The following is a 57,158-nucleotide window of genomic DNA, read 5'->3' as shown; positions in this document are numbered from 1 at the left end:
GATGACCCTGTTGTGGCGCGGCGACCTCGACTGGCCGACGGCCCTGCGCACCGGGCAGCTCCAGCTGGACGGCCCGGCACACGCGGTGCGGGCGGTGCCCCGGTGGTTGAAGCTCTCCACGTTCGCTCCGGTCCCGCGACCGGGGCCGGAGCGCGACACCACCCTGCTGACCGTCCGAGCCTGACGGACCTTCCCCGCGCGGTCGGACGCAGGTGGCATCGAGCCGGCCGCGCACTCCAGAACCTGTACCGGGGCAGTACACGACGGTGACTGGGAGCGTGGGTGCAGCCGGGTCACCTTCGGGGTCACGACGTCCCGGGCGACCACGTCCGGGCGCGATCACGGAGAACCACCATGCGACGACCCAGCCTGTCCCTCGTGACGGGAGCGACCCTGCTCGCCCTCGTCCTTTCCATCCTGCCCGCCGGCCTCGTGTCCGCCAGCGCGGACACGCCGGTCGATCCGGTCGTGACCTGGAACCGCCACGCCACCGACGCGCTGATGGTGCGTGGCGGCCAACCACCCCAGCAGTCCGTCGTGCACCTCGCGATGGTGCACGGCGCCGTCGAGGACGCCGTCGGCAGCGCGGGCCGACTCGGCCCCGGTGTCACGGCAGACGCGCGTCGGGCCGCACTCGACGCGGCCGTCGCCACCGCCGCGCACGACACCCTCGTGGCCATCGTGCCCGGCCAGCAGGTCATCCTCGACCAGGTCCTCACCGACGCCCTGGCCGCCATCCCGGACGGCCCTGCCGAGGACCGCGGCAGCGCGGCCGGCCACGCGTCGGCCGCCGCAATGGTCGCTGCTCGCGCCGACGATGGCCGCTTCGGGCCGTACCGGTTCCCCACCGCCACCGACATCGGTGCGTGGCGGCCGGTGCCACCGTCCATGGGCAACGACCCGAACGCCTGGCTCAAGGACGTCCGCCCGTTCACGATCCGTGACGCTGCCCAGTTCGGTGGCCACGCGCCCCTGCCGCTGTCCAGTCCCCGGTATGCGCGCGAGTTCCGCGAGGTCCTGCGGGTCGGGTCGGCCGACAGCGCGATCCGCACGGCGGACCAGACCGAAGCCGCGCGCTACTGGGCCGAGAACCCCCCGGCGACCTGGGCAAGGATCATGCGCACCATCGCGACCGACCAGGAGCTGTCGACCCGAGAGAGCGCCGAGCTGTTCGCGACCTCGTGGTCCTCGGCCGCCGACGCCTTGATCACGGTCTGGGCCGAGAAGGCGCGCTGGTCGTTCTGGCGCCCGATCACGGCGATCGCCGAGGCAGCCGACGACGGCAACCCCGCCACGGACCCGGCAGTCGGGTGGACCGCCCTGATCCCGACCCCCCCGTATCCGGAACACCCGTCCGGCCACGGTGGACTCAGCGGCGCACTCGTGACCTCGATGCAGGTGTTCTTCGGCTCCGACCGGGTGGCCTGGACCGACACCAACGGTGCCGGCCTGACGCGCAGCTTCACCCGACTGTCGGACGCCCTCGACGAGGTCGTGGACGCGCGCGTGTGGTCGGGCATCCACTTCCGCACCGCTGACGAGGACGGTGCCCGCATCGGACGGGACGTCGCGGCCTTCACGGCCCGACACGACCGGCACCACCACGACCCGGGCCGTGGCGCGACCCACGGATCGGAGTGACCATGGACCCCCACGTCCACCTCCGGCTCACCCAGGCACGCGTCGACGCCTCGTTGCGACGGGCGCGAGCCCGGGACCTGGTGACGGACCCTCGGCCCGGGCTGGACCACCCCCTCGCGTCGGTCGCGCGGCGGTACCTGCCACGACGGACCGCACGGGCACCGGTCGCGCCACCCGATCCGGCCTGCGGGCCGGCCACCTGAGTCACGACACGACGACGCCGACCGGCAGCTGCCGGTCGGCGTCGTCGAGCGTGTCCGGGCCCCGATCACGCGTCGTCGAGCTGTCGCAGCGCGTTGGCCGTGATCGCCTCCGACATGTAGGCGGCGAGACCGGGGTGGCCGACGCTGCCGTCGATGTTGTCGGTGAAGCGCTGGTCGGTGACGTACATCTGGCCGAGACCCTCGTGGATCTCGATCGTGCAGTCGTAGTACCAGCGCGAGATGTGGGCACGATGGCGTTCGGCGAGGTCCATGGCCTCGGTCGACGCGGGGTCGACGCCGGCGTCGTCCAGCGCGGCGAACGCGTGGGAAAGCTCGCTCGCCTCGGCCTGGATGCGTTCCCAGTCCTCCTTGGCGTACGAGCTGGTGCGGCGCCGGGACTGCGCCCAGGCGTCGGTGTCGCCCCAGCGCTCCTGCGCCTCGTCGGCGTGGTCGTCGGGGTCGAAGTCGCCGAACACCTCGAGCTTCTCCTCGGGTGTCAGTTGCAGGTTCATGGTTCGTGCCTCCAGTTCTCGGTCGATCGCCGTCACGATGCGGTGGAGGCGATCGATGTGGGTGGTCAGGTGGTCGCGCTGGTCGAGCAGTGCCGCTCGGGCGCCGGTCGACCGGTCGACCAGGTCGCGGATGTCGTCGAGCGGGAAGTCCAGCTCGCGCCAGACCAGCACGGCGCGCAGCCGATCGAGGTCCTCGGGCAGGTAGTGGCGGTACCCGGCCGGGGATCGCTCGGACGGCTGCACCAATTCGATCTCGTCGTAGTGGTGCAGCGTCCGGACCGAGACCCCGGCCAGTGCCGCCACCTCGCCGACCGTCCACCGACCGACCGCCGTGTCCGCTGCCGAGTCCAGTGCCCGGGTCTCCATGACGCTCCTCCTGCCTGCGTGCCGAGGCCTGCTCCGACCTCATCTCCAGTGGCCGAACCCTACGCCCTCACGCAACGTGAGGGTCCAACGCGCCGCGCATTCTCCGCACGCTTCACCATGGCAATCACGGTCGTGGGAGGCACACGACCCTGACTCCACGGGGGTCTTCCTTGCGGCGCATGGAACTGCTACCTTGCGGCGCATGGGAGCGGGTGGACAGGCCATGACGGAACTGCGCCGCGGCGTGGTCGAGCACTGTGTCCTCGCGCTGCTCGAGCATCGCCCGCAGTACGCCTACGACCTGGTGACCGCGCTGGGCAGGCACGCCCCCCTGGTGACCAGCGAGGGCACCATCTATCCGTTGCTGTCCCGACTGCGCCGGGCCGGGACCGTCACGACCTTCCTGCGCGAGTCCGACGTGGGACCACCCCGGCGGTACTACGAACTGACCGCGGACGGCCGCAAGGCGCTGGCCGAGTTCCGCACCGACTGGGTGACGTTCCGGGACGCCACCGACACCATCCTCGAAACGGGCGGGCTCGGCCCCGCAACGGAGGCTGCCCCATGATCACCGTCCACCCGGTCGCGACCGCCTGGCTGGCACGTGTCGAGCAACTCGCCGTGGTCCTCCCGGACCCCGAGCGTGCCGAGCTGCTGGCCGACCTGTCCGACCACCTCGACCGCGCCCTGCACCCGAACCCGTCGACCGACGCCGTCGCGGCGGTCCTCGACCGCCTCGGGGACCCCGCCGACATCGTCGCCGCGGCGACGGTCGGCTCCCGGGAACGTCCGGCGCCTGCGACGCCCCCACCCCCGGCGACGTTGGAACCACCGCCGGGTCGTGTCGACGACACCTTGACCGGTTGGGAGATCACGGTCCTTGTCGGCTTGGTCGTCAGTGGCCTGTTCGCGCCGCTGTTCGTGCTCTCGGTACCTCTGTGGGTGCTGTCCGTCGTGCTGCTGTTCACCCGCACCCGCTGGGTCGGCGTGGAACGGCTGGTGGGGCTGGCCGTCCCGGTGGGGTTCGCGGTCATCCTCAGCCTGGGACTCTTCGCCACGTTCCCGTCCGGCGCGATGATCTGCGAGGGCAGTGCCGAAGTTGGCGAGGTACCCGTCGAGACGTGCTACGACGACGCCGGCAACGTGGTCGACCCGGACGCTGCGAGTGGCGTCGAACCGTGGGGGATCGCTGCGATCGCGGTGCCGCCCATCGCCTCGACCGCCGGCCTCGCCTGGATGGTTCGACGCCTGAGTCGCCGCATCCGCCGACCCGCCTGACCCCGACCCGCCTGACGTCCGAGGCGTGGCGCCACGCCACCCGCTCCTGAACCGCACCGTCGGGACGCGGCGTCAGCGGAGGGGGACGACCAGGCGGTCGTCGAGGCCGGCGAGGTCGACCCGGGCGAGGCGGTCACCGGCGACCAGCCAGAGGTCGTCGCCGATCACGATCGAGCGCTGGACCGAGCCCCACCAGCCCTGCTCGTCCTCCTCGGACAGGCTGACCCGGCCCTGCTCGGAGATGTCGGCGCCGTCCAGGCCAAGCACCACCGCCCCGATGAACGGCTTGGGCTCGATGCACTCGCCCCCGTCGCTGCACTCCTCCTCGAAGTCCTCCCAGGCGTCCGGCTCCCAGAGCTCGGCCGGCAGCACGACCTGCCCGGTCGCCGGCCAGTGCAGGAACGCCCGGTGGTCGGACTCGACCGGCGAGTAGCCCTCGCCGACGACCACCTGGCTCACCCGCTGCGGGTCGGACACGTCGGACACGTCGAACACCGACGCCTGCAGGCCCTGCGTGCGGCCCTGCTCGTCGGCGTCCTGCCCGATGCCGACCAGGCGGTCCTCCCCGACCGGGTGGAGGTAGGACGAGAACCCCGGGATCTTGAGTTCACCGGTCACCTCGGGGGCGGTCGGGTCCGAGGTGTCGACCAGGTACAGCGGGTCGGTCTCGCGGAAGGTGACGATCGCCGCGAGGTCGGGTCCGAGGTAGCGCACGGCGTAGATCCGCTCGGTCTTGCCCAGCCCGTCCACGCGGCCGGTCTCCACCAGCTCGCCGTCGCCCTCGGTGAACACCACCAGCGAGGACTCCGACGGCGTGTCCTCCGGACCGCCCCACCAGGTCGGCTGCGTCGTCGTCGCGACCCGGATCACGCCGTCGGTCTCCGACAGCGAGAACTGGTTGAGGATCGTGCCCTCCACCTCGGCCGAGCCGACCCAGCGGGTGGTCGACGGATCGCTGATGTCGAACGCGTGGAGGTCGGTGGTCAGCTCGTCCTGCTCGGGCTGCAGCCCACCCATCTCGACGAACGGCATGATCCAGCCACCCCACGGCGACGTCGCGACGACCAGGCGGTCGGTCGAGGCGTACACGGTGTCACCGGCGGCGACCAGGCCTGCCGACGACGTCGGATCCATCTGCTCGGCCGCGATGTCCATGGTCAGCACCGACAGCGTCGAGAAGCCCGAGAACTCGTCCGGGCGCGCCACGGCCGTGCAGTCCAGCACGCGTCGCACGTCGCCGGCGTTGCCGTCGGAGTCCAGCACCTGCAGGTGGGGCACCCAGTCGTCGAGGTCGGACTCGGCCAGGATCCTGCGGTTCTCGTCCTCGGCGTCCTGCTCGGCGGACAGGCCGTTGTCGGTCGGCTGGACGAACGACAGGCCGGACGGCTGCGACACCATCACCAGCCGCACGGTGCCGTCGACCATCCGGGCCGAGCGGTAGGAGCCCTCGAGCCGCAACCCGCCGACCACCGTGGGGTTCGCCGGGTCCGCGAGGTCGACCCGGGTCACCGTCACGCGCTCCGGCGCGAAGGCGGGGATCCGACCGGTGTCGGTGGGCACGGGCCGGCCGCCACCACCCGACGACAGGACCAGCAGGTCGTCACCGCTCAGGAGCAACTCGCTGTTCCACGCGTCCTCGGGCAGTTCGAGGCGCCCCACGACCTCCGCGCTGGCCACGTCGACGACCCGCAGGCCGCCCTCCGTGACGGTCACGATCATCTCGCCGTCGGTCTTGACGACGTCGGGCTCGTCGACTCCGGCCTCCTGCACGTTGGTGGTCGAGAAGTCCTCCCCCTCCACGGGGGCAGCGGCCACGGCCGAGTCGGCGCCACCCTCCGCGGCGGCGCTTTCCTCGGTCGACGCCATCATGTCGCCCTCCATCATGACGCCGCCGAACTGACCCCCCAGTCCGTAGGGACCGACCAGGTCCGAGGCGCCGGCGACGTAGTGCTCGCGCAGGGCGTCGCAGGAGTCGAAGGCGACGAGGCCCGCGACCCCGGTCCCGGCCGATCCCACCGGCACCCCGAAGTCGGCCGCAGCCGTCACGGCATCCGCGGCGGCCTGGGCGTCGGACGTCGAACTGCCCGTCGGATCGTCGGTGGGGGCCGGCGAGCCGGCCGGGGCGGGCGAGATGGACGGACCCGGCGACGTCGGGTCGTCGGAGCCCTCCCCGCCGGTGCAGGCCCCCGCCAGCAGCGCCGCGGTGGCGAGGATCAGGGCGGTGGTCGTCGGCCGTCGCATGGTGGCTCCCCAATCGGTCTGCCGGTCGGACGTCGCGCGACGCCCCGCGGTTGCATGTCGGCCGACATCATCCCACCCGGGCCAGTGCGGCGGGGCACGACGGGCCCTGGACGTTGCGTGTCCGGGCAGGCCGCGGGACGGTCCCGGCGTGTCCGGGACCGTCGACCCGGGCGGGCAGTACGGTCACCCGGGCGGCCATGCCCGGACACTCGGGCGTGGGACCGACGGCGGAGGCAGGCATGGCCGAGCAGGCGCGGCGCACGGGCTGGCTGCCGTGGCTCGTGATCGGGGTCCTGGTGACGCTGCTGGTGACCGGCAGTGTCGCCACGTTCGACCCGCTCGGGTCGCTGTTCGACCGCGGCGGCGAGATCGACCGCTCGGGACCGGTCATCGTCCAGTCGGTGCGTCGCCTGTCGGAGCTGTCCACGGTCGAGGTCGTCGAGTCCACCACGGTCGAGAAGGGCCAGGACCGGGGCTGGCTCGACTGGGCCACGGGCGACCGGATCTTCCTGTTCGCCGTGGCGCGGATCTCGGCCGGCGTGGACCTGTCGATGGTCGACGACGACGACGTCACGATCGACGAGGAGGCGAACACGATCAGCCTGCGCCTGCCGTCGCCCGGCATCACCGCCATCGAGGTCGACAACGACCAGACCCGGGTCTACGACCGTGACACGGGGCTGCTCACGGGGGGCGACGACGACCTCGAGCGGTCCGCTCGCCTGGCCGCCGAGGAGTTGATGGTCGACGCCGCGCTGGCGGACGGGCTGCTCCAGCGGGCCCGGGACAACACCGAGCTGGCCCTGACCGAGCTGTTCACCAGCGCCGGCTTCGACGAGGTCGAGATCACCTTCGACGACGCCGACCAGGGACGCGGCTGATCCCGGCCCGGGCGGCCTCGGCCGTGGACCCGGGTGTCCGGCACGAAGCGGCAGCCGTCGTGAACCCGGGGGTCAGGCGCGGGCGGCGTCGGCCACCAGGGTCTCGACCAACGCATCGAACGGCACGTCGCGACGGTCCCCGGTGGCGCGGTCCTTGACCTCCACCTCGCCGTTCTTCAGGCCCCGGCCGACCACCACGATGGTGGGCATCCCGAGCAGGTCCGCGTCGTTGAACTTCACGCCGGCGCTGGCGTCCCGGTCGTCGTAGAGCACCGACATCCCGGCCGCCTCGATCTCGGCGGCCAGTGACTCGGCCGCTGCGGCATGGTCGTCGGACTTGCCCGCGGTCAGGAGGTGGACGTCGAACGGCGTGACCGACCGGGGCCAGACCATGCCGGCGTCGTCGTGGGACTGCTCGACGATCGCGGCGACGGCGCGGGACACCCCGATGCCGTAGCTGCCCATCGTGACGACGACGTTGGTGCCCGACTCGTCCTGGACGGTGAGGTCGAGCGCCTCGGCGTAGCGCCGGCCGAGCTTGAAGATGTGGCCCACCTCGATGCCACGGGCCAGGGTCAGGTCCCCGCCGCAGTTGGGGCACGGGTCCCCCTCGCGGATGTCGGCGACGTCGATGCGTCCCTCGACCGGGAAGTCGCGTCCGGCGACCAGGTCGTAGACGTGGTTGCCGGGGGCGTTCGCCCCGGTGATCCAGCGCGACCCCTCGGCGATGCGCGGGTCGAGCAGGTAGCGGATCCCGCCCTGGCCGAGCACGTCCTCGCCGGGGCCGATGTAGCCCTTGGCGAGCTGGGGGTGTGCGGCGAAGTCCTCGGGGGTGAACGCCTCGACGACGGCCGGCTCGAACTCGGCCTCCAGGCGCTTCATGTCGACGTCGCGGTCGCCGGGCACGCCGATCGCCAGCGGCTCGCGGGTGCCGTCGGGCTGGCTGATCATGACCACGACGTTCTTGAGCGTGTCGGCCGCGGTCCACTCGCGGTCGTCGCGGGCGAGGTCGTCACGCCCGTTGGACAGGTCGACCAGGGTCTGGATGGTCGGCGTCTCGGGGGTGTCCTCGACGTGGGCGGCGGGGGCGTCGGTCGCGTCGACCGGGTCGGCGACCGGGAACCGGACCGCCTCGGCGTTGGCGGCGTAGTCGCAGGACGTGCATGCGACGTAGGTGTCCTCACCCGAGTCGCACGGGGCCAGGAACTCCTCGGAGGCCGACCCGCCCATCGCGCCCGACATCGCCGACACCGTCACGTACTCCAGCCCGAGTCGGTCGAAGGTCGACTCGTAGGCGGCGCGGTGGCGCTCGTAGGAGGCGTCCAGCCCGGCGTCGTCGAGGTCGAACGAGTACGAGTCCTTCATCACGAACTCGCGGCCACGCAGGATCCCGGCGCGGGGGCGGGACTCGTCGCGGTACTTCGTCTGGATCTGGTAGATCGCCAACGGCAGGTCCCGGTACGAGTCGTACAGGTCCTTGACCGTGAGGGTGAAGAACTCCTCGTGGGTCGGCCCGAGCATGAAGTCGTTGTCGCGTCGGTCCTTGACCCGGAAGACGTTGTCGCCGTACTCGGTCCACCGGTTGGAGGCCTCGTAGGGACCACGGGGCAGCAGGGCCGGGAAGTGCAGCTCCTGGAACCCGGCGGCGTCCATCTGCTCGCGGACCACGCGCTCGACGTTGCGGTAGACCTTCCAGCCCAGCGGCAGCCACGTGAAGATCCCGGGCGCGACGCGACGGACGTAGCCACCCCGGACCAGCAGGCGGTGCGACGGCACCTCTGCGTCCGCCGGGTCCTCTCGCAGCGTGCGCAGGAAGAACGACGACATCCGGGTGGGCATGGGGGCTCGGTCCTGTGAGGTGGGAAGGCGGATCACGCCGGACACTGCCGGCCGCGGCCCCCGAGCCTACAACCGCGTGGGCTCCGCCCACGTTGGAGTGTGCTCGCGTGGGCTGCGCCCACGTGGGAGTGTGCTCGCTTCGCTCGCAACTCCAGCGCCGCTCCGGACAACTCCAGCGCCGCTCCGGACAACTCCAGCGCCGCTTCGTTCGCAACTCCCCCGCCGCTCCGGACAACTCCAGCGCCGCTCCGGAGACGTCGAGTGTGCGGATCGCGGCCGTGGGTGACCTCGATCCGCACACTCGATGGACTCGGCCCGACCTTCAGAAGATGGTGGCGGCGTGTTCGGCGAGGGGGGAGCGCACGCCCTTGGAGAGGGTGACGTGGCCGAACAGCGAGGTGCCCTTGAGCTTCTCGATCAGCGCGGCCATCCCGCCGTAGGGCGAGATGTAGGGGTTGTCGACCTGGCCGAGGTCGCCACAGAACACGACCTTGGAGCCGTTGCCCATCCGGGTCAGCACCACCTTCAGGGCCGACAACTCGATGTTCTGGGCCTCGTCGACCACGACGAACTCGTCGGTGATCGAGCGACCACGCAGGTAGGTGATCGCGGCGAGCTCGAGCTGGCCACGGTCGACCAGCGCCTCGATGTTGGACTGGACTTGGCGGTGGTCACGGCTGCTGGGGCGCCCGCTGTCACGACGCATCAGCGCGTACAGGTTGTCGTGCACGGCGGCCATCCACGGGGCCAGCTTCTCGTCCAGGTCGCCCGGGAGGTAGCCGATGTCCTGGCGTCCGACCGCCACCAGTGGGCGGTAGACCGACAACCGGCGATACGCCGTCGCCTGCAGCACCTGCTCGAGACCGGCCGCGAGTGCCAGGAAGGTCTTGCCGGTGCCGGCCATGCCCATCAGCGACACGCACGGCACCCGCGGGTCCAGGAGCAGGTCGATCGCGAAGGTCTGGCGGACGTCGCGGGGCGACATCCCGAACACCTCGCGCTGGCCCAGCACCCGGTGGACCGTCACCGCACCGTCCTCACCGACGTCGATCACCCGGCCCAGGGCCGACGTCGACGGTCCGCCGTGGAGCACCAGGCACTCGTTGAGCACCAGGTCGCGCTCGGTCCCGTCGACCAACATCACCTTGCCGTCCTGGTGCAGCAGGTCGATGGTCGTCAGGTCGACCTGCAGGTCGCGCACCCCGTCCCAGTGCTCGGCGTCACGGGCGGTGTCGCCGCGGTAGTCCTGCGCCTCGACCTCCAGCTGCGAGGCCTTGATCCGCAGCGCGGCGTCCTTGGTGACCAGGATCCCGCCCAGGCCCATCGCCACGCCGAGGATGCGGTGGTCGGGCTTGTTCGGGTCGAGGTAGGCCGGCAGCGCGACGTCGACGTGGTTGGACTCGATCCGGAAGGTGCCCCCGTGGTCGAGCTCGACCCCGTCGGCGAGGCGTCCCGATCCGGACGTGCGCAGCTCCTCGATGGTGCGCAGGGCGATGCGGGCGTTGCGACCCACGTCGTCGAGCAGGGCCTTCTTGCGGTCGAGCTCCTCGATCACGACCAGTGGCAGGACCACCTCGTGTTCGTCGAAGCGCATCAGGGCGGCGGGGTCGGCGAGCAGGACGCAGGTGTCGAGGACGTAGGTGCTGCTGGCGGGGTCGGTCACGTGGTGGGCCTTGTCGGGTCGGATGCGCGCGGGGCCGGGTGGGCGGCCGGCCGTCCGTTCAACGACGGGGTCGTCGCACGATCGGCAGGCACGGGGTGAACTCGGTCGACCACGGCCCCCGGGCGGCGACCCGGAACCGACGGTCGGTGAACGCAACGACGCCGCCCACACGGGGCGGCGTCAACAGGAAGGTCGCGGCGACGACCGGCAGGTCGGGCTGGCCAGCCACGCTCCTGGGGAGCGCGGTCGACCTGCTGGGTGGGGGCATGTGCACCTCGGGTCGCATCGACGCTGGCGAACGTAGCGACGCACCTCGCGCGTTCCGAGCATCTGCGACGGCGCCGGTCGGGCGACTGGCGACCGACGACCGACGACCGACGACCCGGGGCTAGCGACCGAAGCGGCGGGCACGGCCGGCGTAGTCACGCAGGGCGCGCAGGAAGTCGACCTTGCGGAAGTCGGGCCAGTACGGATCGCAGAAGTAGAACTCGCTGTGGGCCGACTGCCACAGGAGGAAGCCGGACAACCGCAGCTCGCCGGAGGTCCGGATGATCAGGTCGGGGTCGGGGAACCCGGTCGTGTAGAGGTGGTCACCGATGTCGGCCGGCACGAGCGCCTCGGCGGCGTCGGCCAGGGTGTGGCCGTCCCGGTCCTGGGCCCGCATCCAGCTGCGCAGGGCGTCGGTGATCTCCTTGCGACCCCCGTAGCCGACCGCGATCTGGACGTGGAAGCCGTCGTTGTCGGCCGTCGCGGCGCAGGCCTCCTCCAGTGCCTCACGGACGTCGACCGGCAGCGCGTCCAGCACCCCGACGGCGGTGACCCGCAGCTTCCGGGTCGCCGTGCTGGGGGCCGACGCGATCGACTGGACCGTCCCGACGATGATGTCGAGGAGGTGGGTGAGCTCGTCGTCGGCGCGGCTGAGGTTGTCGGTCGACAACAACCACAACGTCACGTAGGGGATGCGCAGCTCGAAGCACCAGTCGAGCAGGTCGGGGATCCGGTCGGCACCGGCGAGGTAGCCCTCGGCGACGGACGCCAGTCCCCGCTCCCGTGCGTAGCGCCGGTTGCCGTCGAGGATCACGCCCACGTGGCGTGGCAGGGTGCCCCCGGCGAGCTCACGCTCGAGCCGGCGTTCGTAGACGTGGTAGAGCAGGTCCCGGACGGCCATGGCGAGGAGTCTAGGTGCCGGCCGGGCGAGCCCCCGGTCCGTCGTCCCCGTCACTGCCCGGGTCGGTGGCCGGCAGGACGAGCTCCCACTCGGTGCCGCGGTCTGCGTCGCCCGCCTGGTCCAGCAGGGTCGCGCTGCCACCGGCGCGGGCCATCCGCCCCCGGATCGAGTCGCGCACGCCCAGTCGGTCGGCAGGCGTCGTGGTCGGGTCGAAGCCTGCGCCGTGGTCGGCGACCCACACCCGGGCGGCGTCGCGTGGACCCAGCTCGGCCAGCACCCGCACCGGTGGGGAACCGTGCCGCACGGCGTTGCGCACGGCCTCGACGGTGGCGGCCACCAGCAACCGGTCGCGTTCGTCCGGCGCCCGGTCCCCCGAGACCGACACCGACACCTCCACCCCGTCGGCCGCTGCCGTGACCTCCTGCTGGACCAGGGTCCGCAGCGAGGTCGTCTCCTCGGCATCACGACGGAGGAACTGGCGCAGGTCGTTGGAGGCTCTCCCGGCGTGGCGACGGGCGGTCGCGAGGTCGGGTGCGTGCACGACCGCGGCGAGGTGCTGCAGCACGGTGTCGTGGAGGCGGGCCCCGGCCTCGGCCCGTTCGGTGGCCCGTGCCGCGGCGGTCTCGGCCTGCAGCAGCTGTGCCTGGAGGCGGTCGCGCTCGGTCACCACGGCGACGATCCGTTCCACGAGCCAGGCCAGGCCCAACCCGCCGAACGCGAACAGCAGGCACGTCGCCACGCCGTTGGCCAGGGGCCAGTCGGTCGCGAGGACGGAACGCCCCAGGGCGACCGCCGAGAGCGAGGCGACCGTGGCCAGGATCCACGACCGGCGACCGGACAGGGCCACGCCGACCAGGACCACGATGATCGCCCCGCCCGTGATCGACCAGCCACGGGTGCCGGCAAGTGGCGCCACGACCTCGAGGGTGACGGCGACCACGAACCACCCGGCCCACCAGGCCCGGTCGTCCCGGACGACCATGGCCACGAGCGCCCACGCGACGTGCAGGGCGACCGCCGACCACACCAGTGCGGGCCGGTCGATCACCGGGGCGGCGAGCACCAGGAGTGCCGACCACAGCGCGGACACCAGGCCGAACCGCCGCAGGAACCGCATGGCCTCCGCCCGCAGTCGCACGGCCGACCGGGCCTGCAGTCCGACCGGGGGTCGGGCAGGCCCGGGATCCGGTCCGTGCTCGGGCTGGGGGGTGTCCATGGTCACGAGTGTCGCATCCCGTCCAGCACCCGTCAGCCGGGTCAGGCCGAGGTCGACGGGGCGTCACCGGACGCGACCCCGGGACCGCGGCCGGCCGGGCTCGCGGGGGCGGCGTCGGACGGGGCGTCGTCGGGCTCGCGCGCGTCGTCGTGCTCGTCGCGGGCCCGGCCCAGGCGAAGCGCCGCGAGCAGTGCCACCACGCCGGCGGTCGCCACCGTCACCGTCACCGCGGTCTCGCCACTGAACAACGACCACGTCGTCCGCAGCCCGGTGACCAGTGCAGCCATCGACCCGAACCCGATCAGCAACCCGTCTCGCAGGGCCAGGCCGACCAGCAGGAAACCGACGACCACCAGCAGGGCGAGGCTCGAGCCGATCGGTGACGACATCGCGTTGAGCTCGCACGCCGCCACGGCCAGCACCAGCGAGCCGCCGATCCGCCCCGTCCGCGCGGCGGCCGGCGCCGGGAGCTGCAGCCCCACCGCCAGCCACGCCACGCCCACGACCAGGTGGCCGATCGCGACGACCGCGAACACGTCACTCCCGGAACCGGTGATCCCGAACAGGGCCTCGGCCGGGACGGCCAGCCACGCGACGGCGTCGACGCCACCCCACGTGTCGGACAGGGCGGCACCGAGCGGGCCCACCGCGTAGAGCGCGCAGGCCACCGTCACGACCTGCAGGAGGATCGAGCCCGGTCGCTGGCGCCATGCCCACGCCGCGTGGGCCATGGCGACGACCCCGGCCAGGGCGATGCCCAGCCGTGGTGTCGCGGGCAGCCCCAACTCGGCCAGCAACTGCACGGCCACCAGGGTCAGTCCCACGGCGGCCGCCCACGACAGCGGCACGAGCCGACGGACCAGCCGTCCCTCGCGCGACGACGCCCACTGGCCCTGGAGCGTCAGCACCACCGATCCCGCGACCAGGAGGCCGGCCTGGCCGACGTTGTCCAGCGCCCGCCACTGGGACACCACGAACCCGGTGACGGCGGCGACCAGCAGGGCGGTCCCGGTCGTGGCGAGCAGTTCCGGCAGCCGGTCACGCAGCAGCGCCCACAGCTGGGCCGGGCTCCGGGGCCCGGACGTGGTCGCCAGGCGTGGCGCGGGTGGGACGCTGCCCGTGGAGGCGTCGGGTGGGACGGTGGAGGTGTTCACGGCGATGCCCTTCGTTGGCTCCGCCAGCGTGACCTGTCCCTCCGCCCCCCACCTCAGGGATCACCCGGACACGCCGGATCGGACCCCGCCAGGCGCCGGAGGAGGGCTGGACGTTCCGAGCGGAGCGAGGAACTCCAACGTGACCGCGGGTCACGCGTCGAACCCGCGGTCGATCGCCCACACCGTCGCCTCGTGCCGGTTGCTGACCTGCAGCTTGCGCAGGATGTTGCGGACATGGGTCTCGACGGTCTTTGCCACCACGCCCAGGTCCTCCGCGATGCGGCGGTACGGGTGGCCCCGGGCCAGCAGTCGCAGCACCTCCCGCTCGCGGTCGGTCAGCGACTCCCAGGCAGGGTCCGCGACCCCGTCGGCGGCCCCGCTGTCGAGGTCGAGCAGGTGACCGGCGAGCTCGGGCGAGAAGACCGGGCGGCCCTCGTGCACGGCGTGCACCGCGGCCGCGATGTCGGCCACCGAACTGGTCTTGAGCAGGTAGCCGGTCGCGCCGGCCCGGACGGTGGCCACGACGTCGTCGCGCTGGTCGGAGGCGGACACGGCCAGGGTCGGGGGCGCATCCTCGCCCAGCTCCCGCAGCACCGCCGGACCTCCCCCGCCGGGCAGCCGGACGTCCAGCAGCATCACCTCCGGCGAGGTCGACCGCACGACGTCGACCGCCGAGGCCACGTCGTCCGCCTCCGCGACGACCTCGACCCGGTGGTCACCCAACCCGGCGCGCAGGCCGGCCCGGACGACGTCGTGGTCGTCCACCACCACGACCCGCAGGGGCGGCCGGAGGGAACGCGCCCGGGACGGCGTCGGGGCGTCGGTCACCGGGGGTCCTTCCATCGGTGGACCGGTCGGCCGTCGACCCTACACCGCGGCCGACGACGGGACGGGGTGCCATCCGACCACCGCCCGGACGTTGCACGATCACGTCGGAGGCGGCACCGTGGGGACTCGACCAAGGACTGACATGTCATCCACGACCTGGAAGGTGCTCGGCACCGGCGCGCCCGTCGTCGCCGCGATCCTGGCACGCAAGGCCCTGACCTCGGGCTGGCAGCGGGCGACCGGCAACGAGCCGCCGAGCAACCCTGCCGACCCCGAGACCGACTGGCGCGAAGCCGTCCTGTGGGGCGCGCTGACCGGCGCCGTCATCGGGCTCGCCCGCATGGCCGCGAGCCGCCAGGCGGCTCGACTGGCCCAGAAGGCCTCCGGCGAACTGCCGGACGACGTCCGGCGCGACACGACCGCCTGAGCCCCCGCCCGGCTCGCGTCGGGCTCACCTCGACCGCTCGGTCCGCGCTTGCGCCGGCCGAGCGGTTCGGTACAGTACGACGTCATGACGCCCGGCCCGTCGGTCGGGCGTGCTGCATTCCGGGACTCGCAGGCCGTTCGGCGAGCACCGTCCCCCATGTCCCGCGCGATCGCGGTGACGGAGGCGGTCGCGCGTCACCGGCCGCCCCACCCTCGCCGGTCCGTCCGACCACGCTCCGCAGGTCACCGCCGGCGTGAGACGACCGCGACCGTCCCGGATCCATCATCCGCACCACCCGCAGAACCACGAGGAGTACCCCCATGGCCGAAACCTGGCTCAGCCAAGAGGCCTACGACCGCCTGCTCGCCGAGCTCGAACAGCTCAAGGGCGAGGGCCGCGACCAGATCTCGTCCGAGATCGAGGAGGCGCGTGCCCATGGCGACCTGCGCGAGAACGCCGAGTACCACGCGGCCAAGGACGAGCAGGGGAAGATGGAGGCGCGGATCCGCCAGCTCGAGCAGTTGCTGCGCGACGCGCGGATCGGCCAGCCCGACAACACCGACACGGTCCGCCCGGGCCTGGTGGTGACGCTCGACGTCGAGGGCGACACCGAGACCTACCTCCTGGGATCGCGCGAGGACGAACACGAGCAGCACCCGGTCCTGTCCAGCGAGTCCCCGATGGGGTCCGCGATCATCGACCACGAGGTCGGCGACACCGTGACCGTCGAGGCCCCGGCCGCCACCTTCGACGTGACGATCACCGACATCACCGCCAGCTAGCGCGCGCCCGCCCCGGACGACGCGCTGCGGCGCAGCCAACATCCGGGCGCATTGGAGTTGCTCGCTGCGCTCACAACATCCGACGCGACGCACGACCGCAACGTCCACGGGCACCCGCCGATCCGGCGGGTGCCCGTTGCACGTCCCGACCTCCATCCACCCGACCCGGACGTCGACGAGGTGCAGGGATGTCGCCGGCGGGGGTCAGGGGGCAGGGTCGGCGCCACCCTCGGGGTAGGTGCCGATGGGATCGTCGAGGCCGTGGCCGAGCCAGGCAAGCTGCTCGGCGATCGCCCGGTAGGCGACCAACCGTGCGGCGTCCGTGTCGGCGCGCTCGGCCTGGTCGACGGCCGCGCGCATGCGCTCCACGGCGGTCGGACCGACCTCCAGCAGGCTGTCGCTGCCCGCGGTCACCCACCGGGCCAGCACGTAGCGCGCGAGCGCTCCGACCGGGACACCCACGCTGTCGGACAACCGTCGCAGGGTCGCCATCGGGTCGGCCAGCGACCAGGTCGCCACGTCGACGAGGAAGTTCGCGTCCGGGTGGTCGTCGGGGATCGGACCCGTCCACGCCACCAGGTCGACGACGTCCGATCCCGGCGGGTCGGGCCGGTGGGCCCCCTCCCGCGACTCGTCCGCGCTCGTCGTCACGACAGTCGTTCGACGACCATGGCCATGCCCTGCCCGCCGCCGACGCACATCGTCTCCAGCCCGAAGGTCGAGTCGGTGTGGCGCAGGCCGTTGAGCAGGGTCCCCGTGATCCGGGCCCCGGTCATCCCGAACGGGTGGCCGACCGCGATCGCCCCGCCGTGCGGGTTGAGTCGCTCGTGGTCGACCCCCAGGTGGCGGGCCGAAGGGATCACCTGGGCGGCGAAGGCCTCGTTGATCTCGACGATGTCCATGTCGTCGATGGTCATCCCGGCCAGGTCCAGCGCACGGCGGGAGGCATCGACCGGGCCGAGCCCCATGATCTCGGGGCTCAGCGCGCCGACGCCGGTCGACACGATCCGTGCCAGCGGGGTGATCCCCAGTTGCTCGGCCCTGGTGTCGCTCATCACGACGAGCGCGGCAGCGCCGTCGTTGAGCGGGCAGGCGTTGCCGGCCGTGACCGTCCCGTCCGGCCGGAACACCGGGTCGAGCCCGGCCAGCCCCTCGGCAGTCGTGCCGAACCGGGGCGAGTCGTCGGTCGACAGGGTCGAGCCGTCGGGCAACTGGATCGGGGTGATCTCCTGTGCCCAGAAGCCGTCCTCGAACGCCTGCTCGTAGCGCTGCTGCGAGGCCAGCGCGAAGGCGTCCTGCTCGGCGCGGGAGACGTCCTCGAGTTGCGCGACGTTCTCGGCGGTCTGGCCCATCGGGATGTAGACGTCGGGCAGTTCGCCGCGCTCGGCCGGGTCCGCCCAGTCGTCGACCCCGCCCTCGGTGGCGGCGTCGGTCCGGGCGCGCGCGTCGTCGAACGCCGGGTTCATGGTGTCGGGCAGCGAGTCCGAGTTTCCCTTGGTGAAGCGCGACACCATCTCGACGCCGGCGGACACGAACACGTCGCCCTCCCCGGCCCTGATGGCGTGCAGCGCCATGCGGGTGGTCTGCAGGGACGACGAGCAGTAGCGGGTCAGGGTGACACCGGGGACCGACTGCCACCCCAGCAGCGTGGACACCACCCGGGCCATGTTGAAGCCCTGCTCACCACCGGGCAGCCCGACGCCCAGGTGCAGGTCGTCGACCTCGGTCGGGTCCAGCGCGGGCACCTGGTCCATCGCCGCCCGGACGATGGTCGCGGCGAGGTCGTCGGCCCGCAGTCCGGTCATGGATCCCTTGAACGCCCGGCCGATGGGGCTGCGGGCGGCGGCGACGATGACGGCTTCGGGCATGGCGTGCTCCGGGTCGGGGCAGGAGGTGGACCGGCCCCCGCAGGGTAGGTGGCCGGCCGAGTCGCGGGGCGGCCACGGCCGACCCGAGGCACGGAGTGCGGGGCGCGACCCGGCCGCGGGTCAGGCCGAGCGGACCCGTGCCGCGAGCCGACCGTCGTGGCGGCTGACGACCACCGGGACCCCGAAGGTCGCCGAGACGGTCTCGTCGGTCACGGCGTCGTCGACCGCACCGGCGGCCACGACTCGGCCGCCCCGCAGCAGGACCGCGTCGGCGACCGCCGTGGGCAGTTCCTCGAGGTGATGGCTGACCATCACCACGGCCGGGGCGTCCGCGGAGGCCAGCAGGCGGTCGAGGTCGGCCACCAGTCGCTCGCGTCCACCGAGGTCCAGCCCGGCGAAGGGCTCGTCGAGCAGCAGCAGCTCCGGTTCGGCCACCAGCGCACGGGCCACCTGCACCCGCTGCCACTCCCCCTGTGACAGGGTCCGGACGGCACGATCCGCCAGGCCGCCGGCGCCCACCGCCCCCAGCGCCGTCCGGGCCCGCTCGCGGTCCTCGTCGTCGATCGCAGGGACCGGCCGCAGGGCACCGTGGCGGGCCGCGGCCACCAGTTCCACAGCCGCATGGCTGGCAGGCAGCAGCGGGGTCATGGCCACCGACACCAGCGCGACCCGGGCGCGCAGGGCACGCAGGTCGGTCCGCCCGAACACCGCGCCCAGGACCTCCACCCTGCCGCGGGTCGGGAACAGGTAGGTCGACAGGATCCGCAGCAGGGTGGTCTTGCCCGCACCGTTGGGCCCCAGCACGGCCAGTGGACGTCGGGCATGGACCTGCAGGTCGATCCCGGCCAGCAGGTCGACCCCGCCGCGGACCACGCCGACGTCGTCGAGCACCGCGACCGGGCGGTCGGCCGAGCCCGCCGTCACCGGTCCAGTGGCGCGCGCGACAGCGGGCAGGACATGCACCGGGGTCCACCACGGCCACGGGGCAGCTCGAAGGACGGGATCGTCAGGACCTCGATCCCGGCGTCGGCCAGGATGGTGTTGGTCGCGACGTTGCGCTCGTAGGCGATCACCCGTCCGGGGGCCAGGGCCAGGGTGTTGTTGGCGTCGTTCCACTGCTCACGGGCGGCCCGGGTCGAGCCGAGGTCGGGCTCGATCGCGCGGATGTGGCCCACGCCACTCGCCCACTCCAGTCCACGCACCATCGAGGACGCGTCGGCGACACGGATCCCGTCCAGGCCACCAGCGCCTCGGCGGGGGGTGAGCTGGTGACACGTGATGTCGCGGGTCATCGACGGGTAGGTGATGAAGGCGTCGACGTCGACCTGGGTCACGATCGTGTCGAGGTGCATCGCCGCACGGACCTTGGGCAGGTCGACGACCAGGATCCGGTCGACGACGTCCTCCTCGAACAGGTTGAGCGCGAGCGCCTCGATGCCCGGCGCGGTCGTGCGCTCCGACATGCCGACGGCCAGCGCCCGCTCGCCGACCACCAGGATGTCGCCACCCTCGAAGGTGGCCTGGAGGTGCTCGTCGTGCTCGGCGCCGAACCAGATCCGCCCGGCGGCGAATCGTGGGTGGGTGGTCACGACCGTGCGCACCAGCGCGGTCTCGCGTCGGCGCACGGCCCGGTTCATCGGCGACAGCGCGACCCCGTCGGCGATCCACGCGGACGAGTCCCGCATGAACACGGCGTTCGGCAGGGGGTTGAGCAGCATCGCGCCGGGTGGGGCCATCGCCGTGACCAACCCGGGTGTCACGTCGACCTCGTCGACCGCGACGCCGCCGTAGAGGCTGGCTGCCAGCATCGCGGGGTCCATCCCTGCCAGGTGGGCTCGCAGGTCGTCGACGGCGACCGGCCCGGTCGTGTCGGTGGTGACGTGCTCGGCGATGACCCGGGTCGCGACCTCGTCGTCGGCCAGGACCTCGGCCAGGAGGTCCTCGACCAGCAACACCTCCACCCCGGCGTCGGTGAGCACCCGGGCGAAGGCGTCGTGCTCGCCCTGGGCGTGCTCGAGCCACAACAGCTCGTCGAAGAGCAGCTCGTCCTTGTTGTCGGGCGTGAGCCGCCGCAGCTCGAGGCCGGGACGGTGCAACAGCACGGCCTCCAGCACGCCGACCTCCGAGGACACCCCCAGTCCCCCCTGTCCATCCTCCACGACGACTCCTCGCATCCACGCGGCCCGCGCCGGGCCACGTCGTGACGGTAGGTCACCGACCGGCCCACCGTGTCCCGGCGGGCAGTGCATCCCGCGGGCAGCCACCCCCCGGCCGTGGGCCACTCAGTCCAGCAGGCGCTCGAGCGGTGCAAGGTCGAGGTTCTCGACCAGCGCATCGGCCAGCCCGTCGAAGGTCTCCTCGAGGGTCGTCATCGGCCGGACGCCCAGCAGTGCTCGGAGCACCCGGTGGTCCTCGAACATGCCGTGCAGGTACCACCCGGCGACGTTGCCGCGGGCCCAGCCGCGGTGGTCGTCGACCAGCGTGCCGACCGGTGCGGTGCCCGGTCCGGTCGACGTGGCCCGCGAGCGGCCGACCCGGATCTCGTAGCCCTCCACCTCGATGCCCGACAGGACGTCGAAGGGACCGTCGACCGGGGCGAACGTCACGCGTGACGCCACGGTCGTCTTGACGACGTCGAACGTGGTCACCAGCGGGAGCAGGTCGAGCCCGTCCCCACCGTGTTCGTGGCCGACGTGGCCGGGGTCGTCGTCGGGGGCGAGGCTCGTGCCGAGCAGTTGCAGGCCCCCACAGACCCCGACGACCCGTGCGCCGTCGGCGGCGGCCCGTCGCACCGCGGCCCCCACGCCCGATGCCTCCAGCCAGTCGCGGTCCGACGACACGTGCTTGGAGCCGGGCAGGATCACCAGGTCCGGCCCAGCGGGCAGGTCAGCCGGGCGGAACACGTGGCGCAGGTCGGTGCAGGTCGCCAGGGCGGCGTACTCGTCGAGGTTGGAGGCCGTCGGGTAGCGGACCAGCGCGACGACCGGCCCGGTCCCCCGTCGGTGGGGGTCGGCACCGTCCTCGTCGGGGAGGGCGTGGTCCAGCATCGGCAGCACCCCCAGGGTGGGCACCCCGGTCCGCTCCTCGACCAGCTCGGGCGCCGGGGGCAACAGGCTGGCGTCACCCCGGAACTTGTTCAGGACGAAGCCGACCAGCCGACGCCGGTGCGCGGGCTCGAGCAGGTCGTGGGTGCCGACCAGCGACGCGAACGCCCCGCCACGGTCGATGTCGGTCACGAGGATCGCCGCGGCGTCGACCGCGGACGCCGGGGCGAGGTTGACGATGTCGTCGCGGGAGAGGTTGATCTCGGCCGGGCTGCCGGCCCCCTCCATCACCACCAGGTCGTACTGGTCGTGGAGGTCGTGCAGCGCCTCGAGGACCACGGGTCGCAGGTGGGCCGCCCGGTCACGCCACGGCAGGCGCGACACGGCCCGGTCCACCTGCCCGAGCACGACGACCTGGCTGGTGCCGGCCTCGGGCTTGAGCAGGACCGGGTTCATCCGCACGTCCGGCACGACCCCCGCCGCCAGCGCCTGGAGGTACTGGGAGGACCCGATCTCGCCGCCGTCGACCACCCGGGCGTTGTTGGCCATGTTCTGGCCCTTGAACGGGGCGACCGACACCCCGAGACGGGCGAAGTGACGACACAGCGCCGTCGTGACCAGGCTCTTGCCGGCCCACGACGACGTCCCCCACACCATCAGCGCGACCATCCGCGACCTCCTCGGCCGGACCCACCCACGCCGTGCCCACGCCCGGCAGGCGGACGGCGACACGACCAGCAACCGGCGATGGTCGTACCCTGCTCGGTCGCACGCACCCAGACTCCCCCGTCCCCCACACACGGACCGATCCCATGGATGCCGGCGACATCGTCGACGACTTCACCGCCACCACCGACCGCGGCGAGACCGTCACCCTGGCGGAACTCCTCGAGGACGGCCCGCTGGTGGTCTTCTTCTACCCCAAGGCCTTCACCGGTGGCTGCACGGCCGAGGCCTGCCACTTCCGCGACCTCGCGGCCGAGTTCGCCGCGGTCGGCGCGACCCGGGTCGGCGTCTCGCGCGACCCGGTCGACGTGCAGCGCAGCTTCGCCGAGGAGCACGACTTCGACTATCCCCTGCTGGCGGACCCGGACGGCACCGTCTCGGAGATCTTCGGGACCAAGCGCATGGGGCCGCTGTGGTCGCGGCGCCACACCTTCGTCGTCGACACCGACCGCACGGTGCTCAAGGCGATCCGCTCCGAGAGCGACATGGAGACCCACGCCGACGAGGCCCTCGCGGTGCTGCAGCGGGGCTGAGGAGCGCGTCGGGCAGCCGTCGTGCGCACCAGGGGTGGGGCTCACCCGCCCAGGCGACCGGTCGGCTCGAACCACCGGCCCTCCTCCGGGAGCACCTCGAGGTTGATCCGGGGCAGTTGGCTGGCGAACAGCCCGTCGATCTCCTCGAGGTCGACGAACTCGAAGGCGTCCTCCGAGGACAGCCCCCCGGCGTACTCGCCGAACCCGAGCACGGTCACGTCGACCCCGTCCTCGACCAGGTCCAGCAGGGGGTCGACGAAGCAACGCGCGTCGTTGGAGCCCACGTAGGCCGCCGTCAGCACGCCCTCCTGCTGTCGCGAGAGCAGGTGGTCCACCATGTCGTCGTCGACGTCGGAGTCCCCGACCTTGGGCCGCGCGAACACGCGGAAGCCCTGCTCCAGCAACCACAGCACCCAGCCGCGCATCGGGCCGGCCACGTGCTCGGCCACGTTGACGAAGACGCAGGCCTCGACCTCGTCCTCGCCCGCCCGGGTCACCAGCCACCGGCCGAGCACGTCGAGGTCCGGCCGCTCACGCGAGGTGGGCTTGCCGTCGATGATGTTGGCGACGGTCATGTCGATGTTGGGGGCGTCCCAGACCAGGACGTGGCGACCCATGCTGCCTCCGATGTCGTTCATGGCGCTCGGTCCACGGGAACGGTCGCGCCGGCAATCCGTGACCGGACGGCCACGGGCAATGCCCCGACCCTATCCTGCGTCCCGGGAGCCGCGACCGCACACCGCGGGCCCGCCGTCACGGTGGGCCGTGGCGCCGTCGACGATCGTGCAGGCGTCGGCGGCGCACCGACCGGACAGGACCTGGGCATGACCGATCCCTCCCCGGCAACGCTCCCCACGCCCGATCGCCCGTGGCTGATCCGGACCTACTCGGGCCACTCCTCGGCGGCCGCCTCCAACGCGCTGTACCGCGCCAACCTCGCCAAGGGCCAGACTGGGCTGAGCGTGGCCTTCGACCTGCCCACCCAGACCGGCTACGACAGCGACCACCCGCTCGCCCGTGGCGAGGTGGGCAAGGTCGGCGTCCCCGTCACCTCGATCGACGACCTGCGGACCCTGTTCGCCGACATCCCGCTCGGCGACATGAACACCTCCATGACCATCAACGCCACCGCAATGTGGCTGCTGTCGCTGTACGTGGCGGTCGCGGAGGAGCAGGGGGTGGACCCGGCGGTCCTGCGCGGCACCACCCAGAACGACATCCTCAAGGAGTACCTGTCACGTGGGACGTACGCGTTCCCACCCGAGCCGTCGCTGCGCCTGACCACCGACACGATCGTGCACACCTGGCAGCACGTGCCGAGGTGGAACCCGGTCAACATCTGCTCCTATCACCTCCAGGAGGCCGGGGCGACCCCGGTCCAGGAGGTCGCCTTCGCCCTGGCCAACGCCATCGCGGTCCTGGACGCCGTGGGTGACTCCGGCCAGGTGCCGGCCGAGGCGTTCCCCGCGGTGGTCGGTCGGATCTCGTTCTTCGTCAACGCCGGGATCCGCTTCGTCGAGGAGGTCGCCAAGATGCGCACCTTCGTCGAGCTGTGGGACTGGGTGACCCGGGAGCGCTACGGGGTCGAGGACCCGAAGGCGCGCCGGTTCCGCTACGGCGTCCAGGTCAACTCGCTGGGCCTGACCGAGCAGCAGCCCGAGAACAACATCGCCCGGATCCTGCTGGAGATGCTCGGCGTCACCCTGTCGCGGGACGCGCGCGCACGTGCGGTCCAACTGCCGGCGTGGAACGAGGCACTGGGGCTGCCGCGGCCGTGGGACCAGCAGCTGTCGCTGCGGATGCAGCAGGTGCTCGCGACCGAGACCGACCTGCTGGAGTACCCGGACCTGTTCACGGGGTCGGCGGTGATGGAGGCCAAGGTCGACGAGCTGACCACGGCCGCGCGGGACGAGCTGGACCACGTGCTGGGGCTGGGTGGCGCGGTCGCGGCCGTGGACCACATGAAGGCCGAGCTGGTCGCGTCCAACGCGCGGCGCCTGCGGCGGGTCGAGTCCGGCGAGCAGGCCGTGGTCGGCGTGAACACCCACACCACGGCCGAGCCCAGCCCCCTGCTCGACGAGGCCGGGGCCATCCTGACGGTGGACCCGGCCGCGGAGGCCGAGCAGGTCGCCCGGCTCGAGGCTCACCGGGCCGGCCGCGACCAGGCCGCCGTCCGCCGCGCACTGGAGGCGCTGCGAGCGGCTGCCGAGGGCACCGACAACCTCGTTCCCGCGACCATCGCGGCAGCTCGCGCGGGGGTGACGACGGGCGAGTGGTCCCAGGCGCTGCGCGAGGTGTTCGGCGAGTACCGCGGACCGACCGGGGTGACCGATGCCGCGGCGTCGGGCGGTGGTGGTGCGGACCTGTCCGCCGCCCGCGAGCGCGTCCGGGCCGTGCAGGATCGGCTGGGCCGTCGTCTGCGGATCCTGGTCGGCAAGCCGGGTCTGGACGGGCACTCGAACGGTGCCGAGCAGGTCGCCCTGCGGGCCCGTGACCTGGGCATGGAGGTCGTCTACGAGGGAATCCGCCTGACCCCCGACCAGATCGTGCGGGCTGCCGTCGACGAGGACGTCCACCTGGTCGGCCTGTCGATCCTGTCGGGCTCGCACCTCGAGCTGGTCCCGGCCGTGGTCGAGGGACTGCGCGCGGCCGGCCACGACGTGCCCGTGGTCGCCGGCGGCATCATCCCCCCCGCCGACGCCGCCGTCCTCGCCGAGGCCGGCGTCGCGGCGGTGTTCACCCCGAAGGACTACGCCCTGACCGACGTCCTGGTCCAGGTCGCCGAACTGGCGCACCCCACCTGACCCCTGCCGGCGGCTGTCGTTGGCGTTCGCAGCCGATCGTCCCGGCCACCAACGACCACCATGCCCCCAAGCCTCACCTGCTTGGCGTTCGCAGCCGACCATCCCAGCCCGAACGCCGGGACCCCCGGTTCAACCACGGCCCACGGGCGTTCGCAGCCGATCGTCCCGGCCACCAACGACCACCAGCCCCCAAGCCTCACCTGCTTGGCGTTCGCAGCCGACCATCCCGGCCACCAACGCCTCCCGTCGGCCGTCGTCCACAAGTGTCGGATCGGCGGCACTGCCGGGCGTCCGGGGCCAGCATCCTTCGGGCATGCTCACTCCCGCCACGCGCCACGCCATGGGAGTCCTCGCTGCCCGCCGCCATGGTGTGGTCACCCGCGAGGAGCTCCTCGCCATCGAGATCAGCCGCCATGCCATCACGTGGGCCGTCCGGACCGGCGTGCTGCTCCGGCTCCACCCCGGTGTCTACGCCATCAACGGTGCGCCCGACACCTGGAAACTCCGAGCCATGGCGGCACAACGCCGAGTCGAGCGCCAGCTGCGACGCAAAGACCCGATCGATCGGCAGCCGCCGGTGGTGGCGGTCGGGGGTCCCAGTGCCGCCCACCTCCACGGCCTGCCGGGATTTGGCCGGGCACCCCGAATCGTGGTGAGCACGTCGAGGCGTTGCCGCAGTCGATTGGTCGAGACGTCCACCAGCCACGCCCTCGAACAGGGCGACGTCGTCGAGGTGGAGGGCATTCCGACGACCGCGCTCGTCTGGACTCTGCTCGACGTCGCCACCACGGCGAGCCGGGCCCAGGTGGAAGACCTCGTCGTCCACGTCCTCGGCCGAGAGCGGCTGGCGGTGAGCGACTTGCGTGCCGCGTGCGAGCGTGCCGAGGGACTGACCGGACGCCACGTCGTGCTCGACCTGGTGGACTCGATGACCGACCGCCACCGATCCCTGGCCGAGAAGCGGCTCGCGGACGCCTGCCTCGCGCGAGGTCTCCCACGACCGGACGCCAACCGCGTGGTCACCACGTCGTCCGGGGCGACCTTCGAACTCGACCTGTACTGGGACGACGTCCACCTCGACGTGGAGGTCGACGGCCCACACCACCTACTCGTCGAACAGCGTGATCGCGACGGACGTCGGGATCGCCTCCTGGAGGACGACGGGATCGAGGTGGTGAGGTTCGACGTCCGGGAGGTCGATGCCGACGCCGACGACGTTGCGCGGCGGATCGAGCGGAAGCGCCGTCACCTGCACGGCTGAGACCTCCCCAAGTGACCAGCGACTCCATGACCACCCCTCTCCCTTGGCGTTCGCGGCCGACCAACCCGGCAACAAACGCCACACATCCACCACCAGGCTCACGGTCTGGCGTTCGCGGCCGAGTCATGCGGCTGCGAACGCCACACTTCCACCGCCAGGCTCGGCCCCTGGCGTTCGCGGCCGACCAACCCGGCAACCAACGCCACACATCCACCACCACGCTCGGCCCCTGGCGTTCGCGGCCGAGTCAGGCGCTACGAACGCCAATCTGCATCGCAGCCCCGAGACCTGAGCGCAGGGACAGGACACGGACCGAACGCCAACGAGCCTTCGGGACGCGGGCAGGTCAGTCGGTCGACCAGTCGGGGCCGAAGAGGAGGTCCTCGGCGCGCTCGACCAGCACGTGCACCAGCACGAGGTGGGCTTCCTGGATGGCGCCGATCTGGGTGCTGGGGACGGCCAGGACGTGGTCGCTCACGTCGTGCAACGGGCCCTGGCGAGCACCGACCAGCGCGATCGTGACCATCCCGAGCTCGCGGGCGGCCCGGGCAGCCCGCACCACGTTGGCCGACGTCGCAGACGTCGACAGGCCGAGGAAGACGTCGCCGGCACGGCCGAGCCCCCGGACCTGCCGCGCGAACACCTCGTCGTAGCCGTAGTCGTTGCCGGCTGCGGTCAGCGTGGAGGTGTCGGCGTGGAGTGCGACGGCCGCCAGGGGCGCGCGGTCACGGTCGGGCCGGAGCCGGCCGAGCAGCTCGGCGGTGAAGTGCTGGGCCTCGGCGGCCGAGCCACCGTTGCCCGCCGCGAGGACCTTGCCGCCACCGTGCAGCGAGTCCGCGATCGCCGCGGCCGCCGCCTCCATCTCGGCCGACTGCTCGCCCAGGCCGGCGAGGGCCTCCGACAGGGTGGCCACGTGCGCGGTGAACAACGACTCCACGACGACTCCGTCGGCAGTGGTGGGTGGGGCGGGTGCAGGTCGATCGGCTGGGGCGAACGGATCGCGGGGCCACGATCGCCGCAGCGGTCACGGGGAGCCGGACAGACGGGAACCTTCGGCCGGACCGATCGTCCCCGCAGTGTGTCGCGTCACCGATCCGGTCGCCACCCGGGGCTGGCCGTCAGCCGGCGAGCACGCGGTCGATCGCGGCAGGGAGGTCCGCGACGACGGGGAAGCCGGCGGCCTCGGCGTCGGCCGCGTGCCGGGCGCCGTGGCCGGACGACACCAGGATCCCGGCCGCCCCGGCCGCACGGGCGGCCTCACAGTCGGTCAGGTGGTCGCCGACCATCGTCGTGTGGGCCGGATCGAGCCCGAGGTCCGCCATCGCCGCGCGGGGCATGCCGGGACGGGGCTTGCGACAGTCGCAGCCGTCGTCGGGGTGGTGCGGACAGTCGTAGATCGCCTCGACCGCGGGGAACAGCTCGGCGAGGTGGGCGTGCAGCTCGTCCAGCCGTTCCCGGCTGACCAGCCCACGCGCCACCGCCGACTGGTTGGTCACCACCGCGATCCGCCAGCCCTCGGCCGCCGCCGCCGCGACGGCCTCGCGCCCACCCGGGACCGCCACGAGGTCGGCGGGATCGTCGAGGTAGCCACCCTCGACGGTCAACGTCCCGTCGCGATCGAGCAGGAGCCCGCGCTCGGGCACCTCTGCACGGCGGGGGTCGGCCCCGTTCGGAGTCCAGCGTCTCACGACCGGGCCCGCCAGGTCCGCACCCCGCCGTCGGTGAACGAGAAGCTGACCGGTGGAGCGCCACGGTCACGCAGCTCGCGGATGAACCCGCCGCGTCGCTCGAACGGGACCATCAGCAGCAGGTAGCCGCCCCCGCCGGCCCCGAGGAGCTTGCCTCCCAGGGCGCCGAGGTCCCGGGCAGTTGCGTACAGGTCGTCGATCTCGTCGTTGGTGATGCCCTGGGCGAGCTGTCGCTTGGCCTGCCAGTTCTCGTGCAACACGTCGGCGAACCCGGTCAGGTCCCCCCGCAACAGCTTGGTCCGCAGCTCGATCGCCAGCCCCTTGAGGCGGTCCAGGCGGGCCATCGTGTCGGCCTCCCGGGACCGCGTGGCCTCGATCTGGCGGGTGAGGATCCCCGACGATCGCCGGGACGTCACCGGGGCCGGGACCAGCACCAGCGAGCCGTGCAGCTCGGCGAGCACGTCCGAGCGCAGCCGCAACGGATGCACCAGCACGCCGTCGCCGGTGAACTCGATGAAGTTGAACCCGCCGAAGGTCGCCGCGTACTGGTCCTGCAGGCCCCCGGGGACGCCGAGGTCACGTCGCTCCAGGCGCACGGCCCGGTCCGCCAGCTCGTAGGGACCCAGGGGGGTGCCCTGGAGGTCCGCCAGCGCGGCGGCCATCGCCACGATCAGCGACGACGACGAGCCCAGCCCCGACCCGGGCGGCGCGTCACACGACAGCACCACCTCGGCCCCGTCGGGTCCGCCCAGGTCGTCGAGCACCACCCGGGCGAGCTGCTGACGCCCCGAGATCGCCGCCGCCGTCGACAGGTCCGGCGACGACAGGTGCACCGCGCCGTCGTCGCCACGCCGGACCGACGCATAGGCGGCCCAGTCGATGGTGGCCGACAGCACGGCGCCCCCGGCCTGCTGCGGGTAGGGGGGCACGTCGGTCCCGCCCCCGGCGAACGAGATGCGCAGGGGCGCACGGGCATGGACGACGTGGGGCGTGGCGGGAGCGGCAGTCATGGGCGCAACCTAGCGACGCCGCGGCGTCGGCCCGTCGGTCCCGGGCTCGGGGCCACCTCCCAGTGCGGGGGCCGACGGTGGCGGCGTGCCGGCGACGACGGCGTCGAGGTCGTCCCGGAAGCCGGCCACGATCCGGTCCCAGTCGAAGTGCTCCTCGACGAAGCGGCGCCCGGCCCGGCCCATGGCGCGGGCACGCTCGCGGTCCGACAACAGGGTCACGACGGCGGCGACCACCTCGCTGGGGTCGGTGCCGTCGACGAGCAGGCCCGTCTCGCCCGGCACCAGCGCCTCCGGCGAACCGCCCGAGTCCCCGGCCACGACCGGGCGGCCGACCGCCTGCGCCTCGAGGAAGATCACCCCGAACCCCTCCTGCTCGAGTCCGCCCCAGCGAGTGCGGTTGGGGTGGACGAACACGTCGCCTGCGGCGTGGTGGGCGGGCAGCTCGTCCCACGGGACCCGGCCCGCGAACACGATCGCGTCGTCGTCCCGCGCCGCGGCGGTGGCCATCAGTCGATCGGTCAGGTCACCCGTGCCGGTGACCAGCAGCCGGGCACGGGGCACGTGCTCGCGGACCCGCGACCAGTGCTCGACGAGGACGTCGATCCCCTTGCGGGCGACGTGTCGCCCCACGAACACGGCGACCGGATCGTCGCCGAGCCCGTGGCGTGCCCGGACCCGGGTGCCGTCGACGGTCGGCGCGAAGGTGTCCAGGGGCACGCCGGTGCGCAGGAAGCGGATCGGCGGTCCGTCCGCGCCCACGAGGTCTCGCAGGTGGCGCCCCGTCCATGCGGACACGGTGGTCAGCAGCGCCGCTGACCGCAAGTGGCGTCGCAACAGGCCGGCCGCGCCGGGCAGGTTCGCCGGCATGACCAGCTCGGCCCCGTGGGTCATCACCACGGCGGGCAGGCCCAGTCGGGCCGCGATCGGGACGAGCGGCCACGGCGCGGCGAAGAGCAGCACGTTCGCCCCGTGCTCCACGACGGCGGCGGCCACCTGTGCCGTCACGGCCTCGGTGGGCAGCATCCAGCCGTCGGGACCACGGAGGCGGTCGGGCGGATCGGAGCTGCGATGGACCGGGTAGGGCGCGGACTGGTCGTGCTCGGCAGCCGCGGGATGGTGGGGCGCGAACGCCGCGGCGTCGTCCAGCCGGGCCAGCACGTTGTCGGTGTACTGCTGGATCCCCCCGACGACGGGCAGGAAGTCGTTGGTGACCAGCAGGGGGCGGGCCGACGCGTGCCGCACCGCGCCGCCCGGCGCCCGCGCGGGCCCGGTGGGGTCGGTCGACACGTCAGATCTCCGTCCCACCGTCGTCGCCCTGGAAGCCCCGCTCGAGGATCTCGTCCGCGAGGTCGACCACGTCGTCCGGCGCGGCGTCCCGATCGAGGTTGCGTTCGACCGAGGTCGCGAAGCCGTCTGCCGAGAAGTTGATCGCGTCGAAGTATGGTCCCGCGGCCTCCGGACGGTCGACCAGCGTCGGGTCGGATCCCACCGCGGTCCCCCAGTCGATCCAGTCCTGGAGATGGGTGACGTAGGCATCGCGGATCGCGGCGACGTCCGGATCACCGGCGGTGTCGAGGTCGGTGAGCTGGCCACGGATGCGCTCCAGCTCGGCCACGTGCGCGGCGGCCTCCTCCTCGAACGCGGCCAGTTCCTGCTCGTCGAGGTCGTTGGTCGCGACCGGGGTCGACTGGGACAGCGCGATCATCTCGCGCTCGGAGGCGTCGATCGCGGCGAAGAGCTCACGGTGGGCCGTGGCCGCCGCCGGGTCGAGGTCGCCGTCGTCGGCCGGAGCCGCCGGTTCCGTGGTCTCGGCGTCACCGGACGGCGCGTCGTCCGCGGATGCCCGATCGCTCGGCGCGGCCGTGGTGGACGTGTCCTCGCCGGCACCGGCCAGCAGCGCCACGGCCAGCCCACCCACCACGAGCAGGACGACCGCGACGAGTGCGACGACCAGGCCCCCACGGCTGCGCCGTGGCTCCGGGCCGGGGTCGGGATCGTCCCAGGATCCACCTGGTGGTCCGGGCGGGGCGGTGTCGGGCGCCGCCCAGTCGGCCCCGGCGCCCGCGGCCGGTGGCGGCGGCGGAGGCACGGACGCGGGTGGTGGCGGCGTGGAACCGGGTTCGGCGGACGGGCCCGCGGGGGGTGGTGACGAGCCGGCGGGCCAGGACGGCGGCGGCAGGGACGGTTCGCTCACGGGTCCCTCTCCGGTCGACGAGGTGGACGGCGAGGCCGAGGGTATGACCGATTCACACCCGCGTGACGACGTGGCCACGCTCGCGCAACTGGCTCACCAGCTCCTCGATGTGGGGCTCGCCACGCGCCTCCAGCTCGACCACGACGTCGACCTGCCCGATCCGCAGTCGGCGACCGAACCGCTGGTGCTCCACGCCGACGACGTTGGCCCGCAACTCGGCCAGGACCTCGAGGAAGGCCGCGAGCGCGCCCGGGCGATCCGCGATCCGGGTGTGCAGGGTGACGTGGCGTCCCTCCTCGGCCAGGCCGGACCGCACCAGGTGGTCGAGCATCATGGGGTCGATGTTGCCCCCGGAGAGGATCGCCACGACGGGACCGTCGACCTCCACCAGTCCCTCGATCAGCGCGGCCACCCCGACGGCCCCGGAGGGTTCACAGACCAGCTTGGCCCGTTCCAGCAGGAGGGTCAGTGCCCGGGCGATCGCCTGGTCGTCGACCGTCACCACGTCGTCCACCAGGGCATCGATGTGGGCCAGGGTGAGCCGGCCCGGCTGCTTGACCGCGATCCCGTCCGCGATGGTGTCGACGCTGGGCGCCGGGACCGGCTCACCGGCGGCCAGGGACGGTGCCACGGGGGCGCAGCCGGCGGCCTGGACGCCGACGATGCGCACGTCGGGACGTGCTGCCTTGATCGCCACGGCGACCCCGGAGACCAGCCCACCGCCGCCGATGGGCACCACCACGGTCGTGAACCGAGCGTCCTGGTCCAGCAGCTCGCGCCCGAGCGTGCCCTGGCCGGCAATGATGTCCGGATGGTCGAAGGGGTGGACGAACACGCGACCCTGTTCCTCGGTGAAGGCCATCGCGCGTTCGAGGACCTCGTCGAAGGAGTTGCCCTCGGCGACGACGGTCGCGCCGTAGCCACGGGTGGCCTCGACCTTCGGCAGGGGCGCCTGCTCCGGCATGAAGACGGTCGCGTCGACCCCCTGCATGCTGGCCCCCAGTGCGACTCCCTGGGCGTGGTTGCCGGCCGAGGCACACACGACGCCACGAGCCCGCTGCTCGTCGTCGAGCCGATGGATGCGGTGGTAGGCACCGCGCAGCTTGAACGATCCCGTCCGCTGCAGGTTCTCGCACTTCAACAGGACCTGCTGGCCGACGTGGGCGGCGAGCGCCCGGGAGCCCTGGAGCGGCGTCAGATCGACGACCCCGTCGAGCACGCCGGCAGCCTCGTCGACGTCGGCGGCGGTGACCAGTTCCACGAGACTCCCGACGTCCGGGGGGCGTGTCCGGCGGCCGACACGAGTGCGAGCGAGTGCGGCGGGGGCGGTGTCGGTGCGGGACGGGTCGGGGACGTCGTCGTCCCCGGGCACGCGTCGATGGTAGGAGGCTGCCGGGCGGCGACGAGCACTACCCTCGACCGGGCCGCTCGACGACGGCAACCCGGCATCGAGCCGAACGTTGTCGACGACGCGAGCGTGCTCCCACGGCCCTGTCTGGAGACCACCGATGACCGAGTACCGCACGGCCCACGACACCATGGGGGAGATGCAGATCCCCGCCGACGCCCTGTGGGGGGCGTCGACCCAGCGGGCCGTGGAGAACTTCCCGGTCTCGGGCCAGCCGGTGCCCGCCCCGGTCGTGCACGCACAGGCCATGATCAAGTGGGCAGCGGCCACCGCCAACGAGGAGTCCGGCGTGGTGGACGCCGACGTCGCCGACGCGATCCGACGCGCGGCCGACGAGGTGATCGCGGGCGAGCTCGACGAGCACTTTCCGGTGGACACCTTCCAGACCGGCTCGGGCACGTCGACCAACATGAACGTCAACGAGGTCCTGGCCAACCGCGCCAAGCAGCTGCTGGGCGAGGACCTGTCGTCGGACGTCGTCCACCCCAACGACCACGTGAACGCGTCCCAGTCCTCCAACGACTCGTTCCCGTCCGCCGTGCACATCGCGTGCGCCCGGACGGCGACCGACGTCACGCTGCCCGGGCTCGCCCGCCTGGCCGCGAGCCTGCGGGCCCGGTCCGAGGACTTCGCCGACGTCGTGAAGTCGGGCCGCACGCACCTGATGGACGCCACGCCCGTCACGCTTGGCCAGGAGTTCGCCGGCTACGCCCGCCAGGTCGAGCTGGGCCACCAGCGGGTGGAGCGGGCCCTGGAGACGATCACCGAGCTGGCACTGGGCGGCACGGCGGTCGGCACCGGGCTGAACTGCCCGCCCGGCTTCCCGGAGCAGGTCATCGCGCTGATCTCGGACCGCACCGGGATCGACTTCCGCGAGGCCGAGGACCACTTCGAGGCCCAGGGCTCGCGCGACGCGCTGGTCGAACTGTCCGGCGCCCTCAAGGTGGTCGCCACCAGCCTGATCAAGATCGCCAACGACGTGCGCTGGCTGTCGTCGGGGCCGCGCACCGGCCTGGGCGAGCTGCAACTGCCCGAGATCCAGCCGGGCTCGTCCATCATGCCCGGCAAGGTCAACCCGGTGATCCCCGAGTCGGTCCGCCAGGTCGGCGCCCAGGTGATCGGCAACGACGCCGCGGTCACGGTGGGTGGGCTGTCGGGCGAGCTCGAGCTGAACGTGATGATCCCGCTGATGGCACGCAACGTCATCGAGTCACTCGAGTTGGTCGGCCGCGTGGCGGACCTGTTCGTCGACAAGTGCCTGGACGGGACCACGGCCACGGATGCCGGTCCGCGCCTGGTCGAGCAGTCCCTGATGCAGGTGACGGCCCTGGTGCCCGAGATCGGCTACGAGCGGTCGGCCGCGCTCGCCAAGCAGGCCCACAAGAACGGCACCACGTTGCGCGAGGCCGCGATCGCCGACGGGGTCGACGCCGAGCTGCTCGACCGGGTCTTGGACTACCGCCGCATGGCCGAGGGCGGCGTCATGTAGCTCGTCGCCCGGCTGGCCCGCCCTCGGGGCCGCCCCGGACCCCGCTCAGGGCGACCGGTCCAGCGGGTCGTCGCCACTGCCCAGCCGCGCCACGGCCCAGGCCACGCCCAGCTCGACCTGTCGCACGTGCTCGGGCTCGAGTGCGTCCCCGGCCGCCGTGCGGACCACGAACCGGTCGTCGGCGGTCCCGCCCCGGGTCTCGATGCGGGCGACCCGGATGTCCAGGCGCAGCTCGGCGAGCGCGTCGGTGATGGCGAACAGCAGACCGAGCCGGTCCGCCGTGCGCACGTGGACCTCGTCGCCGGTGTCACCCGCCACGACCGACACGTCCACGCGGCGATCGGCCGGGCCACCGACCTCCCGGGCCTGCACGTCGACCCTCGCCCGCAGCGCGACCCGGCCCGCGACGGCGTCGACGAGGTCGCCCTCGAAGCCGGCCCACCAGCTGGTGAGCACGCCCCGGGGCGACTCCACCTCCACGGTGTCGACGGCCACGCCGTCGTCGGTCGTGTGGGCGTCGGCGCGCACGACCTGGCCACCGGCCAGCGACACGACACCGCAGATCCGCGACAGGAGACCCGGGGTGTCGATGGTCACGACGTCGAGCTCCCGGCGTCGGTCGTCGTCCGTCGGCAACGGGGTCACGCGCGACGCGACCTCCCCGGGGCGCGGTGGACGCCGCAGCATCAGCAGGTGACGAACGACCGATCGCGGGCGGACCTGGTCGAGGTAGGCCGTGCCGAAGCGCCGGACGTGGGCCTCGATCTCCACCGTCTCGAGTGGCACCACGCCGGCTGCCTCGCGAATGGCGTCGAGTCGGGCGGTCGCGGTGCTGGAAGGCATCGGGGCTCCGGGGTTGCGCGTCGGACCGCCCGTCCGGGACGATCGCGTGTCCGCAGTGTGCCGGTCGGTGGTCCACCGCCGCCAGCCCGCCGAGGACAACGGGCCGTCGGAGCCGGTCGCACCCGTCCCCGACGGGCCGATCGCGCACGCTCCCCCGGCGTCGTGCGGTCGTCGCCCGGGGGATTCGTCAGCACCCGGGCCCAATGCCGTACGGGAGGGTCGCGGAAGACAACGAGTGCACATGGAAACAGGTGGTTAGGCCGTCCGATCGGACGGTCCCACCGTGCTAACACGGTGGTGCAACCGTCGTGCTGTCTGCTACAGTCAGTGCCAGTGGTGATCTGCCCCTGATCATCCAGCACCACACACGCCGGCTCCCCCTCCGGCAGGTGCAAAACAAGACGGATTCTGCCTTCCCCCAAAGGCACCGTCTGCCGGTTGACGCCGTTCCCCGCGCGTCCCGGTTTCAGAACCCCCGGCCTTCGTGCCGGGGGTTCTTTCTTGCCCGGACGTTCCGCTCCTCGGCGTCGGGCATGCCGTCCGGGGCCGGGACGTGCGACGCCCGCGCGGGGCCGTGCTGGCCTGCGCGGTCGGCGAGGCGATCGGGGTGCGGTGGGTGGCCGGGGGGTGGCCGAGGCGCCCGGACGAAGCGCCCGGACGAGGCGCCCGGTCCAGGTGCCTAGCCGAGTCGCTCGATCATCAGCTGGGCCGCTTCGGAGGGGTTGAGCGCGACGGCGATGCCCATGCCCTCGAGGATCTCCTTCTTCTCGGCGGCCGACTCGCCACCGGGCCCGCCCTCCTTGACGATCGCGCCCGCATGGCCCATCTGCTTGCCGGCAGGAGCCTCGTAGCCGGCGATGTAGCCGACCACGGGCGTGTCCGGGATGTTGTCCCGGATCCACTCGCCGGCCTTCTGCTCCTCGGAGCCACCGATCTCGCCGACGAACGCGATCGCGTCGGTGTCGGGGTCCTCGGCGAACGCCTGGATCACGTCCAGGAACTGGGTGCCGATGACGGGGTCACCACCGATCCCCACGCACGTGGAGATGCCGATGCCGGCCTGGGCCAGCTCGTGCATGATCTGGTAGGTCAGCGTCCCCGAGCGGGAGACCAGCCCGACCGTGCCGGGCGAGGGGATGTCCGCCGGGATGATGCCGACGTTGGCCTTGCCGGGCGAGATCAGCCCGGGACAGTTCGGGCCGATGAGCCGGGTCCCACCGCGACGGACGACGGTGTCGTACACCTCGGTCATGTCGTGCACCGGCACGCCCTCGGTGATGGCCACGATCGTGTCGATCCCGGCCTCGTGTGCCTCCAGGATCGCGTCCTTGGTGAACGGCGCGGGCACCATCACCAGCGAGGTGTTGGCACCGGTCTCGGCGATCGCCTCCTCCACCGTCGCGAAGACGGGGAGGTCCAGCTCCTCCCAGGTCGTCCCGCCCTTCTTCGGGTGCGTGCCGGCCACGACGGCGGTGCCGTAGTCGAGGTTGCGCTTCGCGTGGAAGGTGCCCTGCGAGCCGATGCCCTGCACGACCACCTTGGTCTGCTCATCGATGAAGATCGACATGTGTGGAACTTTCGTGGAGAGGTTGGGGGCGCGTGCGCCGGATCAGGCGCCGGCCAGCTCGACGGCCTTCTCGGCGGCCTCGGACATGGTGGCCGCGGAGACCACGCTGGGGTGTGCGGCCTCGGTGAGGATGGCACGGCCCTGCTCGGCGTTGGTGCCGTCCAGTCGCACGACCAGCTTCTGCGGGAACTCCCCCAGGCGATCGCACGCCTCGAGGATCCCGTTGGCGACGTCCTCGCCACGCGTGATCCCGCCGAAGACGTTGACGAAGACCGACTTCACCTGGGGGTCCGACAGGACGAGCGCCAGCGACTCGGCCATGACGTCGGCCGAGGCGCCCCCGCCGATGTCCAGGAAGTCGGCCGCCTTGCCACCGGCCTGGGCCACCACGTCCAGGGTCGCCATGACCAGCCCGGCGCCGTTGCCGAGCACGCCGACGGAGCCGTCCAGCTTGACGTACTGGATGCCCTCCTCCTTGGCCTTGGCCTCCAGTGGGTCGCTGGCCTCGAGACCCTCGACCTCCCACTCGGCGTAGCCGTCGTGGCGGAACGCTGCGTTGGCGTCGAGGGTGACCTTGCTGTCCAGGGCGATCACCCGGTCGTCGGTGGTGCGCACCAGCGGGTTGATCTCGACCAGCGTGGCGTCCTCGGCGACCATCGCCCCGAACAGTGCCACGAGCAGGTCGGCAGCCGCGTCCACGACCTCGGCCGGGAAGTTGGCCCGCGTGATGATGTCGCGTGCCGTGTCGACCGGCAGTCCGTCGGCGGTCTCGGAGGGCAGCAGCGGCTGCTTGACCACCGCGTCCGGGTCGGTGCGGTTGACCTCCTCGATGTCGACGCCACCCTCGCGCGAGGCGATGACGAGGTAGCCCTTGCCGACCCGGTCGTGCATGATCGACAGGTAGTACTCCTCGGCGATGTCGCTGGCCGGCTCGACGTAGATCACGTTGACCGTGTGGCCCTTGATGTCCAGCCCGAAGATCGACTCGGCCGCCGCGACGGCCTCCGCGGGGGTCGGGGCGACCTTCACGCCACCCGCCTTGCCACGTCCGCCGGTCTTGACCTGGGACTTCACGACCGTCACCGGCCCGAGCTCCTCGGCCGCGGCGGCGACCTCGTCGACCGTGGTGCAGACCCGGCCCGGCGGTGGGACGGCAACGCCGTTGCGACCGAACAGTTGCTTTCCCTGGTACTCGACGAGGTCCATGCAGGTGTCCTTGTGGTGACGAAGTTCGAGGATGGCGTGGCGAGGTGGGCGACGACGCGCCGCGGACGTGGGTCAGGCCCTGGCCGACTCGGGGATGGTGTCCAGCACCCAGTCGGTGATCGTCTTCATGGGCGTGCCCGGCGTGAAGATCTCGGCGACACCCTGCTCCTTGAGCAACGGGATGTCGGCGTCGGGGACGATCCCGCCGCCGAACACGACGATGTCGGAGGCACCCTCGTCGGCGAGCAGGTCGACCACCTTGGGGAACAACGTCATGTGCGCCCCGGAGTGGATCGACAGGCCGATCGCCTGGGCGTCCTCCTGGATCGCCGCGGCGACGATCTGGGACGGGGTCTGGTGCAGGCCGGTGTAGATGACTTCGCAGCCGGCATCGCGCAGCGCCCGGGCCACGACCTTCGCGCCACGGTCGTGCCCGTCCAGTCCCGGCTTGGCCACGATGATCCGGATCGCCATGTCTGCACTCCTGTCGACGACCCGGACCACGTCGTCGTGGGCCGCGACCTCCCAGCGTAGTCCGCCGTCCGGGCCCGATCGGGCCCCGATCGTCCCGTCCGACCGCGTCCGCGACGGATCCGGGACCGACGGTGCCGGGTCAGATGATCACGGGGAACGAGATCAGGAACCCGATGCCGGTGAGCAGCAACGCGCCCGCGAGTCCGAGCACGACCCAGCCAGCCACGTGCGAGTCGAGCCGCCCGGACACGGCTGCGAAGAACAGCACGAGCGCGAAGAGCACGGTCAGGAGGGTGTAGCGGTCGCCGCGGGCGTTGTTCTCCAGGGCCGTCGCGAACAGCGCGTCCGCCCGGTCGTCCGCACTCGCCGCGTCTGCCTCGCCCGGAACTCGGTACTCCGGCATCGCGAACGGGCCGGCCGGGGCATCCGGGTTCTCGAGCGGGTCCAGTTCCAGCCATGCGTCGTACGCGACCCGGAAGTGGTCCGTGAAGCGGTCCTCGATGAACGCGACCACGTCATCCTCGCCGGCGCCCCGTGCCTGCACGTACGCGCTGAAGATGGTGAGGTCGAACTGGCGGGCCGCGTTGGCCTCCCCCATGTCGCGGGCGGCCTCGATCCGCTGGGTCGAGGCGCGCGAGAAGGCGATCGACATCTCGCCGCTCCACTTGCTGGACTCGAAGCCCGACCATGCCGTGAGGATGGCGGTGACCGACAGCAGGATGACGGCCACGAGCTCGCGGCGCGTCAGGGTGCGGTCCTCGTGTCCGGTCATGGGCGCGCAGCCTAGTCCAGCGGAGCGGCCGTGCCGCGATGGTCACGCACGCCGTGCCTGCGCCGGCCACCGCTACCGTCGCCGACCATGACCACCGACCCGCCCGACCCCCGTGACGAGCCCCCCGAGGAGCCCCCGGCCTACGGGCCGTCCGGCTACCTGCCGTCCAAGGCATCGGCTCGTGCGCGCAAGATCGTCCTGCGGGCCCCCCTCGGGCTCCAGTGGGTGATCGGCGCGATCGTGGCGGGCCTGGTGGTCGTCGTGGCAGGGGTGCTGTTCCTGACCCGTGCCGGCCCTCCGGGCGCACCGTTCGTCGCCACGGTGGCGATCGACCAGGTGGACGGGGCCACCGCGCTGGACGACCTCGACGCCCTGCTGGTCATCGGGGGCGGCCCCGCCGTGGCGTTCGCCGGCCTGTCCGACCACGAGCTGGCCTGGTGCGAAGGGACGCGGCGGGTGGAGGGCATGGTCGCCGGCACGCCGGCGACGTGGCACGCCGCGACCGGACGGGGGTTCGGTGTCGCGTCGCTGGCGAGCCATCCGGTGGTGGTCCACGACGGCGTCGCGTACGTCGACCCGACCGCGACCAGCCCGGGGCCCCGCCCGGCGCCCGAGCCCGAGACGCCGGGCTGTCGCTGAGCCGCGACCACACCCCACTGACGAACCGGTCGCCCCGGCGACGGCGGAACCCGGACCGTCAGACGCGCACCAGCGGGGCGTAGGCCAGCAGCAGCTGCTTTCGCCCGACATCGGCGAAGTCGACGGTGGCCTCGGCGTCCTCGCCGCTGCCCGACAGCGCCTGGATCACGCCGTCGCCGTACTTGGTGTGCACGACGAGGTCCCCGACGGCGAACTCGACCCCGGCGAACTCCAGCACCTCGCGGTCGCGGACCCGCGTGGCGGCCGAGGTGGTCCCGGTCGCGGACTCGTGGGTCAGCAGCGTCGTGGGGATCTCGTCGAGGAAGCGCGAGGGCGGGTTGTAGGACGAGCCACCCCAGAGCATCCGGCGGTCGGCGTGGGTCAGGAACAGGTGCTGCTCGGCGCGCGTGATGCCGACGTAGGCCAGCCGGCGTTCCTCGGCCAGCTCCTCGGGGTCGTCCATCGAGCGCACGTGTGGGAACACGCCGTCCTCGAGCCCGACCAGGAAGACGACCGGGTACTCCAACCCCTTGGCGTTGTGCAACGTCATGAGGGTGACCCGGCCGAGCTCCTCGGCCTCCTCGGCCTCCTCATCGAGCTGGTCCTGCTCGGACACCAGCGAGACCGACTCGAGGAAGTCGCCCAGGCCCTCGCCACCGCGGGCCTCGAACTCGCGGGCCACGCCCTGCAGCTCGCGCAGGTTCTCCTCGCGGGTCAGGCCCTCGATGCTGTTGCCCTCGAGCAGGTCCTCCATGTAGCCGGTGCGGTCCCACAGGGCCTCGACCAGGTCGGCGACGGACACGTCCTCGTCGTCGGCCAGTCCGGCGAGCTCGTCCAGCACCCCGGTGAACTCCCCGACGGCGGACACGGCCCGCGGGCCCAGGGTCGTGATGTCGCCCGCGGCCCGGGCCGCGTCCAGGAACGACGTCCCCGTCACGACGGCATGGTCCGCGATCGCGTCCTCGGTCTTGTCACCGACCCCACGCTTGGGGACGTTGACGACCCGCCGGGCCGCCTCGTCGTCAGCCGGGTTCACCAGCAGCCGGGCGTAGGCCAGGACGTCCTTGATCTCGCGTCGCTCGTAGAAGCGGACCCCGCCGATCACCTGGTGGGGCGTGCCCACCCGCATGAAGATGTCCTCCAGGACACGCGACTGGGCGTTGGTCCGGTAGAAGACCGCCATGTCGTCGAACCCCAGGTCGGTCGTGGCACGCAGGTGCTCGATCCGCTCGGAGATCCACGCCGCCTCGTCGTGCTCGTCGGTCGCGTGGTACAGCGTCACCGGGGCACCGGCGCCGCGGTCGGTCCACAGCTGCTTGTCCTGGCGGTCCGGGTTGTTGCGGATCACGGCGTTGGCCGCGTCGAGGATGGTCTGGGTCGACCGGTAGTTGCGGGTCAGCGGGATGACGGCCGCGTCGGGGTAGTCCGTCGTGAAGTCGTTGATGTTGCGGATCGTCGCCCCGCGGAACTTGTAGACACTCTGGTCGGGATCGCCGACGACCATCAGGTTGCGGTGGTCGCTGGCCAGCAGGTTGACCAGGTGGTACTGGGCACGGTTGGTGTCCTGGTACTCGTCGACCAGCAGGTACCTGAACCGCTGCTGCCAGTGCGCCAGCACCTCCGGGAAGATCTGGAACACCTCGACGGTCTTCATGATCAGGTCGTCGAAGTCCAGCGCGTTGTTGGCCAGCAGCTGCTGCTGGTAGTCGCGGTAGACGTCGGCGATGATCGGCTCGGGCCACGGCCCGGCCGTGTCGCGGTAGGTCTCGAAGTCGACCAGCTCGTCCTTGGCCGCGCTGATCGCGTACTGGACGGTGCGCGGCGACACCTTGCGGTCGTCGACCCCCTGGTCCTTGAGGATCCGCTTGACCAGCCGGCGGGAGTCCTGGGCGTCGTAGATGGTGAACGACGACTTGTAGCCCAGTCGACCCAGCTCGCGTCGCAGGATCCGCACGGCGGCCTTGTGGAAGGTCGTGACCCACATCCGGTCGCCCAGCCTGGTGCCGAGCTGGCCCGACACGCGCTCGGCCATCTCGCCGGCGGCCTTGTTGGTGAAGGTGATGGCCAGGATCGCGAACGGGCTGACCCCGGTGTCCACGAGGTGGGCGATCCGATGGGTCAGGACACGGGTCTTGCCCGAGCCGGCACCGGCGATCACCAGCACCGGCCCCTCCGTGGTGGTCACCGCCTCGTGCTGCTCGGGGTTGAGGCCGTCGAGGGCGTCACGTGCGGTCTCGCGGGCATGCTCGGCCAGGCCCTCGCTGCGGGCGCGAGCGCGGGCGATGGCGGCGTCGATGTCGGTCACGGTGGCGAGGTTTTCCGATGGTGGGATTTCCTCCACCGGAGGCTATCGGCGGGCCGTGACGCGTCCGCCGCCGGTTCGCCCCGCGTGTGGACGACCTACTCGCGGACCAACCGGATGGTGAGTGGGTAGCGGTAGGCCTCGCCGCGCTGGGCCTTGACGGCCGCGACGATCGAGGCGACGAACCACAGCACCAGGCCGATGACCGCGGCGGGGATGGCGACGACCAGCCCGACGATGGTCAGCCCGACCATGACCATGAGGAGCGTGTACAGGAGCAGCGACAGGTTGAAGTTGAGTGCCTCGACGGCATGGTGGCGCACGAAGCGGCTGTCGTCCTTCTTGACGAGCCAGACGATCAGCGGGCCGAGGAAGCCCATCCCGCCGATCCCGGCGGCGACCAGGCTGGACAGGTGGGCGACCATGCCCCAGTTGCGCTCGCTCTCGGTGACCGGCAGCGCGTCGGGTGACGGTGGCTGCAGCGCCGTCCCCGGACCGGTCGGTGCCGACGGGGGCGGTGCTGGCGCGTCGGGCGGCGGCGGTGCCGTCGTCGTCCCGGTCGCAGCGCCCGGGATCGCCGTGTCGGCGCCCGTCACGGCCGCCTCCACCCGCGTGTCCGTCGTGTCGGCGCTCGGCTCGGCGACCTCGGACGGGTCGTCGCCGGGGTGGCCGCAGACCACGCAGCTCGCGCCGTCGGCGTACTCGGATCCACAGTTGGGGCAGGTGCTCACGGTGATTCCTTTCGTCCTGCCTCGTGGAGCCCATGGTGACGGGTCCGCACCCGGACGCCCTCAGGGTCTCCCCCACCCACCCCCTGACTCGCCACGTCCGACCCGGGGGTGCGGGCCCGACTCAGTCGTCGCCGTGCCCGCGGCGGGCGTGGTCCGCCAGCACGTGCCGGTACCAGTGCGCGCTGGCCTTGGGGATGCGCACGAGCTCGTCGTCCACCTCCACGATGCCGAACCGGAAGTCGTAGCCCTCGGCCCACTCGAAGTTGTCCAGCAGGGACCAGACGTGGTAGCCGCGCAGGTCGACACCGTCGGCGACCAGCCCCGCGATCGCCTGCAGGTGTGCCTGCAGGTAGCGGATCCGATCCTCGTCCTGGACCATCCCCCCGCCCGGGGCGTCGTCCACGGCACCATCGGCGAGCCCGCCCGACCGCTGACGGTCCGGGAACGCACCGCCGTTCTCGGTGACCACCAGGGGCACCTTCGCATGGTCGTCGACGACCCGCCGCACGACGTCGACCAGGCCCGAGGCGTCGATCGGCCAGCCCATGGCGGTGGTCTCCGCGTCGGCAGGCACGTCCTCCACGACCCCGTCGGCGCCCGGCTCGGGACTCGACCCGTCACCGGCGCGGACCCAGATCGGGTTGTAGTAGTTGAGGCCCAGCCAGTCGATCGGCGTGGCGATCTCGTCGAGGTCGCCGTCCTGCACCACCGACAGGTCCGCGACCGCGGACCAGTCGGCCAGGACGTCGTCGGGGTAGGCGCCCCGGAACAGCGGTCCGAGCCAGGCGCGGTTGCGGCCGCCGTCCACGACGCGCACCGCCTCCAGGTCCTCGGGACGCGTGCCGCTCGTGCGCACGGGCGCCAGGTTGAGCACGATGCCCAGCCGTGCCGCGTCGTCGCGCGCGTGGGCCGCCACGTCGCGCAGTGTCCCGACGGCCCGTCCGTGTGCGAGCAGGAGGTGGTGGCACGCCGCCACGGCCTCGGCCTGGTCGGTGTGGCCGGGGGCGTGCACGCCGGCTCGGTGGCCGAGGAAGGCGGCGCACCACGGCTCGTTGAGCGTGGCCCACGTCACGACGGTTCCCAGGGCCTGCGCCACCGTCGCGGCGTAGTGCACGAAGGCGTCGACGGTCTCGCGGGCGGCCCAGCCACCTCGATCCTGGAGCCACTGGGGCAGGTCCCAGTGGTACAGGGTGACGTTGGGCTCGATGCCACGCTCGTGCAGTCCGTCCACCAGTCGACGGTAGAAGTCCAGCCCGGCCTGGTTGGGCCGACCCGAGCCGTCCGGCAGGACCCGCGACCAGGCGATCGAGAACCGGTACTCGTCGACGCCCAGCCACGCGAGCAGGTCCAGGTCCTCCTCCCAGCGGTGGTAGTGGTCGACGGCCACCTGCGCGGTGTCGCCGTTGCGCACGCGCCCCGGGGTCGCCGCGAAGGTGTCCCAGATGGACGGCGTGCGGCCGTCCACGTCGTGGGCGCCCTCGATCTGGTGGCTCGACGTCGCGGCCCCCCACCGGAACGCCGACGGCAGGTCGATGTCGTGGGCCAGGAGGACCGGGTCGACCCCGGCCTCCTGGGGCGACGGCCCCGTCGAGGAGGTCCGGGTCGGCTCGGTGGTCATGTCGGCCCTCGGTCGATGGTGGCAGGCCCGTCCTGGCGGGCGCGGTGGAACCTACCCGTCGACCCGGGCGGCCGGTTCGGGCGGTGGCGACGACGGCCGTTCGGACCCTTCCGCCCGACGGGAGGCGGCTGCACGATGGGGCACCCCGACGCCGGAGCGTCCATGGCCGACTACGAGGTGCACACGGCAGGCGTCGACCACGCCCGCAGGCTGATCGCCGCCCACCAGTACGTGCTGCGCAGCGAGTGGGGCGACGTCCAGCCCAGCGCCGACGACGAGAACGCCTACCTCGAGGGCCACGACTGGGACGACTATGCCGCGTGGCACCTCGGACTGACGGTCGGGGCGACCGACCGGACCAAGGCTCGCTACGCCTTCGTGTGCGGTGACTTCCGTCGCGTGCACCGGATGGGACTCATCGCCTGCCGATACCGCGCCGCCCAGTGGGACCACAAGGCGATCGAGCTCGCCGCCCACGACCTGCTCCAGCTGCTCGACGACACCCGCGCCTCGTAGCCGACGACAGCGTCGCCGGCACGACCAGCACGCGGTCGCGCCGTCACTCCCACTCGATCGTGCCGGGAGGCTTGGACGTGATGTCGTAGACGACCCGGTTCACCCCGACCACCTCGTTGGTGATCCGCGACGAGATCCGTGCCAGCACCTCGTGGGGCAGCCGTGCCCAGTCGGCGGTCATCGCGTCCTCGGAGGTCACCGCCCGGATCACGATGGGGTGGCCGTAGGTGCGCCCGTCGCCCTGCACGCCGACCGATCGCACGGCGAGCAGGGCGGCGTAGGACTGCCACAGCTCCCGCTCGAGGCCGGCGGCGGCGAACTCCTCCAGCGCGATGCGGTCGGCGGCGCGGACGAGGTCGAGCCGCTCGCGGGTCACCTCGCCGACGATCCGCACGCCCAGGCCCGGTCCCGGGAAGGGCTGGCGCTGCACCATCTCGTCGGGCAGTCCCAGCTCGGCGCCCAGCGCCCGCACCTCGTCCTTGAACAGGTCCCGCAACGGCTCGACCAGGTCGAAATCGAGGTCGTCGGGCAGCCCGCCCACGTTGTGGTGGCTCTTGATCGTCGAGGCCGAGTCCGATCCGCCCGACTCGATCACGTCCGGGTACAGCGTCCCCTGCACCAGGAACTTCGTCCCGGGCGAGTCGGCGTAGATGTCCCGGGCGGCCGTCTCGAACTCGCGGATGAACGCCTCGCCGATGATCTTGCGCTTGGTCTCGGGGTCGGTCACGCCCGCCAGCTTCGCCAGGAACCGCTCCTCGGCGCGCACGTGGACCAGGTCGACGTGGAAGTGGTCCCGGAACGTCGCCTCGACCTGGCGGCCCTCGTCGTGGCGCATCAGGCCGTGGTCGACGAACACGCAGGTCAGCTGGTCGCCGACGGCCCGGTGCACCAGCGCAGCCGCCACCGACGAGTCGACGCCGCCGGACAGGCCGCACAGCACCGGACGGTCCCCGACCTGGGTCCGGATCCGCCCGACCAGCTCGTCGATGATGTTGGTGGGGTTCCAGTCCGGGGCCAGGCCGGCGCCCCGGTACAGGAACGCCTCCAGCACCTGCTGGCCGTGGGCCGTGTGGGACACCTCCGGGTGGTACTGCACCCCGTAGAGCCGACGCTGGTCGTCCTCGATGACGGCGCACGGGGCCGCCGAGGTGCGTGCGGTGACGACGAACCCGTCGGGGGCCTCGGTGACGGCATCCCGGTGCGACATCCACACCGACTGGGACGCGGCCGTGTCGGCGAGCAGTCCGTCGGCGTCCGTGGCGGTCCGGTTCAGTTCGGTGTGGCCGTACTCGGCGACGTCGGAGTGGGCCACGGTGCCACCGAGCAGTTGCACCATCAGCTGCTGGCCGTAGCAGATGCCCAGGGTCGGCACGCCGAGGTCGAGCAGGCCCGGGTCCATGCTGGGGGCGCCCTCGGCATACACGCTCGCGGGGCCGCCGGACAGGATCAGCGCGGCCGCACCACGTCGGCGCACCTCGTCGGCGGTGATCGACGCGGGCACGATCTCGGAGTGCACGTTGGCCTCGCGGACCCGTCGCGCGATCAGCTGCGCGTACTGGGCACCGAAGTCCACGACCAGCACGGTGGGCACGTCGTCGGGCGTCATGGGGTCGACCAGGTGGTCGTCGACGGTGTCGGGCGCCACCGGATCCGGCGGGGCAGCCGGGGGGTCGGGCGCGACGGCGTCGCTCACGCCCGCACCGCCAGGGCGACCCGCTGGAGGTCCCGGCGGGTCGAGGTGCCACACACGGCCATCGCCCGGCGGAGTCCGCCGAACAGGTTGACCGTGCCGTCGTCGCGGTGGGCCGGCCCGGTCAGCAGCTGCTCCAGCGTGCCGAGGGTCTCGACCCGTTCGAAGCGCCCCCGTGGCAGCTCGTGGTGGGCGGCGGACAGGCCCCAGTAGGCCCCACGGCCGGGGGCCTCCTCGGCGGCCGCCAGGGCACGACCGACCATCACCGCGTCCGCCCCGCAGGCGATGGCCTTGGCGACGTCACCACCGGTGCGCAGTCCACCCGAGGCGATCACCTGCACGTAGCGACCCGAGTCCATCAGGTAGCGGTTGCGCACGGCCGCGACCTCGGCGATCGCGGTCGCGCGCGGGATCCCGATCCCCAGCGCCGCGTCGGTCGTGGACACGCTCGACCGGCCCATGCCGACGAGGATCCCCACGGCGCCGGTGCGCATCAGGTGCGATGCGGACTTGGCCGAGGCGACGCCCCCGACCACGACCGGGATGTCGTAGCGGGCGGTGAACTCGCGCAGGTCCAGCGGGTCGGCCTCCTCACCGCTGACGTGCTGGGCGGTGACGGCGACCCCCTGGACGACGAGCAGTTCCAGCCCGGCCTCCAGGGCCGCGTCGTGGTAGCGACCGACCTTCTGGGGCGTGAGCGATCCGGCCGCGATGCCCTGCTCCGACAGCTGCTCGACCCGCCGTCCGATCAGGTCCTCACGGACCGGGTGGTCGTAGAGCTGCTGGAGTCGCGCGGTGGCCTCGGGCCCCGGCTGGAGCTCGGCGATCTCCTCGAGCACCTCGACCGGATCGTCGTAGCGGGTCCACAGGCCCTCGAGGTTGAGCACCCCGAGCCCACCCAGTCGGGCGATCGCCGCGGCGGTGTCCGGTGCCGTCACGGCATCCAGTGGCGCGCTCATCAGGGGCAGGTCGAGCTGGTAGGCGTCGAGATCCCACGACAGGTCCACCATGTCCCGATCGCGGGTGCGCCGCGTCGGTACCAGGGAGAGGTCGTCGAGGTCCACCGCCGCCCGGGCGGTCCGTCCCCCACCGATGTCGATGTCTGCCACGTCCTGCGCCGTTTGCTCGGGTGCCCGGCAGCGTAGGACCCCCGCGCCGGGCGTGGCACGGCGCGGACCGCCCGACGGCCGGGGTGGAAGTCCGTCCTCCCCGGCCGGCGGGACCGGCGCCCCACGGGGTGCCACGACGTGCCACACTGGGGCCTCCACCAACGAGGAGCCTGCGGTGGCCGAGCGCCCCGACGACGCGTCCGGACCGGATGACGACCAGCCCGACCCCGACCGTCCCCGCGATCCCGCGGACGACGGGGCGGGCGACGACGACCTCGACGACCTCGGGGACGACCTCGGACCGGACCTCCCCGACGACTTCGACTTCGACCTCCACGGTGACCCGCTGCCGCTGGACGCCCACGAGTCGGCGCTGGTCGAGCAGGACCTCGTCGACCTCGACCAGTTCGAGGCGACCTTCCGGGCCGACGGCTACCGCGGCGTCAGCGTGTACTGCCGGGACTGCGAGGTGGAGCACTACTACCCGTGGGAGCTGCTGCGCGAGAACCTGCGCCTGCTGCTCGAGACCGGCGAGACCCCGGTGCACGAGCCGGCCTTCGACCCCAACCCCTCGGACTACGTCCCGTGGGACTACGCCCGCGGCTACGCCGACGCCCTGGCGGACGCCGGGGTCGACGAGCGGCGCCCGGTCGACGGGTGTCCCGCGTGCGGGCTCGAACTGCCCGAGGGCTGGGACCAGGCCAACTTCTGCCCCCGGTGCGCGACGCCCCTGCTGGGCCCCCGGATGGTCGCCGCCCTGGTCGACCACGGGTTGGCCGACGACGAGGTCGCGGCCATCCTCCACGAGATGGGTCTTCCCGGCGCGCGACCGTCGGACTCCTGACCCGTCGCTCCCGTCCCGCCGAGCGTGATGGATCAGTGCAACAGTCCGCACCGTTCGGTCACGCTCGATGGGGTCGGCGGGCGTCCTCCTGTCGTGGCTAGATCCGGCGCGCGAGGACGACCCAGACCGTGCGGACGAGGATCTCCAGGTCGAGCATGGGCGACCAGTTCGCGACGTACTGCAGGTCGTAGCCCAGCTTGTACTCCGGGTCGGTGTGGTAGTGCCCGTGGATCTGGGCCAGCCCGGTCAGGCCCGGCGGCACCTCGTGGCGCCGCGCGTACCCCCGGATCGCGTCCGAGAACTCCTGGGTCAGCTCGGGCCGCTCGGGACGTGGACCGACCAGCGACATCTCGCCACGCAGGATGTTGAACAGCTGGGGCAGCTCGTCCATGCGGGTCGCCCGCACCCAGGCACAGGCCGGGATGATCCGGGGATCGTTCTGCGCGGCCAACTGTGGACTGCCGTCCTCCTCGGCGTCGACCGTCATCGTGCGGAACTTCACCATCCGGAACGGCTCGCCACCGGCGCCGACGCGGACCTGCCAGAACAGCAGCGGGCGGCCAGCAACGGCCAGCTGGTACAGCGCGACCAGGGCCATCAGCGGGACCCAGGCCACGGCGCCCAGGGCCAGCAGGACCACGTCGGTCAGTCGCTTCAGGCGTGCGCGGGAGCCCGGCATGACGTGGGGTCGCAGCAGGACGAACGGCAGCCCGCCGACCTGGCGCACCCGCTGCAAGCCGTAGAGCGTCTCGGCCGCGGTGACCCGCTGCAGGACCGAGACGTTGCGACGCTCGAGCTGGTCGACGACGTCCGGGTAGAGGCTCGCGGCCCAGTCGGCCGACAGGAGCACCAGGTTGGTGGTGTCCGACACGTCGACCAGGTGGGCGAGGTCCGCCACGCTGGTCGCGGTCGCGACGACGGTCGCCTCGGCCCGGTCGAGGTGGCGCCGGGCGACCTCGATCTCGCGCTCGGTCCCCAGCAGCATCACCCGGGGCGGGCCCTCCCGTCGGGTGCGGTGCCGTGCCGCCGCCCAGCGCACGAACGCGACGGCGATCGGGCTGCCCACGATCAGCACGATCAGGCGCGTGGTCGGGATCGGCAGGGCCCGCGGCGTGTCCGTGCCGAACAGTTCGAGGGCCCCCGTCACGACCAGGTTGGCCAGCGCGATCAGGGCACCGGCCGCCAGCGACTGCCGGAACGCCCACGGCATGACCGGTGGTCGCCCGAGCCGGGGCTCGCGCTCGTACAGCCCGCCGAAGTAGAAGCTGGCGACGAAGGTCGCGATGATGATCGTGAACGAGACCGCGTACTGCCACATCGGGTAGTCCGGCCAGTTCCAGCCGAAGGAGACCACCATGGGCACGACCAGCAGGGCGGTCACCAGGCCGGTGTCGGCGATCTGGACCAGGCGGAACCCGCGGGCGTTCAGCCGTCCGAGCAGCGACGGTCGAGGTCCGTCGGGTGGTGGCTCCCCCAGCCCACCCCCCGGTCCATCCTCGACCGGGACGGCACGCCCGGCGGCTGTCGGGGTGGTGGTCCCGGTCGCCGTGGCGTCCACGGGATGGGTCGGCGTGGCGACCCGGGCAGTCGCTGCCGGGCCGGGGTGCGACGACCCCGGCGGACGGGAGCCTGGTTCGGACGGGGCCACGACGGATCCTCGCGGACGAAGGTGCCGCGCCCAACGGTAGCGAGCACGACGAGCGCTTCCCACCGTTCACGACCGCGTGCGCCGCACCGTCGGCCCGGATTGCACCGGCGTCCGTGGCATGGTTCGGTTGGCGCGACACACCCCCCGCACCGGAGGACGGATGGACACCTGGCCCGACCTGTCGGTCGTGATGCCGGCGGTGGACGAGGCCCTGCACCTGCCCGCGGCCCTGGCCGCGGTCACTGCCCAGGACTATCCCGGCCGACTCGAGGTGGTCGTCGCGGTCGGACCGTCGACCGACCACACGAGGCGCGTCGCCCGCCAGGTGTGCGACGACGACCCGCGGGTGCGGGTCGTCGACAACGTGGACGGGTCGACACCGGCCGGCCTCAACCGCGCGATCGAGGCGTCCACCGGTGCGGTGGTGGCCCGGGTCGACGCCCACGCCGAGCTCGCGCCCGGCTACCTGCGTCGGGCGGTCGAGCTGCTCCACGAGACCGGGGCCGGCAACGTCGGCGGGGTCCAGCGAGCGGTCGGCGCCGAGCCGTTCCAGCGTGCCGTCGCGGCCGCGATGGGCTCGAAGTTCGGGACCGGGGACGCGCGCTTCCACTACGGCGGGCCCCCGGGGCCGGTCGACACGGTGTACCTGGGGGTCTTCCGTCGCGAGGCCCTCGCGGAGGTCGGGGGGTTCGACGAGTCGCTGTTGCGCAACCAGGACTACGAGCTGAACATCCGGCTGCGTCGTGCGGGCTGGGAGGTGTGGTTCCACCCGGACCTCGAGGTGGTCTACCGGCCCCGCCGCACGGTGGCGGCGCTGGCCGAGCAGTACTTCCAGTACGGCCGCTGGAAACGCCTGGTGGCCGATCGCGACCGCGCCAGCCTGCGCTGGCGCCAGGTCGTCCCCCCCGTGGCCGTGGCGGCCAACCTCGCCGGACTGGCCGTGGGGATCCGTCGACCCCGGGCGCTGGCGGTCCCGCTGGCGTACCTGGGCGCCACGCTGGCGGCGAGCGCGATCGAGGCCGTGCGCCAGGACCTGCCCCGCGAGGTCGCCCTGCGTCTCCCGGTGGCCTTCGCGACCATGCACCACGCCTGGGGGCTGGGGTTCCTGCGCGGAGGCGCGGACTCGGGCAGCGCCAGCACGGGCGACGCCACCACCTCGTCGGGGACCGTCCCGGTCACCGCAGGTCGATGACCTCGTCGAGGACCAGGGCCGTCCCGATCGAGGCGAGCCTGGTGGCGACCTCGTCGTCGGTCCACGAGCCCGGCTCGAGGCGGACCACGAACCAGCCCAACCGGGACAGCTCGGCGACGTCGTCGGTCGACGTGAGCCAGAACCCGGTGACGTCACCGAGCTCGGCGCCCAGCACCGCCGCCCGGTCGACGTGCGGCTGGTCGGTCGCCACGACGACCAGCGCGTGACGACGCCGACTGGCCACGGACGCCTGGACCCGGCGCACCCAGCCGGCGACCACCGGCGCCAGTGGGCCGAGTGCGCGGCGGATCCGGGCCAGCCTCACGACGTCACCAGCGTGCGGATCGCCGCCGCGGCCGCAACGGCGCCGTTGACCACCTGGTGCGCACCCAGGCGCTCGGCCAGGGCGGCGCGTGTCTCCGGGTCCACCAGGCGCGCGGTCGCGTCGGCGACCTCGTCGACGTCGGTGGCGACCAGCCCGAGTCCGGCCCGCGCGGCCTGGGACGCGCGCCGGGCCTGGTCGTCGGTCGCGCGTGGCTGGGGCAGGAACAGGGTCGGGACCCGGGCCGCGACCAGCTCGTGGAACGCGTTGTAGCCCGACGCGGCGATCGCGGCGTCGAAGGCCGGAAGCAGCCGGGCCATCGGATAGGCCTCGAAGGTCCGCACGTCGAGGTCGTCGGGCACCATCGCGCCCGGCAGGGGCGAGCGTGGCCGGGCGACGACCCAGTGGTCACGGGACAGGCCCTCCAGCACCGCCCGCATCGGGGTGGCGACGTCGGTCAGCGCACCGGAGCCCAGGGCCACGAGGAGCACCTGGGCCTCCTCGGGCAGGCCGAGCTCGCGTCGGGCGACGTCACGCGAGGCCAGCTGGTCGCGGTCCACCAGCGTCACCGGGGCCACCTGCAGTGTGTCGTCCTCGCCCGGGTCGACCGGCGCCAGCTCGCCCGGCTCGACCACCAGGTCGAACCAGTCCACCCGCGGGCGGTCCGCGACGGCGCCGGGCAGCCACAGGCCACGTCGGACCCACACGCGGTGCACCTCCGGACGCCGGTCCAGGGCGGCGCGCAGGCCCACGTACGGGGCGACCCCGTCGAACACCACGGCCTGGACGCCCCACCGGTCGATCGTGTCCACCACGTGGTCACGGAGGAGGTCCGCCCACGTGGCCCCGGACATGCCCGGGTGGGTGTGTGACGCGAGGTGCTCCCACGGCAGCCCGAAGTCCTCCACGACCCCGGCGGCACGCGACAGCGACAGCACCACCGGGGCGACGTCCGGCTCGGCCCGCAGCGCGATGGCCAGCAACCGGGTGAGGTGGCCCATCCCGACGCCGTTGGACGACATGAACAGGACCGGGACGCCGTCGGTGCGCGGGGGCGCCCAGCCCAGGACGGCACGCTGGTCGGCGGCCATCACCATCCTCGTCGACGTGGGCAGCGGACGGCGCGCAACCTACCAGCGGTCGTCTTCTGGCCCGCGTGCCGGGGCGACGGTTCCGGGTCGTCGCGGATCGCGCGGGGAGCGCCCCGGCCCCCTTCTTCGGACCACCGTGCCTCTTCGGATCGCGATCGGGCCGCCGATAGACTTCCGAGGTCCCGTGTCGTCGCCATCCGCCGACACGTCCCGATCTCCGCAGGCAGTCCACGATGTCGTCCACCACGCCCACCATCGGTGGGCCCGACCACGACGTGACGGTCCACGTCGCCAACGACGGTCGCCTGCCGCCGGTCGGTCCGTACGTCCGCGACATGTGGTTCCGACGACGGCTCGCGCTGCACATGGCGCGCTCCAACCTCAAGGCCAGCAACGCCGACACCGTGTTCGGCCAGCTCTGGCACGTCATCAACCCGCTGCTGCTCGGCCTGGTCTACTTCCTGATGATCACCGTCCTGCGGGGCGGGGACAGCGACATGCAGTACCTCGTCCACCTGCTGGGTGGGCTGTTCCTGTTCTTCTACGTCCGGGACGCCATGGGGACCGGCTCCACGTCGGTCGTCGCCGGCGGGGCACTGCTGCTGAACACCGCGTTCCCCCGTGCGATCCTGCCACTGGCCACCACCATGGCGGCGACCTTCAACTACCTGCCGACCTTCCTCGTCTACCTCGCGTTCCACTTCGCCGCCGGCTACGGGCTGTACTGGACGATGCTGCTGCTGCCCGCGCTCTGGGCCGTCCTGGCGGTGTTCGCGTTCGGCATGGCGATGCTGTCGGCCACCGCCACGGTCTACTTCCGGGACACGTCGTCGTTCCTGCCCTACGCCCTCCGGATCTGGATGTACCTGTCACCCGTCCTGTTGACCTACGACGAGATCGTCGAGCTGGTCGCCAAGGTGCTCAACGGTGGTGGCAGCGTCGCGGACGGCAACATCCCCGAGTCCACGCTGGAGCTGGCGAGCCGGCTCGTCTACCTCAACCCGATGACCGGGTTCCTGCAGGCATGGAACGCCCTGACCCTGGGCCGCCTGCCCTCCTTCACCGACGTGTGGACGATGGTGCTGTGGGCTGTCCTGGCCGTCGTCATCGGCGGCTGGTTCTTCCTCACGCGCGAGCGGGAGTTCGCCTTCCGTGTCTGACCTCGACGCCACCACCACGCAGGCCGGGCCCGACGCGTCGTCGCACGACGCCGGGTCCGACGAGCCACGCTCCGAACGCGGCCCCGACGCCGAGGTCCCACCCGAGGCGGAGGCCGCCGCAGCCAGCCCCGGCGCCCCCGACGACGGCCGACCGATCCGTGACGAGGACGTCGCCATCCGCGTCCGTGACCTCCACATCAGCTATCGCAGCGTGCTGGACAAGCGCCAGACCCTGCGTGGCCGGATCAACCGGATCGGACGGCACCGCGACGACCCGGACACCAGCATGGTCAAGATCGTCCACGCGGTCCGCGGCGTCAGCTTCGACGTCTCCCGCGGCGAGGTGCTGGGCATCGTCGGGCACAACGGCGCGGGAAAGTCCACGATGCTGCGGGGCATCGCCGGCATCCTCCCCCCGGACGAGGGGCGGGTCGAGGTGGCCGGCCAGGTCTCCACGCTGCTCGCCCTGGGCGTGGGCTTCAACAACAAGCTGTCGGGGCGCGAGAACATCCTGGTCGGTGGCCTCGCGGCCGGCCTGTCGCGGCGCGAGATCGACGAGCGTGCCGACGACATCATCGACTTCTCGGGCGTGGGCGACTTCATCGACATGCCGCTGCGGACCTACTCGTCGGGCATGCGGGGACGCCTGGCGTTCGCCGTGTCAACCGCGATGGACCCCGACATCCTGCTGATCGACGAGGCCCTGTCCGCCGGCGACGCCGACTTCCGCGAGAAGGCCGCCGACCGCATGCGCACGCTGCTGGGAGAGGGCCGCACCATCGTGCTGGTCAGCCACAGCATGAACAGCGTGCGCGACCTGTCGGACCGCGTGCTGTGGCTGGCCGCGGGTCGCGTGGTCGAGGTGGGCGCGCCCGACGAGGTCATCCAGCGCTACCAGTCGGCCGATGACGCCGGCCGGGGCCGCGTCGGCTGAGCTTCGCCTACCGGCCGATGCCGTGGTAGTGGAGGCCGGCGTCACGCATCGACGCGGGCTCGTAGACGTTGCGCCCGTCGATGACGATCGGGTAGTCGAGCAACTCCCGGAAGTCGGCCGCGGTGAGTGCCGTGACCTCGTCCCACTCGGTCGCCACGACGGCGGCGTGGGCATCGGTCAGGGCGGCGCGGACGTCGTCGAAGCGCTCGACCTCCGGCAGCTCCCGGGCGACCCCGTCGAGCGCGACCGGGTCGTACATCCGCACGGTCGCACCCTCGGCCATCAGGCGACGGGCCAGGTGCATCGCCGGCGCCTCGCGCAGGTCGTCGGTGCCGGGCTTGAAGGCCGCCCCCAGGATCGTGACGACCTTCTGGTCGAGGTGCCACAACTCGGTGCGGAGCTTGGTGACGACGAGGTCCAGCATCGAGCCGTTGACCTCGCGGACGTGCTCGAGGATCCCGAAGTCCTCGCCCACGTGGCGGGCGAGGTGGATGAAGGCGTCGACGTCCTTGGGGAAGCAGGACCCGCCGTAGCCGATCCCGGCACGCAGGAAGTGCGGCCCGATGCGGGCGTCGTGGCCCATGCCCTCGGCGACGACGTCGACGTCGGCGCCGACGCGCTCGCAGATCCGCGCGACCTGGTTCATGAACGAGATCCGGGTGGCGAGGAAGCCGTTGGAGGCGTGCTTGATCAGCTCGGCCGTCGGCACGTCGGTCTCGACGACGGGGCAGCCGTCCTGCTCGACGACGTGGGCGTACACCCCACGCAGCCGCTCCAGGGCGAGGTCGTCGCTGACGCCGTACACGACCCGGTCGGGGTGCAGGGTGTCCTCGACGGCGGTGCCCTCGCGGAGGAACTCCGGGTTGGACGCCACCGAGATCTGCACCCGCTGGCCGTGACGCTGCTGCTCGTGGGTGATGATCTGCCCCAGCCGCTGGCCGGTGTTGGCCGGGACGGTCGACTTCTCGACCAGCACGACGTCGTCGGTGGCGTCGGCGGCGACCATCCGGCCGACCCGCTCCACGTAGGACAGGTTCGGGCCGCCACCGGGCAGCGACGGCGTGCCGACGCAGACGAAGATGACCTCCTGGTCGGCGATGGCCTCGCGGGCCTCCGACGTGAAGACCAGGCGACCGGCATCGACGTTGCGCTCGATCAGCTCGAGCAGGCCGGGCTCGTGGAAGGGGACCTCACCTGCCTCGAGGGTCTTGATCTTCTCGGCGTCGTCGTCCATGCCGACGACGTCATGACCCCATTCGGCGAGTGCCGCGGCGGTCACCAGCCCGACGTGGCCGACTCCGATGACTGCAACCTTCATGGTGAGGACCTTGCTGTGGTTCGGGGCGGGCGACACGAGCGCGCCCGGGACGGGAATACCGGTCGTCAGGCTACTGCAGGCCGCAGTCGGGGCCCTGGCCCGGGAATGGTCGAACGGCCCCCGGCCCGGTCACTCCACGTAGTCCTCTGGCGCGCCGAAGTCGATCGAGTCGCGCAGCGCGTCGAACTCGGCGACATGGGCGTCGAAGACCTCGGGTCCGTCCTGCTGGCCCTGGACGGGCACCGCCTGGGACAACACCACCAGCGACCGGGACGGGACGACGACGATCTGCTCGCGGGTCGGTGGGGGCCCGGTCGAGCCGTCGAAGGAGAACTCCAGCAGGGTCGCCGGCAGGTCGTCGACCGTGACGGCCTCGTCACGCTCCAGGGTTCCGTCCTGCTCCTCGACGAAGGTGCGCCAGTCGTCGGCCGTGGTGCCGGGTTCGATCGTGAACTGGACACCGACCTCCTGGTCGCCGGGGTCACCGGCCTCGCCCCCCGGCGAGCCGTCGGCGACGTACAGGGCTCCCTCGTAGGCGTTGATCACCACCCAGCCCTCGGGGAGGAAGACGTCCAGGTCGCGCCACGCGACCGCGCGGTCGTCACCACAGGCGGCCAGCACCATGGCCAGGGCGAGCACCAGCAGCGCGATCCGCCGGCCACGGGGATGGCGGGTGCGGTGGCAGCCACCGCGACGCGTCGGCACGGCGGAGGTCCTCAGTCGTTGCCCCGCGACCAGACGTCATCGGCCAGTTGCTGCAACGACGCGGACAGGCGGGCCTGTTCACGGGCGACCTGGTCGATCGGGTCCTCGTCCTCGTCCCGGACCTCGTCGGGGGCCTCGTCGGGGGCATCCTGGTCGACCTCCGCGGCCGGGGCCTCGTGCGGCGAGGCGGGCTCGGCGCCGACCGGGTCCGGGGCGGCTGCCGCCGGTTCGGGCTCCGGGTCCGGCGCCGGAG

54 protein-coding genes and 1 pseudogene (1 of these 55 running past the window's edge) are annotated in these 57,158 nt (G+C 72.5%); 18 read left to right on the top strand and 37 right to left on the bottom strand.

Annotated features, from left to right (window positions below; all coding sequences use genetic code 11):
* The 3 genes from KR546_RS08745 to KR546_RS08735 all read left to right on the top strand — a co-directional run.
* Positions 1–184, top strand: the end of a protein-coding gene (locus KR546_RS08745; protein ID WP_238444328.1) for a winged helix-turn-helix transcriptional regulator. The gene continues 530 nt to the left of window position 1, outside the view; the window shows 184 of its 714 coding nt (coding positions 531–714); its start codon lies beyond the left edge, outside the window; the stop codon is at positions 182–184.
* Positions 185–354: 170 nt separating this feature from the next.
* Entirely contained in the window at positions 355–1,641 is a 1,287-nt protein-coding gene (locus KR546_RS08740; RefSeq protein ID WP_238444327.1) for a vanadium-dependent haloperoxidase, read from the top strand.
* A gap of 2 nt (positions 1,642–1,643) precedes the next feature.
* Positions 1,644–1,844 carry a hypothetical protein gene (locus KR546_RS08735; RefSeq protein WP_238444326.1) on the top strand — a complete coding sequence of 67 codons (201 nt, stop codon included), beginning with the start codon at positions 1,644–1,646 and terminating at the stop codon, positions 1,842–1,844.
* Between the two features lie 65 nt (positions 1,845–1,909).
* Here the strand turns inward: KR546_RS08735 and KR546_RS08730 are convergent, their stop codons facing one another.
* Complete coding sequence (locus tag KR546_RS08730; RefSeq protein WP_238444325.1) at positions 1,910–2,722, bottom strand: MerR family transcriptional regulator; 813 nt, start codon at positions 2,720–2,722, stop codon at positions 1,910–1,912.
* Positions 2,723–2,945: 223 nt separating this feature from the next.
* Between KR546_RS08730 and KR546_RS08725 the strand changes: the two genes are divergently transcribed.
* Together KR546_RS08725 and KR546_RS08720 are read left to right on the top strand one after the other, a co-directional pair.
* Entirely contained in the window at positions 2,946–3,290 is a 345-nt protein-coding gene (locus tag KR546_RS08725) for a PadR family transcriptional regulator (RefSeq protein WP_238444324.1), read from the top strand.
* Complete coding sequence (locus KR546_RS08720) at positions 3,287–4,000, top strand: HAAS signaling domain-containing protein (protein ID WP_238444323.1); 714 nt, start codon at positions 3,287–3,289, stop codon at positions 3,998–4,000. The genes KR546_RS08725 and KR546_RS08720 overlap by 4 nt, the downstream gene beginning before the upstream one ends.
* 72 nt (positions 4,001–4,072) lie before the next feature.
* Here KR546_RS08720 and KR546_RS08715 read toward each other — a convergent pair whose 3' ends face one another.
* Complete coding sequence (locus KR546_RS08715) at positions 4,073–6,241, bottom strand: beta-propeller domain-containing protein (protein ID WP_238444322.1); 2,169 nt, start codon at positions 6,239–6,241, stop codon at positions 4,073–4,075.
* A gap of 239 nt (positions 6,242–6,480) precedes the next feature.
* Between KR546_RS08715 and KR546_RS08710 the strand changes: the two genes are divergently transcribed.
* Positions 6,481–7,122 (top strand): DUF4230 domain-containing protein, encoded by a 642-nt coding sequence (locus KR546_RS08710; protein WP_238444321.1) that lies wholly within the window; start codon positions 6,481–6,483, stop codon positions 7,120–7,122.
* 72 nt (positions 7,123–7,194) lie between these two features.
* On the opposite strand, the gene KR546_RS08705 is transcribed toward KR546_RS08710, so the two are convergent.
* The 7 genes from KR546_RS08705 to KR546_RS08675 all read right to left on the bottom strand — a co-directional run bounded on the left by KR546_RS08705 (position 7,195) and on the right by KR546_RS08675 (position 14,990).
* Positions 7,195–8,961, bottom strand: coding sequence for a proline--tRNA ligase (locus KR546_RS08705; protein ID WP_238444320.1), 1,767 nt, complete (start codon positions 8,959–8,961; stop codon positions 7,195–7,197).
* Positions 8,962–9,283: 322 nt separating this feature from the next.
* Entirely contained in the window at positions 9,284–10,624 is a 1,341-nt protein-coding gene (locus KR546_RS08700) for a PhoH family protein (RefSeq protein ID WP_238444319.1), read from the bottom strand.
* 58 nt (positions 10,625–10,682) lie between these two features.
* Complete coding sequence (locus KR546_RS19670) at positions 10,683–10,853, bottom strand: hypothetical protein (protein ID WP_238444318.1); 171 nt, start codon at positions 10,851–10,853, stop codon at positions 10,683–10,685.
* 159 nt (positions 10,854–11,012) lie between these two features.
* A complete protein-coding gene (gene uppS, locus KR546_RS08690; protein WP_238444317.1) occupies positions 11,013–11,792 on the bottom strand; it encodes a polyprenyl diphosphate synthase in 780 nt (259 codons plus the stop codon).
* Positions 11,793–11,802: 10 nt separating this feature from the next.
* Positions 11,803–13,014, bottom strand: a complete 1,212-nt coding sequence (locus KR546_RS08685; protein WP_238444316.1) for a sensor histidine kinase — start codon at positions 13,012–13,014, stop codon at positions 11,803–11,805.
* A 35-nt stretch (positions 13,015–13,049) separates the two neighbouring features.
* Positions 13,050–14,162: a hypothetical protein gene (locus tag KR546_RS08680; RefSeq protein WP_238444315.1), complete on the bottom strand. Its 1,113-nt coding sequence runs from the start codon at positions 14,160–14,162 to the stop codon at positions 13,050–13,052.
* Between the two features lie 150 nt (positions 14,163–14,312).
* Entirely contained in the window at positions 14,313–14,990 is a 678-nt protein-coding gene (locus KR546_RS08675) for a response regulator (protein ID WP_238444314.1), read from the bottom strand.
* Positions 14,991–15,132: 142 nt separating this feature from the next.
* Between KR546_RS08675 and KR546_RS08670 the strand changes: the two genes are divergently transcribed.
* On the top strand, positions 15,133–15,417 hold the full coding sequence (locus tag KR546_RS08670) for a DUF4235 domain-containing protein (protein ID WP_238444313.1): 285 nt from the start codon (positions 15,133–15,135) through the stop codon (positions 15,415–15,417).
* 320 nt (positions 15,418–15,737) lie between these two features.
* Positions 15,738–16,199 carry a GreA/GreB family elongation factor gene (locus KR546_RS08665; RefSeq protein ID WP_238444312.1) on the top strand — a complete coding sequence of 154 codons (462 nt, stop codon included), beginning with the start codon at positions 15,738–15,740 and terminating at the stop codon, positions 16,197–16,199.
* Between the two features lie 204 nt (positions 16,200–16,403).
* Here KR546_RS08665 and KR546_RS08660 read toward each other — a convergent pair whose 3' ends face one another.
* The 5 genes from KR546_RS08660 to KR546_RS08640 form a co-directional block, all read right to left on the bottom strand.
* On the bottom strand, positions 16,404–16,850 hold the full coding sequence (locus KR546_RS08660; protein ID WP_238444311.1) for a DUF6027 family protein: 447 nt from the start codon (positions 16,848–16,850) through the stop codon (positions 16,404–16,406).
* The gene (locus tag KR546_RS08655; RefSeq protein ID WP_238444310.1) at positions 16,847–18,067 is read right to left on the bottom strand and encodes an acetyl-CoA C-acetyltransferase; all 1,221 of its coding nucleotides are present in this window, start codon (positions 18,065–18,067) and stop codon (positions 16,847–16,849) included. The genes KR546_RS08660 and KR546_RS08655 overlap by 4 nt, the downstream gene beginning before the upstream one ends.
* Positions 18,068–18,187: 120 nt before the next feature.
* Positions 18,188–18,991 carry an ABC transporter ATP-binding protein gene (locus KR546_RS08650; protein WP_238444309.1) on the bottom strand — a complete coding sequence of 268 codons (804 nt, stop codon included), beginning with the start codon at positions 18,989–18,991 and terminating at the stop codon, positions 18,188–18,190.
* Positions 18,988–20,226, bottom strand: coding sequence for an arginine deiminase (locus KR546_RS08645; protein ID WP_238444308.1), 1,239 nt, complete (start codon positions 20,224–20,226; stop codon positions 18,988–18,990). The genes KR546_RS08650 and KR546_RS08645 overlap by 4 nt, the downstream gene beginning before the upstream one ends.
* Before the next feature lie 123 nt (positions 20,227–20,349).
* The gene (locus tag KR546_RS08640; protein ID WP_238444307.1) at positions 20,350–21,780 is read right to left on the bottom strand and encodes a cobyric acid synthase; all 1,431 of its coding nucleotides are present in this window, start codon (positions 21,778–21,780) and stop codon (positions 20,350–20,352) included.
* Positions 21,781–21,923: 143 nt separating this feature from the next.
* On the opposite strand from KR546_RS08640, the gene KR546_RS08635 reads away from it, so the two are divergent.
* A complete protein-coding gene (locus KR546_RS08635) occupies positions 21,924–22,370 on the top strand; it encodes a peroxiredoxin (RefSeq protein WP_238444306.1) in 447 nt (148 codons plus the stop codon).
* A gap of 41 nt (positions 22,371–22,411) precedes the next feature.
* On the opposite strand, the gene KR546_RS08630 is transcribed toward KR546_RS08635, so the two are convergent.
* The gene (locus tag KR546_RS08630; RefSeq protein ID WP_238444305.1) at positions 22,412–23,008 is read right to left on the bottom strand and encodes an NYN domain-containing protein; all 597 of its coding nucleotides are present in this window, start codon (positions 23,006–23,008) and stop codon (positions 22,412–22,414) included.
* 186 nt (positions 23,009–23,194) lie between these two features.
* Here KR546_RS08630 and KR546_RS08625 point away from each other — a divergent pair, with 186 nt between their 5' ends.
* The gene (locus tag KR546_RS08625; protein ID WP_238444304.1) at positions 23,195–25,174 is read left to right on the top strand and encodes a protein meaA; all 1,980 of its coding nucleotides are present in this window, start codon (positions 23,195–23,197) and stop codon (positions 25,172–25,174) included.
* 313 nt (positions 25,175–25,487) lie between these two features.
* Positions 25,488–26,435: a type IV toxin-antitoxin system AbiEi family antitoxin domain-containing protein gene (locus KR546_RS08620; RefSeq protein ID WP_238444303.1), complete on the top strand. Its 948-nt coding sequence runs from the start codon at positions 25,488–25,490 to the stop codon at positions 26,433–26,435.
* A 346-nt stretch (positions 26,436–26,781) separates the two neighbouring features.
* Here KR546_RS08620 and KR546_RS08615 read toward each other — a convergent pair whose 3' ends face one another.
* The 6 genes from KR546_RS08615 to ilvA all read right to left on the bottom strand — a co-directional run bounded on the left by KR546_RS08615 (position 26,782) and on the right by ilvA (position 32,588).
* Positions 26,782–27,372, bottom strand: coding sequence for a D-sedoheptulose-7-phosphate isomerase (locus KR546_RS08615; RefSeq protein ID WP_238444302.1), 591 nt, complete (start codon positions 27,370–27,372; stop codon positions 26,782–26,784).
* Positions 27,373–27,553: 181 nt separating this feature from the next.
* Complete coding sequence (locus KR546_RS08610) at positions 27,554–28,078, bottom strand: D-glycero-alpha-D-manno-heptose-1,7-bisphosphate 7-phosphatase (protein ID WP_238444301.1); 525 nt, start codon at positions 28,076–28,078, stop codon at positions 27,554–27,556.
* 41 nt (positions 28,079–28,119) lie between these two features.
* A complete protein-coding gene (locus KR546_RS08605) occupies positions 28,120–29,133 on the bottom strand; it encodes a GHMP family kinase ATP-binding protein (RefSeq protein ID WP_238444300.1) in 1,014 nt (337 codons plus the stop codon).
* Between the two features lie 9 nt (positions 29,134–29,142).
* A complete protein-coding gene (locus KR546_RS08600; protein WP_238444299.1) occupies positions 29,143–30,420 on the bottom strand; it encodes a glycosyltransferase family 4 protein in 1,278 nt (425 codons plus the stop codon).
* 1 nt (position 30,421) lies between these two features.
* Entirely contained in the window at positions 30,422–31,327 is a 906-nt protein-coding gene (locus KR546_RS19665) for a hypothetical protein (RefSeq protein ID WP_238444298.1), read from the bottom strand.
* Positions 31,328–31,379: 52 nt separating this feature from the next.
* Entirely contained in the window at positions 31,380–32,588 is a 1,209-nt protein-coding gene (gene ilvA / locus KR546_RS08590; protein WP_238444297.1) for a threonine ammonia-lyase, read from the bottom strand.
* A gap of 247 nt (positions 32,589–32,835) precedes the next feature.
* Here ilvA and KR546_RS08585 point away from each other — a divergent pair, with 247 nt between their 5' ends.
* Positions 32,836–34,224 (top strand): class II fumarate hydratase, encoded by a 1,389-nt coding sequence (locus tag KR546_RS08585; protein WP_238444296.1) that lies wholly within the window; start codon positions 32,836–32,838, stop codon positions 34,222–34,224.
* Positions 34,225–34,269: 45 nt separating this feature from the next.
* Here KR546_RS08585 and KR546_RS08580 read toward each other — a convergent pair whose 3' ends face one another.
* From KR546_RS08580 to KR546_RS08560, 5 genes are all read right to left on the bottom strand, one after another.
* Complete coding sequence (locus KR546_RS08580; protein WP_238444295.1) at positions 34,270–35,067, bottom strand: hypothetical protein; 798 nt, start codon at positions 35,065–35,067, stop codon at positions 34,270–34,272.
* Positions 35,068–35,746: 679 nt separating this feature from the next.
* Positions 35,747–36,634 (bottom strand): succinate--CoA ligase subunit alpha, encoded by an 888-nt coding sequence (gene sucD / locus KR546_RS08575; protein WP_238444294.1) that lies wholly within the window; start codon positions 36,632–36,634, stop codon positions 35,747–35,749.
* 42 nt (positions 36,635–36,676) lie between these two features.
* Positions 36,677–37,840, bottom strand: a complete 1,164-nt coding sequence (gene sucC / locus KR546_RS08570) for an ADP-forming succinate--CoA ligase subunit beta (RefSeq protein WP_238444293.1) — start codon at positions 37,838–37,840, stop codon at positions 36,677–36,679.
* A 72-nt stretch (positions 37,841–37,912) separates the two neighbouring features.
* On the bottom strand, positions 37,913–38,314 hold the full coding sequence (locus KR546_RS08565; RefSeq protein WP_238444292.1) for a cobalamin B12-binding domain-containing protein: 402 nt from the start codon (positions 38,312–38,314) through the stop codon (positions 37,913–37,915).
* 139 nt (positions 38,315–38,453) lie between these two features.
* Complete coding sequence (locus KR546_RS08560) at positions 38,454–39,086, bottom strand: hypothetical protein (protein ID WP_238444291.1); 633 nt, start codon at positions 39,084–39,086, stop codon at positions 38,454–38,456.
* An 87-nt stretch (positions 39,087–39,173) separates the two neighbouring features.
* Between KR546_RS08560 and KR546_RS08555 the strand changes: the two genes are divergently transcribed.
* Complete coding sequence (locus KR546_RS08555; RefSeq protein ID WP_238444290.1) at positions 39,174–39,725, top strand: hypothetical protein; 552 nt, start codon at positions 39,174–39,176, stop codon at positions 39,723–39,725.
* A gap of 58 nt (positions 39,726–39,783) precedes the next feature.
* On the opposite strand, the gene KR546_RS08550 is transcribed toward KR546_RS08555, so the two are convergent.
* The 3 genes from KR546_RS08550 to KR546_RS08540 all read right to left on the bottom strand — a co-directional run bounded on the left by KR546_RS08550 (position 39,784) and on the right by KR546_RS08540 (position 44,376).
* Positions 39,784–42,030, bottom strand: a complete 2,247-nt coding sequence (locus tag KR546_RS08550; protein WP_238444289.1) for a UvrD-helicase domain-containing protein — start codon at positions 42,028–42,030, stop codon at positions 39,784–39,786.
* A gap of 95 nt (positions 42,031–42,125) precedes the next feature.
* Entirely contained in the window at positions 42,126–42,758 is a 633-nt protein-coding gene (locus KR546_RS19660) for a DUF4870 domain-containing protein (protein ID WP_238444288.1), read from the bottom strand.
* Positions 42,759–42,879: 121 nt separating this feature from the next.
* Positions 42,880–44,376, bottom strand: coding sequence for a GH1 family beta-glucosidase (locus tag KR546_RS08540; protein ID WP_238444287.1), 1,497 nt, complete (start codon positions 44,374–44,376; stop codon positions 42,880–42,882).
* 162 nt (positions 44,377–44,538) lie between these two features.
* Here KR546_RS08540 and KR546_RS08535 point away from each other — a divergent pair, with 162 nt between their 5' ends.
* Entirely contained in the window at positions 44,539–44,892 is a 354-nt protein-coding gene (locus KR546_RS08535; RefSeq protein WP_238444286.1) for a hypothetical protein, read from the top strand.
* A 43-nt stretch (positions 44,893–44,935) separates the two neighbouring features.
* On the opposite strand, the gene guaA is transcribed toward KR546_RS08535, so the two are convergent.
* Positions 44,936–46,498, bottom strand: a complete 1,563-nt coding sequence (guaA, locus tag KR546_RS08530) for a glutamine-hydrolyzing GMP synthase (RefSeq protein WP_238444384.1) — start codon at positions 46,496–46,498, stop codon at positions 44,936–44,938.
* An 83-nt stretch (positions 46,499–46,581) separates the two neighbouring features.
* Positions 46,582–47,691, bottom strand: a complete 1,110-nt coding sequence (locus KR546_RS08525; RefSeq protein ID WP_238444285.1) for a GuaB3 family IMP dehydrogenase-related protein — start codon at positions 47,689–47,691, stop codon at positions 46,582–46,584.
* A gap of 175 nt (positions 47,692–47,866) precedes the next feature.
* On the opposite strand from KR546_RS08525, the gene KR546_RS08520 reads away from it, so the two are divergent.
* Positions 47,867–48,535 carry a DUF5319 family protein gene (locus tag KR546_RS08520; RefSeq protein WP_238444284.1) on the top strand — a complete coding sequence of 223 codons (669 nt, stop codon included), beginning with the start codon at positions 47,867–47,869 and terminating at the stop codon, positions 48,533–48,535.
* Between the two features lie 97 nt (positions 48,536–48,632).
* Here the strand turns inward: KR546_RS08520 and KR546_RS08515 are convergent, their stop codons facing one another.
* Positions 48,633–50,183, bottom strand: coding sequence for an exopolysaccharide biosynthesis polyprenyl glycosylphosphotransferase (locus tag KR546_RS08515; RefSeq protein WP_238444283.1), 1,551 nt, complete (start codon positions 50,181–50,183; stop codon positions 48,633–48,635).
* Between the two features lie 160 nt (positions 50,184–50,343).
* Here KR546_RS08515 and KR546_RS08510 point away from each other — a divergent pair, with 160 nt between their 5' ends.
* Entirely contained in the window at positions 50,344–51,375 is a 1,032-nt protein-coding gene (locus KR546_RS08510; protein WP_238444282.1) for a glycosyltransferase family 2 protein, read from the top strand.
* On the opposite strand, the gene KR546_RS08505 is transcribed toward KR546_RS08510, so the two are convergent.
* Entirely contained in the window at positions 51,359–51,700 is a 342-nt protein-coding gene (locus KR546_RS08505; RefSeq protein ID WP_238444281.1) for a hypothetical protein, read from the bottom strand. The two genes, KR546_RS08510 and KR546_RS08505, sit on opposite strands and share 17 nt — an antisense overlap.
* Positions 51,697–52,788: a UDP-N-acetylglucosamine--LPS N-acetylglucosamine transferase gene (locus tag KR546_RS08500; RefSeq protein ID WP_238444280.1), complete on the bottom strand. Its 1,092-nt coding sequence runs from the start codon at positions 52,786–52,788 to the stop codon at positions 51,697–51,699. Before KR546_RS08500 ends, KR546_RS08505 begins: the two co-directional genes overlap by 4 nt.
* A 233-nt stretch (positions 52,789–53,021) precedes the next feature.
* On the opposite strand from KR546_RS08500, the gene KR546_RS08495 reads away from it, so the two are divergent.
* Together KR546_RS08495 and KR546_RS08490 are read left to right on the top strand one after the other, a co-directional pair.
* Positions 53,022–53,948 (top strand): ABC transporter permease, encoded by a 927-nt coding sequence (locus tag KR546_RS08495; protein ID WP_238444279.1) that lies wholly within the window; start codon positions 53,022–53,024, stop codon positions 53,946–53,948.
* Positions 53,941–54,882, top strand: a complete 942-nt coding sequence (locus KR546_RS08490) for an ABC transporter ATP-binding protein (protein ID WP_238444278.1) — start codon at positions 53,941–53,943, stop codon at positions 54,880–54,882. The genes KR546_RS08495 and KR546_RS08490 overlap by 8 nt, the downstream gene beginning before the upstream one ends.
* A gap of 7 nt (positions 54,883–54,889) precedes the next feature.
* Here the strand turns inward: KR546_RS08490 and KR546_RS08485 are convergent, their stop codons facing one another.
* From KR546_RS08485 to KR546_RS08475, 3 genes and pseudogenes are all read right to left on the bottom strand, one after another.
* On the bottom strand, positions 54,890–56,200 hold the full coding sequence (locus KR546_RS08485; protein WP_238444277.1) for a UDP-glucose dehydrogenase family protein: 1,311 nt from the start codon (positions 56,198–56,200) through the stop codon (positions 54,890–54,892).
* A 129-nt stretch (positions 56,201–56,329) separates the two neighbouring features.
* The gene (locus tag KR546_RS08480; protein WP_238444276.1) at positions 56,330–56,905 is read right to left on the bottom strand and encodes a hypothetical protein; all 576 of its coding nucleotides are present in this window, start codon (positions 56,903–56,905) and stop codon (positions 56,330–56,332) included.
* 11 nt (positions 56,906–56,916) lie between these two features.
* Positions 56,917–57,158 (bottom strand): annotated as a pseudogene (locus tag KR546_RS08475) (hypothetical protein); the annotation flags it as partial.

Source organism: Salsipaludibacter albus (genome assembly GCF_019798055.1).
In the GTDB taxonomy this organism is placed as follows: domain Bacteria; phylum Actinomycetota; class Nitriliruptoria; order Nitriliruptorales; family Nitriliruptoraceae; genus Salsipaludibacter; species Salsipaludibacter albus.
This window is presented reverse-complemented; position numbering and strand designations above follow the sequence as displayed.

Bases quoted from the DNA above. Each gene is read 5' to 3' on its own strand.
- KR546_RS08655 (WP_238444310.1), bottom strand. From the start codon at position 18,067: ATGCCCGAAGCCGTCATCGTCGCCGCCGCCCGCAGCCCCATCGGCCGG.
- KR546_RS08635 (WP_238444306.1), top strand. From the start codon at position 21,924: ATGGATGCCGGCGACATCGTCGACGACTTCACCGCCACCACCGACCGC.
- KR546_RS08740 (WP_238444327.1), top strand. From the start codon at position 355: ATGCGACGACCCAGCCTGTCCCTCGTGACGGGAGCGACCCTGCTCGCC.
- sucC (WP_238444293.1), bottom strand. From the start codon at position 37,840: ATGGACCTCGTCGAGTACCAGGGAAAGCAACTGTTCGGTCGCAACGGC.
- KR546_RS08560 (WP_238444291.1), bottom strand. From the start codon at position 39,086: ATGACCGGACACGAGGACCGCACCCTGACGCGCCGCGAGCTCGTGGCC.
- KR546_RS08720 (WP_238444323.1), top strand. From the start codon at position 3,287: ATGATCACCGTCCACCCGGTCGCGACCGCCTGGCTGGCACGTGTCGAG.
- KR546_RS08585 (WP_238444296.1), top strand. From the start codon at position 32,836: ATGACCGAGTACCGCACGGCCCACGACACCATGGGGGAGATGCAGATC.
- KR546_RS08620 (WP_238444303.1), top strand. From the start codon at position 25,488: ATGCTCACTCCCGCCACGCGCCACGCCATGGGAGTCCTCGCTGCCCGC.
- KR546_RS08500 (WP_238444280.1), bottom strand. From the start codon at position 52,788: ATGGCCGCCGACCAGCGTGCCGTCCTGGGCTGGGCGCCCCCGCGCACC.
- sucD (WP_238444294.1), bottom strand. From the start codon at position 36,634: ATGTCGATCTTCATCGATGAGCAGACCAAGGTGGTCGTGCAGGGCATC.
- KR546_RS08535 (WP_238444286.1), top strand. From the start codon at position 44,539: ATGGCCGACTACGAGGTGCACACGGCAGGCGTCGACCACGCCCGCAGG.
- guaA (WP_238444384.1), bottom strand. From the start codon at position 46,498: ATGACGCCCGACGACGTGCCCACCGTGCTGGTCGTGGACTTCGGTGCC.
- KR546_RS08630 (WP_238444305.1), bottom strand. From the start codon at position 23,008: ATGAACGACATCGGAGGCAGCATGGGTCGCCACGTCCTGGTCTGGGAC.
- KR546_RS08665 (WP_238444312.1), top strand. From the start codon at position 15,738: ATGGCCGAAACCTGGCTCAGCCAAGAGGCCTACGACCGCCTGCTCGCC.
- KR546_RS08640 (WP_238444307.1), bottom strand. From the start codon at position 21,780: ATGGTCGCGCTGATGGTGTGGGGGACGTCGTCGTGGGCCGGCAAGAGC.
- KR546_RS08705 (WP_238444320.1), bottom strand. From the start codon at position 8,961: ATGCCCACCCGGATGTCGTCGTTCTTCCTGCGCACGCTGCGAGAGGAC.
- KR546_RS08715 (WP_238444322.1), bottom strand. From the start codon at position 6,241: ATGCGACGGCCGACGACCACCGCCCTGATCCTCGCCACCGCGGCGCTG.
- KR546_RS08495 (WP_238444279.1), top strand. From the start codon at position 53,022: ATGTCGTCCACCACGCCCACCATCGGTGGGCCCGACCACGACGTGACG.
- KR546_RS08730 (WP_238444325.1), bottom strand. From the start codon at position 2,722: ATGGAGACCCGGGCACTGGACTCGGCAGCGGACACGGCGGTCGGTCGG.
- KR546_RS08670 (WP_238444313.1), top strand. From the start codon at position 15,133: ATGTCATCCACGACCTGGAAGGTGCTCGGCACCGGCGCGCCCGTCGTC.
- KR546_RS08555 (WP_238444290.1), top strand. From the start codon at position 39,174: ATGACCACCGACCCGCCCGACCCCCGTGACGAGCCCCCCGAGGAGCCC.
- KR546_RS08605 (WP_238444300.1), bottom strand. From the start codon at position 29,133: ATGACTGCCGCTCCCGCCACGCCCCACGTCGTCCATGCCCGTGCGCCC.
- KR546_RS08625 (WP_238444304.1), top strand. From the start codon at position 23,195: ATGACCGATCCCTCCCCGGCAACGCTCCCCACGCCCGATCGCCCGTGG.
- KR546_RS08565 (WP_238444292.1), bottom strand. From the start codon at position 38,314: ATGGCGATCCGGATCATCGTGGCCAAGCCGGGACTGGACGGGCACGAC.
- KR546_RS08580 (WP_238444295.1), bottom strand. From the start codon at position 35,067: ATGCCTTCCAGCACCGCGACCGCCCGACTCGACGCCATTCGCGAGGCA.
- KR546_RS08725 (WP_238444324.1), top strand. From the start codon at position 2,946: ATGACGGAACTGCGCCGCGGCGTGGTCGAGCACTGTGTCCTCGCGCTG.
- KR546_RS08540 (WP_238444287.1), bottom strand. From the start codon at position 44,376: ATGACCACCGAGCCGACCCGGACCTCCTCGACGGGGCCGTCGCCCCAG.
- KR546_RS08735 (WP_238444326.1), top strand. From the start codon at position 1,644: ATGGACCCCCACGTCCACCTCCGGCTCACCCAGGCACGCGTCGACGCC.
- KR546_RS08710 (WP_238444321.1), top strand. From the start codon at position 6,481: ATGGCCGAGCAGGCGCGGCGCACGGGCTGGCTGCCGTGGCTCGTGATC.
- KR546_RS08485 (WP_238444277.1), bottom strand. From the start codon at position 56,200: ATGAAGGTTGCAGTCATCGGAGTCGGCCACGTCGGGCTGGTGACCGCC.
- uppS (WP_238444317.1), bottom strand. From the start codon at position 11,792: ATGGCCGTCCGGGACCTGCTCTACCACGTCTACGAACGCCGGCTCGAG.
- KR546_RS08510 (WP_238444282.1), top strand. From the start codon at position 50,344: ATGGACACCTGGCCCGACCTGTCGGTCGTGATGCCGGCGGTGGACGAG.